The organism is Streptomyces sp. SPB162 (genome assembly GCF_029504575.1).
GTDB lineage: Bacteria > Actinomycetota > Actinomycetes > Streptomycetales > Streptomycetaceae > Actinacidiphila.
Map to the genome: position 1 here is coordinate 2,687,799 of NZ_JAQFII010000001.1, position 57,671 is coordinate 2,745,469.

General features: G+C 70.3%; 46 protein-coding genes, 2 tRNA genes and 5 pseudogenes (2 of these 53 cut by a window edge). 20 read left to right on the forward strand and 33 right to left on the reverse strand.

Annotated features, from left to right (window positions below):
- Positions 1–17 carry the 5' portion of an APC family permease gene (locus tag M2266_RS12325; protein WP_277438246.1) on the reverse strand. 1,450 nt of this gene lie to the left of the window's left edge, so 17 of the gene's 1,467 nt are visible here — the first part of the coding sequence; its start codon is at positions 15–17; its stop codon lies beyond the left edge, outside the window.
- 146 nt (positions 18–163) lie between these two features.
- Here M2266_RS12325 and M2266_RS12330 point away from each other — a divergent pair, with 146 nt between their 5' ends.
- Positions 164–1,357 carry an ROK family protein gene (locus M2266_RS12330; RefSeq protein WP_277438247.1) on the forward strand — a complete coding sequence of 398 codons (1,194 nt, stop codon included), beginning with the start codon at positions 164–166 and terminating at the stop codon, positions 1,355–1,357.
- Between the two features lie 245 nt (positions 1,358–1,602).
- The gene (locus M2266_RS12335; RefSeq protein WP_277438248.1) at positions 1,603–2,025 is read left to right on the forward strand and encodes a hypothetical protein; all 423 of its coding nucleotides are present in this window, start codon (positions 1,603–1,605) and stop codon (positions 2,023–2,025) included.
- A 71-nt stretch (positions 2,026–2,096) separates the two neighbouring features.
- Here the strand turns inward: M2266_RS12335 and M2266_RS12340 are convergent, their stop codons facing one another.
- The 13 genes and pseudogenes from M2266_RS12340 to M2266_RS12400 form a co-directional block, all read right to left on the reverse strand.
- Positions 2,097–4,022: a TIGR03960 family B12-binding radical SAM protein gene (locus M2266_RS12340; RefSeq protein ID WP_277438249.1), complete on the reverse strand. Its 1,926-nt coding sequence runs from the start codon at positions 4,020–4,022 to the stop codon at positions 2,097–2,099.
- A gap of 78 nt (positions 4,023–4,100) precedes the next feature.
- Positions 4,101–4,304, reverse strand: a complete 204-nt coding sequence (locus M2266_RS12345; RefSeq protein WP_277441426.1) for a hypothetical protein — start codon at positions 4,302–4,304, stop codon at positions 4,101–4,103.
- Between the two features lie 6 nt (positions 4,305–4,310).
- Positions 4,311–4,460: pseudogene (locus M2266_RS12350) on the reverse strand (CHAD domain-containing protein); the annotation flags it as partial.
- A gap of 76 nt (positions 4,461–4,536) precedes the next feature.
- Positions 4,537–5,622: pseudogene (locus tag M2266_RS12355) on the reverse strand (CHAD domain-containing protein); the annotation flags it as partial.
- Positions 5,623–5,831: 209 nt separating this feature from the next.
- Positions 5,832–7,028: a rod shape-determining protein RodA gene (gene rodA / locus M2266_RS12360; protein WP_346780945.1), complete on the reverse strand. Its 1,197-nt coding sequence runs from the start codon at positions 7,026–7,028 to the stop codon at positions 5,832–5,834.
- Between the two features lie 138 nt (positions 7,029–7,166).
- A pseudogene (gene mrdA, locus M2266_RS12365) lies at positions 7,167–9,242 on the reverse strand (penicillin-binding protein 2); the annotation flags it as partial.
- A gap of 51 nt (positions 9,243–9,293) precedes the next feature.
- Positions 9,294–9,923: a rod shape-determining protein MreD gene (gene mreD / locus M2266_RS12370; RefSeq protein WP_277441171.1), complete on the reverse strand. Its 630-nt coding sequence runs from the start codon at positions 9,921–9,923 to the stop codon at positions 9,294–9,296.
- An 81-nt stretch (positions 9,924–10,004) separates the two neighbouring features.
- Positions 10,005–10,880, reverse strand: a pseudogene (gene mreC / locus M2266_RS12375) (rod shape-determining protein MreC); the annotation flags it as partial.
- Positions 10,881–11,008: 128 nt separating this feature from the next.
- A complete protein-coding gene (locus M2266_RS12380) occupies positions 11,009–12,034 on the reverse strand; it encodes a rod shape-determining protein (RefSeq protein WP_250980162.1) in 1,026 nt (341 codons plus the stop codon).
- A 310-nt stretch (positions 12,035–12,344) separates the two neighbouring features.
- Positions 12,345–12,758, reverse strand: coding sequence for a nucleoside-diphosphate kinase (ndk, locus tag M2266_RS12385; RefSeq protein ID WP_277438250.1), 414 nt, complete (start codon positions 12,756–12,758; stop codon positions 12,345–12,347).
- A 50-nt stretch (positions 12,759–12,808) separates the two neighbouring features.
- Positions 12,809–13,145, reverse strand: a pseudogene (locus tag M2266_RS12390) (DUF4233 domain-containing protein).
- Between the two features lie 10 nt (positions 13,146–13,155).
- On the reverse strand, positions 13,156–14,643 hold the full coding sequence (locus M2266_RS12395; RefSeq protein ID WP_277441172.1) for a folylpolyglutamate synthase/dihydrofolate synthase family protein: 1,488 nt from the start codon (positions 14,641–14,643) through the stop codon (positions 13,156–13,158).
- 168 nt (positions 14,644–14,811) lie between these two features.
- Positions 14,812–17,442: a valine--tRNA ligase gene (locus M2266_RS12400; RefSeq protein ID WP_277438251.1), complete on the reverse strand. Its 2,631-nt coding sequence runs from the start codon at positions 17,440–17,442 to the stop codon at positions 14,812–14,814.
- Between the two features lie 118 nt (positions 17,443–17,560).
- Here M2266_RS12400 and M2266_RS12405 point away from each other — a divergent pair, with 118 nt between their 5' ends.
- Complete coding sequence (locus M2266_RS12405) at positions 17,561–18,451, forward strand: hypothetical protein (RefSeq protein ID WP_277438252.1); 891 nt, start codon at positions 17,561–17,563, stop codon at positions 18,449–18,451.
- A gap of 53 nt (positions 18,452–18,504) precedes the next feature.
- The gene (locus tag M2266_RS12410) at positions 18,505–19,284 is read left to right on the forward strand and encodes a hypothetical protein (RefSeq protein WP_277438253.1); all 780 of its coding nucleotides are present in this window, start codon (positions 18,505–18,507) and stop codon (positions 19,282–19,284) included.
- A 77-nt stretch (positions 19,285–19,361) separates the two neighbouring features.
- On the opposite strand, the gene clpX is transcribed toward M2266_RS12410, so the two are convergent.
- The 5 genes from clpX to M2266_RS12435 form a co-directional block, all read right to left on the reverse strand.
- Positions 19,362–20,645, reverse strand: a complete 1,284-nt coding sequence (gene clpX / locus M2266_RS12415) for an ATP-dependent Clp protease ATP-binding subunit ClpX (RefSeq protein ID WP_277438254.1) — start codon at positions 20,643–20,645, stop codon at positions 19,362–19,364.
- Positions 20,646–20,818: 173 nt separating this feature from the next.
- Entirely contained in the window at positions 20,819–21,457 is a 639-nt protein-coding gene (locus tag M2266_RS12420; protein WP_138357777.1) for an ATP-dependent Clp protease proteolytic subunit, read from the reverse strand.
- Between the two features lie 107 nt (positions 21,458–21,564).
- The gene (locus M2266_RS12425; RefSeq protein ID WP_277441173.1) at positions 21,565–22,170 is read right to left on the reverse strand and encodes an ATP-dependent Clp protease proteolytic subunit; all 606 of its coding nucleotides are present in this window, start codon (positions 22,168–22,170) and stop codon (positions 21,565–21,567) included.
- A 253-nt stretch (positions 22,171–22,423) separates the two neighbouring features.
- Positions 22,424–23,833 (reverse strand): trigger factor, encoded by a 1,410-nt coding sequence (gene tig, locus M2266_RS12430; protein WP_277438255.1) that lies wholly within the window; start codon positions 23,831–23,833, stop codon positions 22,424–22,426.
- A gap of 193 nt (positions 23,834–24,026) precedes the next feature.
- Positions 24,027–24,103, reverse strand: a tRNA-Pro gene (locus M2266_RS12435).
- Positions 24,104–24,260: 157 nt separating this feature from the next.
- Between M2266_RS12435 and M2266_RS12440 the strand changes: the two genes are divergently transcribed.
- Positions 24,261–24,334: transfer RNA gene (locus M2266_RS12440), tRNA-Gly, on the forward strand.
- Between the two features lie 66 nt (positions 24,335–24,400).
- On the opposite strand, the gene M2266_RS12445 is transcribed toward M2266_RS12440, so the two are convergent.
- Complete coding sequence (locus tag M2266_RS12445) at positions 24,401–24,718, reverse strand: tyrosine-type recombinase/integrase (RefSeq protein WP_277441174.1); 318 nt, start codon at positions 24,716–24,718, stop codon at positions 24,401–24,403.
- Between the two features lie 188 nt (positions 24,719–24,906).
- Between M2266_RS12445 and M2266_RS12450 the strand changes: the two genes are divergently transcribed.
- The 4 genes from M2266_RS12450 to M2266_RS12465 all read left to right on the forward strand — a co-directional run bounded on the left by M2266_RS12450 (position 24,907) and on the right by M2266_RS12465 (position 28,849).
- Positions 24,907–25,296, forward strand: a complete 390-nt coding sequence (locus M2266_RS12450) for a hypothetical protein (protein ID WP_277438256.1) — start codon at positions 24,907–24,909, stop codon at positions 25,294–25,296.
- Positions 25,297–25,991: 695 nt separating this feature from the next.
- Positions 25,992–26,528, forward strand: a complete 537-nt coding sequence (locus M2266_RS12455) for a hypothetical protein (RefSeq protein WP_277438257.1) — start codon at positions 25,992–25,994, stop codon at positions 26,526–26,528.
- A 241-nt stretch (positions 26,529–26,769) separates the two neighbouring features.
- Positions 26,770–27,141 (forward strand): arsenate reductase family protein, encoded by a 372-nt coding sequence (locus M2266_RS12460; protein ID WP_277438258.1) that lies wholly within the window; start codon positions 26,770–26,772, stop codon positions 27,139–27,141.
- Between the two features lie 79 nt (positions 27,142–27,220).
- Positions 27,221–28,849, forward strand: coding sequence for a hypothetical protein (locus M2266_RS12465; RefSeq protein WP_277438259.1), 1,629 nt, complete (start codon positions 27,221–27,223; stop codon positions 28,847–28,849).
- 226 nt (positions 28,850–29,075) lie between these two features.
- Here M2266_RS12465 and M2266_RS12470 read toward each other — a convergent pair whose 3' ends face one another.
- Positions 29,076–29,528: an Lrp/AsnC family transcriptional regulator gene (locus M2266_RS12470; protein ID WP_277438260.1), complete on the reverse strand. Its 453-nt coding sequence runs from the start codon at positions 29,526–29,528 to the stop codon at positions 29,076–29,078.
- 99 nt (positions 29,529–29,627) lie between these two features.
- Between M2266_RS12470 and M2266_RS12475 the strand changes: the two genes are divergently transcribed.
- Positions 29,628–30,659, forward strand: coding sequence for an asparaginase (locus M2266_RS12475; protein WP_277438261.1), 1,032 nt, complete (start codon positions 29,628–29,630; stop codon positions 30,657–30,659).
- On the opposite strand, the gene M2266_RS12480 is transcribed toward M2266_RS12475, so the two are convergent.
- Complete coding sequence (locus M2266_RS12480) at positions 30,624–30,818, reverse strand: hypothetical protein (RefSeq protein ID WP_138357641.1); 195 nt, start codon at positions 30,816–30,818, stop codon at positions 30,624–30,626. The genes M2266_RS12475 and M2266_RS12480 overlap by 36 nt on opposite strands.
- 265 nt (positions 30,819–31,083) lie before the next feature.
- Complete coding sequence (locus tag M2266_RS12485) at positions 31,084–32,226, reverse strand: PP2C family protein-serine/threonine phosphatase (RefSeq protein WP_277438262.1); 1,143 nt, start codon at positions 32,224–32,226, stop codon at positions 31,084–31,086.
- Positions 32,227–32,338: 112 nt separating this feature from the next.
- On the opposite strand from M2266_RS12485, the gene M2266_RS12490 reads away from it, so the two are divergent.
- Positions 32,339–33,571, forward strand: a complete 1,233-nt coding sequence (locus M2266_RS12490) for a GNAT family N-acetyltransferase (protein WP_277438263.1) — start codon at positions 32,339–32,341, stop codon at positions 33,569–33,571.
- A 13-nt stretch (positions 33,572–33,584) separates the two neighbouring features.
- Here the strand turns inward: M2266_RS12490 and M2266_RS12495 are convergent, their stop codons facing one another.
- Positions 33,585–34,406 (reverse strand): DNA-formamidopyrimidine glycosylase family protein, encoded by an 822-nt coding sequence (locus tag M2266_RS12495; RefSeq protein ID WP_277438264.1) that lies wholly within the window; start codon positions 34,404–34,406, stop codon positions 33,585–33,587.
- Positions 34,407–34,413: 7 nt separating this feature from the next.
- Positions 34,414–34,899, reverse strand: coding sequence for a ribose-5-phosphate isomerase (locus M2266_RS12500; RefSeq protein ID WP_277438265.1), 486 nt, complete (start codon positions 34,897–34,899; stop codon positions 34,414–34,416).
- Between the two features lie 138 nt (positions 34,900–35,037).
- Here M2266_RS12500 and M2266_RS12505 point away from each other — a divergent pair, with 138 nt between their 5' ends.
- Positions 35,038–36,483: an amino acid permease gene (locus M2266_RS12505; protein WP_277438266.1), complete on the forward strand. Its 1,446-nt coding sequence runs from the start codon at positions 35,038–35,040 to the stop codon at positions 36,481–36,483.
- Between the two features lie 69 nt (positions 36,484–36,552).
- Here the strand turns inward: M2266_RS12505 and M2266_RS12510 are convergent, their stop codons facing one another.
- Positions 36,553–37,155, reverse strand: coding sequence for a biotin transporter BioY (locus M2266_RS12510; RefSeq protein WP_277438267.1), 603 nt, complete (start codon positions 37,153–37,155; stop codon positions 36,553–36,555).
- Between the two features lie 329 nt (positions 37,156–37,484).
- On the opposite strand from M2266_RS12510, the gene M2266_RS12515 reads away from it, so the two are divergent.
- Positions 37,485–38,876, forward strand: coding sequence for an amino acid permease (locus M2266_RS12515; RefSeq protein ID WP_277438268.1), 1,392 nt, complete (start codon positions 37,485–37,487; stop codon positions 38,874–38,876).
- Between the two features lie 84 nt (positions 38,877–38,960).
- A complete protein-coding gene (locus M2266_RS12520; protein WP_277438269.1) occupies positions 38,961–39,602 on the forward strand; it encodes a superoxide dismutase in 642 nt (213 codons plus the stop codon).
- A gap of 74 nt (positions 39,603–39,676) precedes the next feature.
- On the opposite strand, the gene M2266_RS12525 is transcribed toward M2266_RS12520, so the two are convergent.
- Together M2266_RS12525 and M2266_RS12530 are read right to left on the reverse strand one after the other, a co-directional pair.
- Positions 39,677–40,063, reverse strand: coding sequence for a VOC family protein (locus tag M2266_RS12525; protein WP_277438270.1), 387 nt, complete (start codon positions 40,061–40,063; stop codon positions 39,677–39,679).
- Complete coding sequence (locus tag M2266_RS12530; RefSeq protein WP_277438271.1) at positions 40,063–40,701, reverse strand: DsbA family protein; 639 nt, start codon at positions 40,699–40,701, stop codon at positions 40,063–40,065. The genes M2266_RS12525 and M2266_RS12530 overlap by 1 nt, the downstream gene beginning before the upstream one ends.
- A gap of 150 nt (positions 40,702–40,851) precedes the next feature.
- On the opposite strand from M2266_RS12530, the gene pepN (M2266_RS12535) reads away from it, so the two are divergent.
- From pepN (M2266_RS12535) to M2266_RS12545, 3 genes are all read left to right on the forward strand, one after another.
- On the forward strand, positions 40,852–43,428 hold the full coding sequence (gene pepN, locus M2266_RS12535) for an aminopeptidase N (RefSeq protein ID WP_277438272.1): 2,577 nt from the start codon (positions 40,852–40,854) through the stop codon (positions 43,426–43,428).
- Positions 43,429–43,669: 241 nt separating this feature from the next.
- Positions 43,670–44,677 carry a hypothetical protein gene (locus M2266_RS12540; protein ID WP_277438273.1) on the forward strand — a complete coding sequence of 336 codons (1,008 nt, stop codon included), beginning with the start codon at positions 43,670–43,672 and terminating at the stop codon, positions 44,675–44,677.
- A 155-nt stretch (positions 44,678–44,832) separates the two neighbouring features.
- On the forward strand, positions 44,833–48,147 hold the full coding sequence (locus M2266_RS12545) for a S8 family serine peptidase (protein WP_277438274.1): 3,315 nt from the start codon (positions 44,833–44,835) through the stop codon (positions 48,145–48,147).
- Positions 48,148–48,218: 71 nt separating this feature from the next.
- Here the strand turns inward: M2266_RS12545 and M2266_RS12550 are convergent, their stop codons facing one another.
- Both M2266_RS12550 and M2266_RS12555 read right to left on the reverse strand, forming a co-directional pair.
- The gene (locus tag M2266_RS12550; protein ID WP_277438275.1) at positions 48,219–50,747 is read right to left on the reverse strand and encodes an FtsX-like permease family protein; all 2,529 of its coding nucleotides are present in this window, start codon (positions 50,745–50,747) and stop codon (positions 48,219–48,221) included.
- Positions 50,744–51,625, reverse strand: a complete 882-nt coding sequence (locus tag M2266_RS12555) for an ABC transporter ATP-binding protein (protein ID WP_277438276.1) — start codon at positions 51,623–51,625, stop codon at positions 50,744–50,746. Before M2266_RS12555 ends, M2266_RS12550 begins: the two co-directional genes overlap by 4 nt.
- A gap of 184 nt (positions 51,626–51,809) precedes the next feature.
- Here M2266_RS12555 and pepN (M2266_RS12560) point away from each other — a divergent pair, with 184 nt between their 5' ends.
- Both pepN (M2266_RS12560) and M2266_RS12565 read left to right on the forward strand, forming a co-directional pair.
- Positions 51,810–54,389 carry an aminopeptidase N gene (gene pepN / locus M2266_RS12560; RefSeq protein WP_277438277.1) on the forward strand — a complete coding sequence of 860 codons (2,580 nt, stop codon included), beginning with the start codon at positions 51,810–51,812 and terminating at the stop codon, positions 54,387–54,389.
- 157 nt (positions 54,390–54,546) lie between these two features.
- Positions 54,547–55,170 carry a class I SAM-dependent methyltransferase gene (locus tag M2266_RS12565; RefSeq protein WP_277438278.1) on the forward strand — a complete coding sequence of 208 codons (624 nt, stop codon included), beginning with the start codon at positions 54,547–54,549 and terminating at the stop codon, positions 55,168–55,170.
- Between the two features lie 651 nt (positions 55,171–55,821).
- Here the strand turns inward: M2266_RS12565 and M2266_RS12570 are convergent.
- Positions 55,822–56,022, reverse strand: coding sequence for a DUF397 domain-containing protein (locus M2266_RS12570; protein WP_277438279.1), 201 nt, complete (start codon positions 56,020–56,022; stop codon positions 55,822–55,824).
- A gap of 10 nt (positions 56,023–56,032) precedes the next feature.
- On the reverse strand, positions 56,033–56,908 hold the full coding sequence (locus tag M2266_RS12575; RefSeq protein ID WP_346780883.1) for a helix-turn-helix transcriptional regulator: 876 nt from the start codon (positions 56,906–56,908) through the stop codon (positions 56,033–56,035).
- A gap of 168 nt (positions 56,909–57,076) precedes the next feature.
- Between M2266_RS12575 and M2266_RS12580 the strand changes: the two genes are divergently transcribed.
- Positions 57,077–57,538 carry an ATP-binding protein gene (locus tag M2266_RS12580; protein ID WP_277438280.1) on the forward strand — a complete coding sequence of 154 codons (462 nt, stop codon included), beginning with the start codon at positions 57,077–57,079 and terminating at the stop codon, positions 57,536–57,538.
- On the opposite strand, the gene M2266_RS12585 is transcribed toward M2266_RS12580, so the two are convergent.
- On the reverse strand, positions 57,433–57,671 hold the end of the coding sequence (locus tag M2266_RS12585) for an EamA family transporter (RefSeq protein WP_277441176.1). Its footprint extends 709 nt past the window's final position; 239 of the gene's 948 nt are visible here — the last part of the coding sequence; its start codon lies beyond the right edge, outside the window; the stop codon is at positions 57,433–57,435. The genes M2266_RS12580 and M2266_RS12585 overlap by 106 nt on opposite strands.

Genomic DNA, 57,671 nt, shown 5'->3' on the forward strand with positions numbered 1-57,671 from the left:
GGCGGGGAGCCGGACACGGTGCCTCCCTGGGCAGGTGACGGGGACGGGGAACGGGCTGCCGTTTCGCCAGTGCAGGGGTTCGCCTCGGCGCCGGGCGTGCTTAAGTTAAGTACCTTTACTTGACGCGTCAAGGGGTCACGGCGATATGCATGAGAATGGTCCGATGAGCAGCAGCGACGGCGGTGCGGAACAGCCCTGGAACCGGCAGCGACTGCGCAGCACCAACGAGCGGCTCCTGCTGGAGCGGCTGCGGACCGGGGGCGTCGCCTCCCGCGCCCAACTCGCCCGCGAGACCGGCCTGTCCAAGCCCACGGTCTCCAGTGCCCTCGCCTTCCTCGAACAGGCCGGACTGGTTCGCGAAGCCGGCCTGCACACCCCTGAACGCGGCCGCGTCGCCGTGCTCTACGCCCCGGACGCCTCGGCCGGTTACGCGCTCGGCATCGACATCGGCCGCGCCTGGCTGCGGGTCGCGCTCGCCGACCTCGACGGAACGGTCGTCGCCCGCGCCGACGTCCGCAACCGCGCCCGCACCTCCAGCGCGATGGCCGACCTCGTGGTCGCCACCTCCCACCAGGTCGTCGCCGACTCCGGCGTCGCCCCCGCCAAGGTCGCCCACGCGGTGGTCGGCACCCCCGGCGTGTACGACGAGGCGCAGCGCCGGGTCCGCTACGCCCAGCACCTGCCCGGCTGGGGCCGGGCCGGCCTCTTCGACCGGATGCGGGACGAGCTCGGGGTACCGCTGGCCGTCCACAACGACGCCAACCTCGCCGCGCTCGGCGAGTACACCTTCGGCATCGGCGCGGGCAGCAGGCTCTTCGTCTACGTGATGATCGGCACCGGGCTCGGCATGGGCGTCGTCGCCGAGGGCCGGCTGTTCACCGGTGCGCACGGGGCGGCGGGCGAGATCGGCTACCTGCCGTGGACGGGCCCCGGCCACCACCGGCCGGACACCCCGGAGACCCTGGAGGGGGCGGTGGCGGCCGACGCCGTCGTCCAGGCCGCCCGCGACCTGGGCATGAGCGGTCCGCTCACCGCCAAGGACGTCTTCGCGGCGGCACGGGCCGGGGACGTCGCGGCCGTGGCCGCCGTCCGTCAGGAGGGGGAACGGCTCGCGCACACGGTGGCGGCGGTGGCGGCGGTGCTCGACCCGGACCTGGTGGTACTGGGTGGGGGCGTGGGGCACAGCGCGGACCTGCTGCTCCTTACCCTGCGGGACGCGTTGCGGGCGCTGACGCCGCTACGACCGAAGGTCGTGCCGAGCGCCCTCGGAGAGGACGCGGTGGTGCTCGGCGCCGTCGCGACGGCGCTGGGGACGGCGCGGGACGTGGTGTTCGAACAGCGGTCGGCCCTTCCCTAAGGGCTGTCCCGATACCGCCGAAGAGTTTTGCATTAATTGCACATGGACTCGCCGTAAATACAAAGAGTCGCAGACTCAAAATCACCAGGCCAATGCCGATATCCGGTGAACAGGTTTAAAAGCAGGAAAACCCGGAATTGCGCGACCCCCTTCCGCCCCAACCGCCCCAGGCGTAAGCTCCTTTTCGTTTCCACACTTCCGCGAAGAACGAAGCGGAAGAATGAATTCCAACAAAGGAGAAAACGTTGTCCAGGATACGTCTCGCACTTGCCGCAACCGCCGCCTCGGTGGCAGTCGTCGGGCTCACCGTCCTCCCCGCCTCGCCGGCTTCGGCCGCCGCCTCCGCTCCGGCCGCGAAGACCTCGGCGTCCGGCACGTGTTTCGGCTACACGGGGAATTTCAATGACTACGGCTTCTGGGCGGTCGACTGGACCTACGGGCCGGACGAATGCTTCGGCGTGGCACCGAGCGGGACCATTTGGCACACCTGGTCCGGTGCGGGTGGCTGGAAGGAAATGCCGGGGAACGGCCGAGCACTCGCGGTAACCGGCGTCTTTCCCGAGAACGCGAATTCCAAAACGGTCCAGGTCGTCACCTCGACCGGAAACTATTACTGCAACACCGACAATTACGCGACCAACGACTGGAGCGGCTGGTACGGCTGCTGATCCCCTCGTAGTCGGCTGAGCCTCGTTCGAGGCCCGGCCGTCGCCGCGTTGCTCAGCGACGGCCGGGGCCGCTACTTCACGACCGTGAGAGGCAGCAGCTTCTTGCCCGTCGGGCCGATCTGGATGTCCAGGTCCAACTGCGGGCAGACGCCGCAGTCGAAGCAGGGGGTCCAGCGGCAGTCCTCGACCTCGGTCTCGTCCAGGGACTCCTGCCAGTCCTGCCAGAGCCAGTCCTTGTCGAGGCCCGAGTCGAGGTGGTCCCAGGGCAGGACCTCTTCCTCGGTGCGCTCGCGGGTGGTGTACCAGTCCAGGTCGACGCCCGTGCCGGGGAGGGCCTTGTCGACGGCCCGCATCCAGCGGTCGTAGCTGAAGTGCTCGCGCCAGCCGTCGAAGCGGCCGCCGTCCTCGTACACCGCGCGGATGACCGCGCCGATGCGGCGGTCGCCGCGGGAGAGCATGCCCTCGACGATGCCGGGCTTGCCGTCGTGGTAGCGGAAGCCGATGTTGCGGCCGTACTTCTTGTCGTTGCGGATGGCGTCCCGCAGCTTGCCGAGACGGGCGTCCGTCTCTTCGACGCCGAGCTGGCCCGCCCACTGGAAGGGGGTGTGCGGCTTGGGGACGAAACCGCCGATGGAGACCGTGCAGCGGATGTCGTTCTGCCCGGTGACCTCACGGCCCTTCTGGATGACGTTGCGCGCCATGTCCGCGATCTGCAGGACGTCCTCGTCGGTCTCGGTGGGGAGCCCGACCATGAAGTACAGCTTCACCTGGCGCCAGCCGTTGCCGTACGCGGTGGCGACCGTGCGGATCAGGTCCTCTTCGGAGACCATCTTGTTGATGACCTTGCGGATGCGCTCGCTGCCGCCCTCGGGCGCGAACGTCAGGCCCGACCTGCGGCCGTTGCGGGTCAGCTCGTTGGCGAGGTCGATGTTGAAGGCGTCGACGCGGGTCGACGGCAGGGAGAGGCCGATCTTGTCCTCGGTGTAGCGGTCGGCGAGCCCCTTGGCGATCTCACCGATCTCGCTGTGGTCCGCGGAGGACAGGGAGAGCAGCCCGACCTCCTCGAAGCCGGTGGCGTTGAGCCCCTTCTCGACCATCTCGCCGATGCCGGTGATGCTTCGCTCCCGCACGGGGCGCGTGATCATGCCGGCCTGGCAGAAACGGCAGCCGCGGGTGCAGCCGCGGAAGATCTCCACGGACATCCGCTCGTGGACGGTCTCCGCGAGCGGGACCAGGGGCTGCTTGGGGTAGGGCCACTCGTCGAGATCCATGACGGTGTGCTTCGACACGCGCCACGGCACGCCCGAGCGGTTGGGGACGACGCGGGAGATCCGGCCGTCCTCCAGGTACTCGACGTCGTAGAACTTCGGGACGTACACCCCGCCGGTCTTCGCGAGCCGGAAGAGCACCTCGTCGCGGCCGCCGGGGCGGCCCTCGGCCTTCCACGCCCGGATGATGTCGGTGATCGCCAGCACGGCCTGCTCGCCGTCGCCGATCACCGCGGCGTCGATGAACTCCGCGATCGGCTCGGGGTTGAAGGCCGCGTGGCCGCCCGCCAGGACGATCGGGTCGTCCAGGGTGCGGTCGGCCGCCGCCAGCGGGATGTCCGCCAGGTCGAGGGCGGTCAGCATATTGGTGTAGCCCAGCTCGGTGGAGAAGCTGAGGCCGAACACGTCGAACGCCTTGACCGGACGGTGCGCGTCGACCGTGAACTGCGGGACCCGGTGCTCACGCATCAGGGCCTCCAGGTCGGGCCACACGCTGTACGTGCGCTCGGCGAGGACGCCCTCGCGCTCGTTCAGCACCTCATAAAGGATCATGACGCCCTGGTTGGGCAGCCCGACCTCATACGCGTCCGGGTACATCAGCGCCCAGCGCACATCGCAGGAGTCCCACGGCTTGACGGTGGAGTTCAGCTCCCCACCGACGTACTGGATGGGCTTCTGGACGTGCGGGAGAAGCGCTTCCAGACGGGGGAAGACCGACTCGACAGGCATCAGAGATGTCTTTCATCAGCGGGCAGGGGGTGACCCTCAAGACTAGCGCGCCTTCGGAGTACCTCCCGCCGCCCCGGATCAGAGGGGGCGGTCCGCCTTCTTCCAGGCCTTGGGGAGCCGGGCCTCGGTCTCGCGGGCCCGGAACCGCTCCAGCTCGCTGAGCGCGCCGTAGGGGAAGGCGCTCTCCCCCGCCGCGACCGCGTCCTCGGCGAGGCGCGTGATCACGACCCGGCACATCACGCTGTCCTGGTGCTCACCGAGGAACTCCTGGAGGTCCTTCATCCGGGCGATGTGCTTCTTCGCCCGGGAGCCGAGCACCGGCCGGGCGGCCTCCGCACAGTAGCGGGCGCGCTTGGCGGCCTTGCGCGCCTCGTGCAGGGCCGTGTCCCGGTCGCGGCCGCGGTCGACGGCCAGGGCGGCCTCCATCTGCCTGCGCAGCCGGCGGTGGTCGTGGCGGACGGGCCCGCTCCACGCCCGGGACCGCGGGCAGCTTCGCGCCCTCCAGGTAAGGCGGGTCCGCGAGCAGCGCCTCGACCGCTTCCAGCACCCGGAAGTAGTGCGAGCGGCTCATGATCCGCACCACGGCGTCGTGCGCCTCACCCTGCGCGGTCGAGTGCTGGGCGGCCAGCCGCCTGCGCAGCGGCACGTCGACCAGCGTCGGGTCGAGCTCGGCGAGCCGGAGCTCCAGCCGGTCCGCCACCACCTCGCCGTCGCGCGCCGTGCCCAGCACCTCGCCGAGCCACTTCAGCTCCGCACCGACCGGGTCGGTGACGGCCCGGTCCAGCTCCCTGCGAAAGGTCTTCAGCGCGCTGCGCGCCCGCCGGGTCGCGACCCGCATCCGGTGCACGGAGTCGGGCTCCGCCCGCCGGACCTCGGGGTCGAGCGCGATGATCGCGCGCAGCTGCTCGTGCAGATAGGCCAGCGCCGCGTCACCGACGGTGCGGATCCCGTCGGGCGGTCCCGGCGGGACGGCCGCCGACGTCAGCCGGTCGCCGAGGGCGCGGGCGAGCTTGGACGGCGAGTCCGACCGGCGCACTCCCGCGGTGGCCAGCCGCTGCTCGACGGCGTCCAGGAGCGCGGGCTCGCCGCCGACGAGTTCGACCTCGAACTCCGTCCAGCTGATCGCCACGGCCTTGTTCTCCGGACCGGCTCCCAGGAGCTGCGCGGTGACGTGGTCGTGCGCGATCTCCGCCAGGGGCTCCTCGGCCGCGTCCAGCAGGTGCCGGCGCTCGCGGTGGTTCTTGAGCCGCACGACGGGGATCAGCCGCTCTCCGCGGGTGTACACGGCCACCTCGGCGGCCAGGTCCGCCGGAACGGTCCGGGTCGCGCGTCCGAGCGGGGCATGCACCTCGGTGCGGGTGTCCGCCTCGGTGGTCGGCAGCTTCAGGTGCCAGCCGGCGTCGTCCCCGCCGGTCCGGCGGCGCAGCGTGATGTTGCGGGCCGCGAGGCGCAGGTCCTCGGTGTCGAAGTAGACGGCGTCGAGTTCCGCCGGGCCCAGGTCGCGGCTGTCGGCGACCAGGGGGAGCCCGGTGAGATCGGGCGGCTCGAACCGGCCGTCCGCTTCATACTTGCGCTCGGTCTCCCGCACACGCTTTCCCATGCAAGGAACGTAGTGGCGGCTTCCGCTTCGGGCAATGGGGCCCCGCCTGCCGGCCCCGCCTGCCGGCCCCGCCTGCCACCGGCCGGATCACTCCGGCCGGTGGCAGGCGTTCAGCCGGGCTCAGGCGGTCTCAGACGGCCCCTGGGGGCTCGGACGGGCCCAGGCAGGCTCAGACGGGCTCAGGCGGGCTCGGACCGGCTCAGGCCGGCTCAGGCCGACATCGGGCGTTGCATCCGGACCGCCTGCAGCAGTCCGATGGCGACCCAGATCGCGAACATCGACGAGCCGCCGTACGACACGAAGGGCAGCGGCAGGCCGGCGACCGGCATGATACCCAGCGTCATCCCGATGTTCTCGAACGCCTGGAACGCGAACCAGGCGACGATGCCGGCCGCGACGATCGTGCCGTACAGGTCGGTGGCGCTGCGGGCGATCGCGCAGGCCCGCCAGACGATCAGCCCGAGCAGGATGATGATCGCGGCGGCCCCGGCGAAGCCGAGTTCCTCGCCGGCGACCGTGAAGACGAAGTCGGTCTGCTGCTCGGGCACGAACTGGCCGGTGGTCTGGCTGCCGTGGAAGAGCCCCTTGCCGAACAGGCCGCCGGAACCGATCGCGATGAGCGCCTGATGGGTGTTGTAGCCGACGCCCGCCGGGTCGAGGGCGGGGTTGGCGAACGCCGCGAACCGGTCGACCTGGTACTTGTCGAGCACACCGAGCTGCCAGATCAGACCGGCGCCCACCGCGCCCGCCGTGATCAGGCCCAGCACCCAGCGGTTCGAGGCGCCGGAGGCGAGCAGCACGCCGAGGATGATCACGGCCATGACCATCACCGAGCCGAGGTCCGGCATCATCATGATGATCGCGATGGGCAGCGCGGCCCAGGCCAGTGCCTGGAGGACGGTGCGGTGGTCGGGATGCACGCGGTCGCCCGCGTCCACCCGCGCCGACAGCAGCATCGCCATGGTCAGAATGATGGTGATCTTCACGAACTCGGACGGTTGCAGCGAGAAGCCGCCACCGATCACGATCCACGAGTGGGCACCGTTGATCGTGGTGCCCAGCGGGCTCAGCACCGCCAGGATCAGCAGCACCGAGATCACGTAGAGCACCGGCACGACCCCGCGCAGCCTGCGGTGTCCCAACGCCACGACGCCCGCGGCGAGGGCGAGGCCGATGCCGGTGTTCATCAGGTGCCGCAGCAGGAAGTAGTACTGGTCGCCGTGGGTGAGGCTGGTTCGGCCGCGGGTCGCCGAGTAGACGAGCAGGGTGCCGATCCCGGACAGCGCGAGCGCCGCGCCCAGCAGGATCCAGTCCATCCGGCGCAGTATCGAGTCCCGGGCGAGCAGTTTGCCCAGGGTGCTGCGTTCCGGCGTGAAGCGACGGATCGTGTAGCTGCCGGCGGTCATGAGACGTACCTCCGGCCCAGCAGGAGCTTGTCGGTGCGGCCGGGCGCGAGCGCGGCGAGGACCGGGCCGCCGGCGGGCGCGGTGGGCGCGCCGGACGACGGGACGAAGGTGGTGACGGCGGACGCGGCCCTGGACGGCGGAGCCGTCGTCGTTGAACTTCGGCAGCTTCGCCTCGGGGGTCGGCAGCAGCGCCTTCTTGCCGTCGATCGAGCCGTTGGCCTGGATGCCGTACATCGCCTCGTAGATCTTGCGGACCGCGGGTCCTGAACCGCCGGAGCCGGTGCCGCCCTGCGAGATCGTCATGACGATCGCGTAGTCCTTGGTGTACGTCGTCAGCCAGGACGTCGTCTGCTTGCCGTCGACCTCGGCGGTACCGGTCTTGGCGTGCAGCTGGATCTTGTCCTGCGGCCAGCCGCCGAAGCGCCAGGCGGCGGTACCGCTGGTCACGACGCCCGCGGTGGCCTGGTTGATGTACTTCAGGGTCTCCGCGCTGTCCGGGAGCCTGCCGGTGGCTTTGGGGGCGATGGGCTTGATCGTCTTGCCGTCGGCGCTGACGATCGCCTTCCCTATGGTCGGCTGGTAGAGCGTGCCGCCATTGGCGAGGGCCGAGTAGATCCGCGCCATCTGGACGGGAGTGACGAGGGTGTCGCCCTGGCCGATCGCGAAGTTGACCGAGTCACCGGCGCGCATCACATTGCCGTCCACGCAGTTCTCGCGGGCGATCTGGGTCGCGTAGTCCTGCTTGTTGGTCTTCCCCTCGCGGCACCAGTAGTCCACGTTGGCCTCGTAGTAGGCCTGCTTCCACTGGCGGTCGGGGACACGGCCCTTGACCTCGCCCGGCAGGTCGATGCCGGTCTTGGCTCCGAGGCCGAACTGGTGGGCGGTCTTGTAGAAGAAGTCCTTGGGGTTCTTGGGCTTGGTGCCGCCGTCCGCCAGCCACTGGTTGTACGAGAGGCCGTAGAAGACGGTGTCGCAGGAGATCTCCAGCGCCTTGCCGAGGTTGATCGAGCCGAAGCTCTCGCCCTCGAAGTTCTTGAACACGCGCCCGCCGATGGTCATCGACGAGGTGCAGGGGTAGGCGCCGTCGAGCGGGTAGCCGGCGTTGACGGCCGCCGACGTCGAGATCACCTTGAAGGTCGAGCCGGGCGCCGAGAGGCCCTGGATGGCCCGGTTCAGCAGCGGGTAGTTGGAGTCCTTGCCGGTCAGCTGCTTGTAGTCGGCCGGCGAGATGCCGCCGACCCACGCGTTCGGGTCGTACGTCGGGGCGCTGGCCATCGCGACGACCTGACCGGTGTGCACGTCCATGACCGTGACCGCGCCCGAGTCGGCCTTGTAGTTGGTGCCCGTGACCTTGTCGAAGGTCTTGCGGGCGTCCAGCATCGCCGCGTTCAGCTCCTTCTCGGCGACGGCCTGGACCCGCGAGTCGATGCTGGTCACCAGGTTGGCGCCGGATTCCGCGGGGGTGTCGCCCGCCTTGCCGATCACCCGGCCGAGGTTGTCCACCTCGTAGCGGGTCACGCCGGCCTTGCCGCGCAGCGCCGAGTCGTACTGGCGCTCCAGACCGGAGCGGCCCACCTGGTCGGAGCGGAGGAGCGGGGTGTTGCCGTCCTTCTGCGAGGTGGTGATCTCGTCGTCCGTGACAGGCGAGAGGTACCCGAGCACCTGGGAGGCGTTGGCCTTGCTGGGCGCCGGGTAGCGGCGGACGGCGGTCGGCTCGGCGGTCACGCCGGGGAAGTCCTCGCGGCGCTCCATGATCTGCAGGGCCTGCTGGGTGGTGGCCTTGTCGGTGATCGGGATCGGCTGGTACGGCGATCCGTTCCAGCAGGGCTGGGGGGTCTTGGAGTCGCAGAGCCGGACCTTGGCGATGACGTCGGCGGCCGGCAGGCCCAGCACCGCGGCGAGCCGGGTCAGGACGGCCTTGCCGTCGTCCTTCTGCTTGAGCAGTTCGGTGCGGCTGGTGGAGACCACCAGCCGGGTCTCGTTGTCGGCGAGGGGCACACCGCGCGCGTCCAGGATCGACCCGCGGATCGCGGGGGTGACGACCTGCTGGATGTGGTTGCTGGCGGCCTTCTCGGTGTACTCGTCACCGTTGCGGATCTGCAGGTACCACAGGCGTCCGCCGAGGGTGAGCAGCAGCGAGAAGACGAGGATCTGCAGGATGACCAGGCGGATCGTGACGCGTGAGGTGCGGCCGGTCTCAGGGATGTTGGACATCGGCGCGTGCGCCCTTCCTCACGTACGGGGTGTCGGACAGGGGGCGGGCGGTCACAGCCTGCGGCCCCCCTTGGCGACGGAACCGATCCGGCTGCCGCGGCCGACCCGGCCGAGCAGGCTCGCGCGCTGGCCGCCGACCCGGCCGCCGTAGGCGCCGGAGGCGTCCTCGGCGAGCGGGTCGCTGTCGAAGCGTCTGGCCACCGCCATCACGAGCGGGACGATGAACGGCGCGAGCAGCAGGTCGTAGACGGCCGCGGTGAAGAGCAGTTTGGCGAGCCCCACGTGGGCCCCGGCGGTGTCGCCGACCAGGGCGCCGACGCCCGCGTAGAGCAGGGTGCCGCCGATCGCCGCCGCGACGACGACGAGCATCGGCATGGCGGCGGTCCGCAGCTGCCCGGTCTCGGGCTTGGCGAGGCCCGCCAGGTAGCCGATGACGCAGAGCACGAGCGCGTACCGGCCCACGGCGTGGTCGGCGGGCGGTGCCAGGTCGGCGAGCAGGCCGGCGCCGAAGCCGACCAGGGCGCCGCCGACGTGGCCGTAGGTCAGCGCGAGGCCGAGCACGGTGAGCAACAGCAGGTCGGGTACCGCGCCGGGCAGGTGCAGCCGGGCCAGCACGCTGACCTGGACGACCATCGCGACGACGACCAGGGCGGTGGAGAGCAGGATCCGGTTGAGTCGCATGGTCAGCTCCTGGTGGTGCTGGAGGGCGCACCGGAGGTGGGGGCGCCCGGCTTCCGCGCCGGGCGGGGTGGCCTTGGCCGCGGTGGGCGAAGGCGTGGGCTTGGCCGGCAGCACGCTGTCGCGCGGGTCCGTGCGCGGCCCCTCGACGACGACACCGACGATGTCGAGCCGGGAGAAGCCGACGAACGGCTCGACCTGGACCGTACGGGTCAGGCTGCCCGCCGACGGGTCGATCGCGACGACCTTGCCGACCGGCACGCCGGGGACGAACGGCTTGCCGGCCTGCGAACCGAAGGTGACCATGCGGTCGCCCTTGCGCACCTTGGCCTTGCCGTTGAGGAGCTGGACGCGCATCGGCCGGTCACCCTGACCGGTGGCGAAGCCCAGTTCCATCGAGCCCTCCATCCGGGTCCCGACGGTGAAGTCCGGGTCGTTGGCGAGCAGCACGGTGGCGGTGGAGGATCCGACGGTGGTGACCCGTCCGACCAGGCCCTCACCGTTGATGACGGTCTGGTCGCGGACGACCCCGTCAGCGCTTCCGGCGTCGATCGTGACCGTCCAGGAGAATCCCTGGGCGGCACCTATGGCGATGATCTGCGCGCCCTTGATCGCGTACTGACCGGCTCCCGCGGTCTTCAGGAGCTGGTCCAGTTCGCGGGCCTTGTTGCGGGTGACGTCCTTGCTGCCGAGCTGCTGCTTGAGCTCCGCGTTCTCGCGTTCCAGGCGGCTGATGGTGCTGTGCCGTCCGCCGGAGTCGCGCACCGCGGAGATCGCGTTGCCGACCGGGTCGACGGCGGACGCGACACCCTTTTCGACAGGTCCGAAGGCCGAGGCCGCCGCCTGTCGGGGGCCGTCCAGCGGTGACTGCTCGCCGCCGCGGATGTCCACCGTGATCAGCGCGAAAGCGATCGCGATCAACAGCACCAGCAGAAGCCGGCTCTCTCGTGTGTCCCTCACGGGCGCCAGTCCGTGCCTTCCTCGAACGGACCGGTCGGCTGCGGTCCCCGGCCGGTCGAAGTGTGTGACGCAGTGAGAACGATCCCGCGTGCGGGCGGGCAGTCACCCACACGCGGGAACATGCGTGCTCATCTGCGCGGCTGGGCGTCCAGAACCTGCTGCAACGCCTCGAACTCCTCGACGCACTTGCCGGCGCCGAGCGCCACGCAGTCCAGCGGGGATTCGGCGATGTGGATCGGCATTCCGGTCTCGTGCCGCAGCCGCTCGTCCAGCCCGCGGAGCATCGCCCCGCCGCCGGCCAGCACGATGCCGCGGTCCATGATGTCGCCGGAGAGCTCGGGCGGGCACTTGTCGAGCGTCGTCTTGACCGCGTCGACGATCGCGTTGACCGGCTCCTCGATGGCCTTGCGCACCTCGGCGGCCGAGATCACCACCGTCTTGGGCAGGCCGCTGACCAGGTCGCGGCCCCGGATCTCGGTGTGCTCGTCCTTCTCCAGCTTCGGGTCGAAGGCCGACCCGATGGTGAGCTTGATCTGCTCCGCGCTGCGCTCGCCGAGCAGGAGGCTGTACTCCTTCTTGATGTGCTGGATGATCGAACTGTCCAGCTCGTCGCCCGCGACCCTGATGGACTGCGCGGTGACGATGCCGCCCAGCGAGATCACGGCGACCTCGGTGGTGCCGCCACCGATGTCGACCACCATGTTGCCGGTGGCCTCGTGGACCGGGAGCCCGGCGCCGATGGCGGCGGCCATCGGCTCCTCGATGATGTGCACCTGGCGGGCGCCGGCCTGGGTGGTCGCCTCGATGACGGCGCGTCGCTCGACCCCGGTGATACCGGAGGGCACGCAGACGACGACGCGGGGGCGGGCCAGGTAGCGACGCTTGTGGATCTTGAGGATGAAGTAGCGCAGCATCCGCTCGGTGATCTCGAAGTCGGCGATGACGCCGTCCTTCAGCGGGCGGACCGCGACGATGTTTCCCGGGGTGCGGCCGATCATCTTCTTGGCCTCGGCGCCGACCGCCAGAATGCCGCCGGTGTTCGTGTTGATGGCGACGACCGACGGCTCGTTGAGGACGATCCCGCGACCCCTGACGTACACCAGCGTGTTGGCAGTCCCGAGGTCGACAGCCATGTCACGGCCGATGAACGACATGTTGTTCGCCATGTGGATACGTCTGGCCTTCCCAAGCTTGAGCGGAGATTCCATCGTAGTCGCGCCCCCTGGGGCGCGGGGTACGGGGTTCCGACGTCATTGTCATCAGAACACACAGCGTCCGCTGGTAATGGTGACGACGTGTCGGAGAGATTGGTTCCCGATAACGGGGCGCATATGCCAGGGGCGACCGGATCCGGCCGGTCACCCCTGCGCTGATTGGACGTCAGTCCACAGACCTGCATCGCAGGTCAGATGGGGTACAGCTGTGAAGCGTATACACCCGGAAGCGGGACATGCGACCGATCGTTCAGACGAGGCCCGGGAAGAACAGCTTGATCTCACGCTCGGCGGACTCCGGGGAGTCCGAGGCGTGGACAAGGTTCTCCCGCACGATGGTGCCGAAGTCCCCGCGGATGGATCCGGGGGCCGCGGCGATCGGGTCGGTCGGACCGGCCAGCGCCCGAACGCCCTCGACGACGCGCTCGCCCTCGACGACCAGCGCGACCGCGGGACCCGAGGCCATGAACTCCATCAGCGGCTCGTAGAACGGGCGGCCGACGTGCTCGGCGTAGTGCTGCTCCAGGGTGCCGAGATCGAGCGTGCGCAGTTCGAGGGCGCCGATCGTCCAACCGGCCTTGCGCTCGAAGCGGCCGATGATCTCGCCGATCAGGCCGCGGCGGACGGCGTCCGGCTTGAGAAGGACAAGGGTGCGCTGGCTCACGGTACGGCTCCTACTGACGGTGACGGGTATGACGACAGTACAAGGCGTGGTCAGGCCACCTGCGCCGAGTGCCTCGCCTTGGCCTCGTCGATCTTCCGGCCGAAGTGGATGGAGGCCCACCACAGGGCCGCGAAGACCACGCCGAGGAAGTACATCGTCCCGACCCAGTAACCACTCACGACCAGGGCGATCTGCAGCGCCCAGCCCACCGCGAGGGCGCCGGGGCGGGGACAGCATGCCGCACAACAGCACGCACAGCAGCATGCCGACGCCACACACCGCCCACACCGTTCCGACCGCCAGATCGTCCTGCTTCATCGCGACGAGGCCGGCGAAGCCGATCACGAAGAACTCACCGATCAACGTGCTCGCGCACAAGGTCCGCATCGTGCCGCTCTCACTTCCGGCCCAGCAGCAGCCGGGCCTCTCCTACGGTGAACACCGATCCGGTGACGAGCACGCCCGCCCCCGCGTACGCGCCCTCGTCCTCGGCGAGGGTGATCGCCGCCTCGATGGCGTCGTCCAGCCGCGCCTCGACCTGCACGCGGTCGTCGCCGAAGACCTCGACCGCCAGCGCGGCCAGCGCGTCCACGTCCATCGCCCGACTGGTCGAGTTCCGGGTCACCACGATCTCCGAGAGCACCGGCTCGAACGCCTCCAGCAACCCGCGCACGTCCTTCTCCGCGCTCGGTCCGACGACGCCGACCAGGTGGGTGAAGTCGAAGACCTCACTGACCGCGGCCGCCGCGGCCCGCGCGCCGGCCGGGTTGTGCGCGGCGTCCAGGACGACGGTCGGGCTGCGCCGGATGACCTCCAGCCGGCCCGGCGAGGTGACGGACGCGAAGGCGCCGCGGACGGCGTCGATGTCCAGCGAGCCGACCCGGGAGGAGCCGATGCCGAAGAACGCCTCGACGGCCGCCAGCGCGACCGCGGCGTTCTGCGCCTGGTGCTCGCCGTGCAGCGGCAGGAAGATCTGCTCGTACTCGCCACCGAGACCGCGCAGCGTTACCAGCTGGCCGCCGACCGCGATCTCGCGGTGCACGACGCCGAACTCCATGCCCTCGCGGGCCACCGTGGCGTCCACCTCGACGGCGTGCTTGAGCAGCACGGTCGCCGCGTCGACGGGCTGCTGGGACAGCACGACGGTCGCGTCCTTCTTGATGATCCCGGACTTCTCCACGGCGATCTCGCCCGGCGTGCTGCCGAGCCGGTCGGTGTGGTCGAGCGCGATCGGGGTGACGACGGCGACCGAGCCGTCGATCACGTTGGTGGCGTCCCAGCTGCCGCCCATGCCGACCTCGACGACCGCGACGTCGACGGGGGCGTCGGCGAAGGCCGCGTAGGCCATCGCCGTGATCACCTCGAAGAACGACAGCCGGTGCGGCTGCGCGGCGTCCGTCATCTCGATGTACGGCCGGATGTCGCGGTAGGTCTCGATGAACTTCTCGGCGCTGATCGGCTGCCCGTCCAGGCTGATCCGCTCGGTCATCGCCTGCACGTGCGGGCTGGTGTAGCGGCCGGTGCGCAGATGGAAGCCGAGCAGTAGCTGCTCGACCATGCGCGCGGTGCTGGTCTTGCCGTTGGTCCCGGTGATGTGGATGGCCGGGTAGGTGCGCTGCGGGTCGCCCAGGATGTCCATGAGCGCGGTCATCCGGTCGAGCGACGGCTCCAGCTTCGTCTCCGGCCAGCGGCCGGTCAGCTCTCCCTCGATCTCCCGCAGCTCGCGCTCGGTCTCGGGGTCCTTCGGCCGGGCGGGTACACCGTCGTCCGGCGCGAGCGGGACGGGTGTGCGCAGGGTACGGCTGCCTGCCTCGATCACCGCCATGTCGGCTTCCCTGACGGGCCCGCCCTCGGGGGCGTCCTCGTCGGGGCTCTCGTCGAACAGGTTGGCTGCCGCGTCGTCCGCGTCGTCGTGCTGGGGGTGCTCGCTCACGCCGCCCAGTCTACGGAGGCGGTGCGGGTCCCCATGCCCGGGTGAGCGGGGCGAGCCGCCGCGCGCCCCCGGAGAACGCGGTTCTCCGGGGGCGCGGGTGGTGGCGGTGGTGCCGGTGGGTCAGCCCTGCGGCAGGTCGGCCAGCTGGGCGGTGATGCGGGCGATGTCCGCCTCGGCCGCCGCGAGCCGGACCCGGATCTTGTCCACGACCTGGTCCGGTGCCTTCGCGAGGAACGCCTCGTTGCCGAGCTTGCCCAGCGCCTGCGCCTTCTCCTTCTCGGCCAGCCCCATGTCCTTGGTCAGCCGCTTGCGCTCGGCCTCCACGTCGATCGTGCCGGACAGGTCCAGCGCGACGGTGCCGCCGGCGACCGGGAGGGTCGCGGTGGCGCTGAAGTCGTCGCCCGCGGGCTGCAGGCGCAGCAGCTGGCGGATGGGCGCCTCGTGGGCCGCCAGGCCGCCGGGCAGCGTGAGCTGCGCGGGGACCTTCTGGCCCGGCTGCAGGCCCTGGTCGGCGCGGAACCGGCGGACCTCGGTGACCACCTGCTGGACGCCGGCGATCTCCTTCTCGGCCGCAGCGTCGCGGAAGCCGCTGTCCTGGGGCCAGTCGGCGATGACGACCGACTCGGCGCCGGTGAGCGTGGTCCACAGCGTCTCGGTGACGAACGGGACCACCGGGTGCAGCAGCCGCAGCAGCACGTCCAGCACCTCGCCGAGCACCCGCCCGGAGACCTCGGCGCCGCGGCCGCCCGCGAAGAAGGTGGTCTTCGACAGCTCGACGTACCAGTCGAAGACCTCGTCCCACGCGAAGTGGAAAAGCGCTTCGGAGAGCTTGGAGAACTGGTAGTCCTCGTAGAGCGCGTCGACCTGGGCGACGACCGTGTTGAGCCGGGACAGCACCCAGCGGTCGGTGGCCGACAGGTCCTCGACGGGCGGGAGTTCACCCTCGACCGTCGCACCGTTCATGAGCGCGAAGCGCGTCGCGTTCCAGATCTTGTTGGTGAACTTGCCGGACGCCTGGACCCAGTCCTCGCCGATCGGCACGTCCACACCGGGGTTGGCGCCGCGGGCGAGGGTGAAGCGGACGGCGTCGGAGCCGTACTTGTCCATCCACTCCAGCGGATTGACCGTGTTCCCGAAGGACTTCGACATCTTCTTGCCGAACTGGTCGCGGACCATGCCGTGCAGGGCGATGGTGTGGAACGGCGGGGTGCCGTCCATCGCGTACAGGCCGAACATCATCATCCGGGCAACCCAGAAGAAGAGGATGTCGTACCCGGTGACCAGCACCGAGTTGGGATAGAACTTCTCCAGCGACTCGGTCCGCTCGGGCCAGCCCAGCGTCGAGAACGGCCACAGGCCCGACGAGAACCACGTGTCGAGCACGTCGGTGTCCTGCGTCCAGCCCTCACCGCTGGGCGGCTGCTCGTCCGGTCCGACGCAGACGACCTCGCCGGCCGGGCCGTACCAGACCGGGATGCGGTGGCCCCACCAGAGCTGACGCGAGATGCACCAGTCGTGCAGGTTGTCGACCCAGCTGAAGTAGCGGGACTCCATCTCCTTGGGGTGGATCTTCACCCGGCCGTCGCGGACCGCGTCGCCCGCGGCTTTCGCCAACGGGCCGACCTTGACCCACCACTGGAGCGACAGCCGCGGCTCGATGGTGGTCTTGCAGCGCGAGCAGTGGCCCACGGAGTGGGAGTACGGGCGCTTCTCCGCGACGATCCGGCCCTCGGCGCGCAGCGCGCCGACGATGGCGCTGCGCGCCTCCAGCCGGTCCAGTCCCTCGAACGGGCCGGGGACGGTGATGATCGCCCGCTCGTCCATGACGCTGAGGTTCGGCAGGTCGTGCCGGCGGCCGATCTCGAAGTCGTTCGGGTCGTGCGCCGGGGTCACCTTGACGGCGCCGGTGCCGAACTCCGGGTCCACGTGCTCGTCCGCGACGATCGGGATGCGGCGGCCGGTGAGCGGCAGTTCGATCTCGGTGCCGACCAGGTGCGCGTAGCGCTCGTCGTCCGGGTGGACGGCGACGGCGGTGTCGCCGAGCATCGTCTCGGCGCGGGTGGTGGCGACGACGATGGCGTTGTCGCCCTCGCCGTAGCGAATGGAGACGAGCTCGCCGTCGTCGTCCTGGTACTCCACCTCGATGTCCGAGATGGCGGTCAGACAGCGCGGGCACCAGTTGATGATGCGCTCGGCGCGGTAGATCAGCTCGTCGTCGTAGAGCTTCTTGAAGATGGTCTGGACGGACTGGGACAGGCCCTCGTCCATCGTGAAGCGCTCACGCGACCAGTCGACGCCGTCGCCGAGGCGGCGCATCTGGCCGGAGATCTGGCCGCCGGACTCTTCCTTCCACTGCCAGACCTTCTCGACAAACGCCTCGCGGCCCAGGTCGTGACGGGACTTGCCGTCCTTGGCCAGCTCGCGCTCGACGACGTTCTGGGTGGCGATGCCCGCGTGGTCCATGCCCGGCTGCCACAGCGTCTCGTACCCCTGCATCCGCTTGCGGCGGGTCAGGGAGTCGATGATCGTGTGCTCGAAGGCGTGGCCCAGGTGCAGGCTGCCCGTCACGTTCGGCGGCGGGATGACGATCGTGTAAGGCGGCTTGTCGCTCTTCGCGTCGGCCTCGAAGTACCCACGCTCCACCCAGCGCTCGTACAGCTTCCCCTCTACCTCGGCCGGCACGTACGCGGTCGGCAGTTCGGGGGTGCTGTTCGGCCCGCCATGGGGGCTGCGCTGAGAGTTGTCGGTCACCCGGCCATTCTACGGGCGCCCCGCACCGCTCGTTACGAAGCCGTAGCGAGCCCGGCGTAAGCGACGGATAAGACATCCGGAAGGATGGGCGCACGGTCTTACGGAGGGGACGCGTCAGATGAGCTACAACCAACCGCCGCCCGATCCCGGTTACGGGGGGCAGCCGAACCCCTACGGGCAGCAGCCGAATCCCTACGGGCAGCAGCAGCCGCAGCCCGGTGGCTACGGGCAGCCGCAGCAGGGCGGCTACGGGTGGCAGGCTCAGCAGCCCGGGTACGGCTACCCTCCGCAGCCGCCGACCGGCCGGAAGAACACGGCGTGGATCATCGTCGCGGTCGTGGTGGTGATCGCCGCGATCGGCGGGGGCGCGTTCGCGCTGCTCGGCAGCGACAGCGACAAGGTCCACGACACCGTCAGCAGCAGTGGCGGCGCCGACAGCAAGACCGGCGGCGGCGACGACGGCAAGAAGTACAAGCTGACCACTCCGCAGACCCTCGCCGGGGAGTTCCAGCTCAAGAACCCGCTGGACTCCGCCGCCAAAGCCTCGTTGAGTTCCACGCCCGGGATCGCGAACCCGCAGCCGGCGGGCGGGGGCTACGACACCAGTGCCCAGAAGCACATGCTGTTCCGGGGCGCCTGGGGCACGGTGGCCAACCCCGAGCTTGAGGTGGACACGCTCTTCGTCGTCGGCAAGAAGGACCTCGTCAGAGAGGACGACGTGGAGTTCCTCGGGACTCCGCAGAAGGTCACGCCGGAGGGGCTCGACGCCGGCGCCGTCATGAAGTGCCAGATGGCCCGGTACAAGGCGCCCTCCGGCAGCAACTCTCCGGTGAAGAGCGCGGACTTCCCGCTGTGTATGTGGGCCGACCGCAGCACGGTGGGCATCGTCCTGGTCGGCGACCCGATCGCCGCGCTCGCCGGCGTAGGCCCTCCCAGCATCAGCGACATCGCGGTCACCACCGCGAAGGTCCGCAAGGAAGCCCGCGTCGAGATCAGAGAAACCACGTAACGAGACCCGGGCACACGAAGCAAGACGTACGTTCCACGAGGGGAATCAGCGACATGAGCTACAACCAGCCGCCGCCGGGCTACGGCCAGCAGCCGCAGCAGCCGCAGCAGCCCTACGGACAGCCGCAGCCCCAGCCCGGCTACGGCGGTCACCCCCAGCAGCCTCCGCAGCAGGGCTGGCCGCAGCAGCAGGGTTACCCGCAGCAGACTCTGCAGCCGCAGCAGGGCTGGAACGGCCAGCAGCCCGGGTACCCGCCGCAGCCGCCGCAGGGCAAGGGCAAGACCGTGGGTGTGGTGGTCGGTGTCGTGGTGCTCGCCGCGATCGCCGGCGGCATCTACTTCGCCACCAGCGGCGGGTCCAGTGGCGGTGGCGGCGACTACAAGATCGCTTTCCCGGAGAAGATCGCCGACGGCAAGTACACGAAGTCGTCGGAGAACATCGGCGCCCCGGAGAAGGGCAAGTCGGACGCCGGCATCACCGACCCGGCGAGCGTGCGGGGAACGTACAAGTCCGACAAGACGACGGTCTCCCTCTCCGGTGGCGAGGGCAACGTCACGGACCCGAAGGCCGCGGTCGACAAGATCCTGTCGAGCGGCCTCAGCAAGAGCGGCTCCGAGGCCACCGAGCAGCACCCCGCCGGATTCGACGGCGCCGTGATGAAGTGCGCCGGCGGCGGCTCGTCCATGCCGTACTGCGTCTGGGGCGACGACAGCACCGTGATGATCTCGATGTACATCAACATCGACCTCAGCGGTACGTCCACGCCCCCCTCCGCCGCCGAGTGGGCGAACACCACGGCCAAGATCCGCAGCGAGATCCGCGTCAAGAAGTAGCCGCGCCCGCGCGGTAGCCGCACAACGCGAAGGGGGCGCCCGGCAGTTGCCGGGCGCCCCCTTCGACGTAACGGGTGTCAGGCGCTCTTCTGCTCGCCCTTGCCGACGATGCGCGGCTCACGCGGCACCAGCGTCGGGTTGACGTTGGAGTGCACGACCTCGTCGGTGATGACGACGCGGGCGACGTCCTTGCGGGACGGCACCTCGTACATCACGGACATCAGCACCTCCTCCATGATGGCGCGCAGCCCGCGCGCGCCGGTCTGGCGGAGGATCGCCTGGTCGGCGATGGCTTCCAGCGCGCTGTACTCGAACTCCAGCTCCACACCGTCGAGTTCGAAGAGCTTCTGGTACTGCTTCACCAGCGCGTTCTTCGGCTCCACGAGGATCTGCAGCAGCGCCTCGCGGTCCAGGTTGTGGACGGAGGTGATGACCGGCAGACGGCCGATGAACTCGGGAATCATCCCGAACTTCACCAGGTCCTCCGGCATGATCTCCTGGAACTGGTTCGCGGCCTGGATCTCGCGCTTGGAGCGGATCGTCGCGCCGAAGCCGATGCCCTTGGCGCCGGCCCGCGATTCGATGATCTTCTCCAGGCCCGCGAAGGCACCGCCCACGATGAACAGCACGTTCGTGGTGTCGATCTGGATGAACTCCTGGTGCGGGTGCTTGCGCCCGCCCTGCGGCGGCACCGAGGCCGTCGTGCCTTCGAGGATCTTCAGCAGCGCCTGCTGGACGCCCTCACCGGACACGTCCCGGGTGATCGAGGGGTTCTCGCTCTTGCGGGCGACCTTGTCGATCTCATCGATGTAGATGATCCCGGTCTCGGCCTTCTTGACGTCGTAGTCGGCCGCCTGGATCAGCTTCAGCAGGATGTTCTCGACGTCCTCGCCGACGTAGCCCGCCTCGGTGAGCGCGGTGGCGTCGGCGATGGCGAACGGCACGTTCAGCATCCGGGCGAGGGTCTGCGCGAGCAGCGTCTTGCCGGAGCCGGTGGGACCGAGGAGCAGGATGTTCGACTTGGCGAGCTCGATGGCATCGTCGTGGCCCCGGCCGCTGTTCTCGCCGGCCTGCACCCGCTTGTAGTGGTTGTAGACCGCGACCGAGAGGGCCTTCTTCGCCGGCTCCTGGCCGACGACGTAGCTCTCCAGGAACTCGTAGATCTCCCGCGGCTTGGGCAGATCCTCCCACCGCACTTCGGAGGACTCGGCCAGCTCCTCCTCGATGATCTCGTTGCAGAGATCGATGCACTCATCGCAGATGTACACACCAGGCCCTGCGATGAGCTTCTTCACCTGCTTCTGGCTCTTGCCGCAGAACGAGCACTTGAGCAGGTCGCCGCCGTCACCGATGCGTGCCACGAGGTGTTTCCCCTTCGCCTGGGATCCGCCTAGTCCAACGGAACCTGGTGCTTCTCTCATCGACGGTACCTTGCCGCGCCCCCCGTGCGGGCCCCCCTTGGACCTACTCAGTCCAAGGAGGGCGGTAACACTTCCGCACTCCGGTGCCCCGCAGGGGTACCGCGACCTGCCCGTCAGACCGACGCGGAGGTCTTACGGGTGGAGACGATCTGGTCGACGAGACCGTACGCGAGGGCTTCCTCGGCGGTCAGGATCTTGTCGCGCTCGATGTCCTCGCGGATCTGCTCGATCGGCGTGGTGGAGTGCTTGGAGAGCATCTCCTCCAGCTGCGCGCGCATCCGGATGATTTCGTTGGCCGCGATCTCCAGGTCGGAGACCTGACCCCGGCCGGTCTCGCTGTACGGCTGGTGGATCAGGATCCGGGCGTTCGGCAGCGCCATCCGCTTGCCGGGGCTGCCGGCCGCGAGCAGCACGGCCGCGGCGGAGGCCGCCTGGCCCATGCAGACCGTCTGGATGTCCGGCTTCACGAACTGCATGGTGTCGTAGATGGCCGTGAGGGCCGTGAACGAGCCACCGGGCGAGTTGATGTAGACGGAGATGTCGCGGTCCGGGTCCATCGACTCCAGGCACAGCAGCTGCGCCATGACGTCGTTCGCCGACGCGTCGTCGATCTGCACGCCGAGGAAGATCACGCGCTCCTCGAAGAGCTTCGCGTACGGGTCGTACTCGCGCACGCCCTGCGAGGTGCGCTCGACGAAGCGCGGGATGATGTAGCGGGCCTCGGCGCCGAGCACACCTGGCGCCTCGGCCATCGTGCGCTCGTAGAGGCCGCTACCGGGGAAAATTCAGGGAGTTCACTTTCACCGTCCTGGTGATGAGCAGTGGGCTGGGCGGGTTCGGCGGAGGGGTCCTGAGGTGCTCAGGCAGCCCCGGTGCCGCCACCGCCCGGAACGCCGGAGGCGGTGAGCATGACCTCGTCCAGCAGGCCGTAGGCGGTGGCCTCCTCGGCCGAGAACCAGCGGTCGCGGTCGGAGTCCTTGGTGATCTGCTCGACGCTCTGGCCGCTGTGCTGCGCGATGAGCTCGGCCATCCGCCGCTTGGTGTGCAGCAGCTGCTCGGCCTGGATCTTGATGTCGGTGGCGGAGCCGCCCAGACCCGCGGAGGGCTGGTGCATCAGGATCCGGGTGTTCGGCAGCGCGAAACGCTTGCCGGGGGTGCCCGCGGTGAGCAGGAACTGGCCCATCGAGGCGGCGAGGCCCATGGCGATCGTCACGACGTCGTTCTTGATGTACTGCATCGTGTCGTAGATCGCCATGCCGGCCGTCACGGAGCCGCCGGGCGAGTTGATGTAGAGGTAGATGTCCTTGTCCGGGTCAGCGGCGAGGAGGAGCAGCTGCGCGGTGATCTTGTTGGCGATATCGTCGTCGACCGCCTGGCCGAGGAAGATGATCCGCTCGTTGAGCAGTCGGTTGTAGACCTGGTCGCCGAGTCCACCGATGGTCGGCTCGCCGGCGGCGGAAGGCATCGGAGTCGTCACGTATCCACCTGCTCGTTGTCGGACGGCCCGGGGCCGTCTCAGCGTCTTCGTCTTCGCGTCTTCGCGTCTTTTCTGGCGGCCGGGGAGTCAGTCCCCCGCCATCCTTCCTTGGACCCTAACGCGCAGGTGGGGCCCAGCAATCCCCTACGCGAAACTGTTCGCTGTGAGCGCAGGCTCACCACCCGGGTAAGCAAAACGGGCCCGAACGCGGCTTCGCGTCCGGGCCCGTCGTGCGAACAGGTCAGGCCTTGTCGGAGGTCGCCTCGTCGGCGGCCTCGTCGGCGGCGGCGGTCTCCTCGTCGGAGCCGGCCTCCACCGTCACGGCATCCTCGTCCTCGACCTCGTCGTCCAGGTCGACCGTCTCACCGTTGGTGTCGGTGACCTTGGCGGCCTCGACGACCACCGCGAGCGCCTTGCCGCGGGCGACCTCGCCGACGAGCATCGGCACCTGGCCGCCCTCGACGACGGCCTGGGCGAACTGGTCCGGGCTCATGCCCGAGGACGCGGCGCGGCGCATGAGGTGCTCGGTGAGCTCCTCCTGGTTGACCGACAGCTGCTCCTTGGAGACGAGCTCGTCCAGGATGAACTGGGTCTTGATGCCCTTGGTGGCCTGCGCGCCGAGCTCCGCGTCGTGCTCCTCGGCGGTCTTGCCCTCGCGCTCCAGGTAGCCGTCCCAGTCCAGGCCCATGGCCGGGAACTGGTGGTGCTCCAGGTTGTGCTTGCGGGTCTGGATCTCGTCCGCCAGGAGCTTCTCCGGCATCGGGACCTCGACCAGCTCCAGGAGGGCGTCGAGCACCTTCTCCTGGGCCTGGGTGGCCTGGTCGTAGCGCTTCATGTTCTCGAGGCGCTTGACGCTGTCCGCGCGCAGCTCCTCGAGGGTGTCGAACTCGCTCGCCAGCTGGGCGAAGTCGTCGTCCAGCGCGGGCAGCTCGCGGGCCTGGACGGACGTCACGTCCACCTTGACCGACGAGGTCTTGCCGGCGGCGGAGCCGCCCTTGAGCTCGGAGTCGAAGGTGGCGGTGCCGCCGGCCTCGAGACCGATGACGGCCTCGTCGATGCCCTCGAGCAGCTGGCCGGAGCCGATGGTGTAGCTGATGCCCTGCGCGACGCCGTCCTCGAGGACCTCGCCGTCCACGGAGGCCTCGAGGTCCAGGACCACGACATCGCCCTCGGCGGCGGCGCGCTCGACCGGCGTGGTCGACGCGAAGCGCTCGCGGAGCTGCTCCAGCGACTTGTCCACGTCCTCGTCCGACACCTCGAGGGCGTCGACGGTGACCTCGATGCCGGAGTAGTCCGGGATCTCGATCGCCGGACGGATGTCGACCTCGGCGGTGAACTTGAGGTCCTGACCGTCGTTGAACTCGGTGATGTCGACGTCGGGCTGGCCGAGAACGTTCAGCTCACCCTCGCTGACGGCCTCCGTGTAGAACTTCGGGAGTGCGTCGTTGATGGCCTCTTCGAGGACCGAGCCGCGACCGAACCGCTGGTCGATGACGCGCGCGGGGATCTTGCCCTTGCGGAATCCCGGCACCGTGACCTGCTGGTTGATCTTCTTGTAGGCCGCGTCGAGGCTGGGCTTGAGCTCCTCGAAGGGCACCTCGACAGTGAGTCGAACCCGGGTCGGGTTCAGAGTCTCGACGGCGCTCTTCACGGTTGGGTCTCCTTGGGGCTGACATCAGGGGCTTTAGAGAATCGCGCCAACACCCGGTTCCCACCATGTGAGCGGAACCGGCGGCCGACGAGACGTACTACTCGGGGACTGCGCCCCTACGTCGCCCCGTATACAGGCGCCCTTGCATAGTACCGGTACGACGGGCACGCCCGTCCCGCTCGGCAAACTCATCTGGTCGGGGTGGCCGGATTCGAACCGACGGCCTTCCGCTCCCAAAGCGGACGCGCTACCAAGCTGCGCCACACCCCGCTGGTGCGAGACGTAGGCTACATGCCCTGGTACGCGCGGGCGGCCAATATTCCGTCGCGACTTCAACAGAATTCGGCACGCGCCGCGCCCGGATCAACCGGTGTGCGGCGGGGGTGTGCGAGCCGCTACGATGCGGTGTGCCAGAATCTGTGGCGCTGCGGGCGTAGCTCAATGGTAGAGCCCTAGTCTTCCAAACTAGCTACGCGGGTTCGATTCCCGTCGCCCGCTCCAGATGGTTACGGCCCAGGTCAGAGGGGTACTCCCCCGACCTGGGCCGTTGTCGTTCCCGATCTTCGTTCAGCCTCTCGTGCCCCCGGCGCGCCCGTCCGGTCCGTGATCTTGCTGCCGTGCCCGTTCCACGAAGGCGCTCACCGCGTCACCGATCAGCCGTTCCCGCTCCGCGCCGGCGTGCTGGTAGATCAGCGCGGCGCGGGCCGTGCTGTGGCCCATCCGCGTCATGAGCTCCTTGGTGCTGGCGCCGGTCGCGGCCGCCAGGGTCTTGCCGGTATGCCGCAGAGCATGGAAGTGCAAGCCCTTGATTCCGGCCGTATCGCACGCCTTCCGCCAGAGCTTCCCGAAGTGGTTCCGGCGCGGAACGGCCTTCCGTGATCCGATGAAGACCCGGCCGTCCGCTCACAAGGACGCCCGGCATGAGCCTTGCGGCTCTCAGGTGAGGTTTGGCGCTCGGACGTCCCGCGATGTTTCACGTGACCTAAGGGCTGTCCCGCCCGAGGCTCTGTCTGCTGTTTACCATGAAGGCCATGGCCCCTTTGGTGGAGCTCTGACCGTCGTAGGGTGACGGCATGACTGAGGCGGGGCAGGCCAGACGGGCACCCAGACAGCTGACCGAACTGCACGATGTGTACGACTTCCTTGATGAGGTGCGTCTGCGTCCGGGGATGTGGGTGCACCGCAGCTCACTGCAGCACCTGAACTCGATGCTGACTGGGTATCGGGTGGCCTTGGGCGTTCACGATGTCGAGGAGGCTTTCGACTTCTGGAATCCCGGGAGCCAGAGCCCGTTCTCCGAGTGGTTGTGGCAGCGCACGGGCCGCAGCGCCCTGGGCTGGGCGTCCGTCATTGAACGACAGGCGGATGCGACTGGCCAGCCCGCGATGGATGTGTTCTTCGAGTTGCTGGACGAGTTCCGGGCGCAAGATGCAACCGTGACCGGACACGCCTCTCACGAGTGAGCGCGGTGGGAGTTTCCCTACCAGATCAAAGCGACTCGCTGCGCTCGCCGCTGGCCCGTAGCTCCGGGCCTCCGGGGTCTGCAAGGCAGTCTTCAGAGAGCTCAGGGCCGCGCACAGCGAGGCGTGGCCGGAGAAGTGCAGGTACGCGAAAATGCCCCGGACTATGGTAATCCGGGGCATTCTTAGCGCGCTACTTTGCCTTACGACTCAGCGCTAGCGCTTTCACGACCTCCGGTACGTCCCGGGAGTCACACCGCCGAAGTGCGATCACTGCCACAACCAGTCTGACCAGCCAGGGAAGGACGCTCGCAACGAGCAAGATCCAATAAAACATCGACTACATCCTTTGACGAAACGGGATGCAGTCGAGCTAGAGAAATAGTAGGGCTCACAGGGCCCAGCGCATCAGCTCGACCTACAAGGGCGAGAGCGAAGTAGGTGAAACGGCAGACTCCCATGAACCCCAACTGCCTGTCAACAAAGTCCCTATGCCCTCGGACGGAGCACAGCCAGTGCGGACGGGCCGTGCCCGATGCGTGCCCGGTAGAGCGGTAAACCACGGTAAATACCGGATCCAAGCTCCCGATACCACAGGCCTCCTTACCGGCCCTCTCCACAGGGCGGCACCCACATAATCCGCTGAATGGTCCGTGATTCCCAAGCTCAGAGCCAATCACGGCCAGTAGTCTGGGCCTATGTCGATGGATCAAGGGCCAGCGCGCGCCCTTCAGCTGAAGTGGGAACTGGTGGGCCACGGTTGGGCGCGATGCGACCTGACCGATGATTCTCAGACGGCATCAGTGATCGCGAGTTACTGCACTGACGCGTTGGCGGACCTCGTGGCGAGCACGGGCGAGCTGTACGGGCAGCAGCACTCAGCCCGGTTCTTCTTCGACGCCGAGCCCCAGGAGCTCCGCTGGGTGCTCAGCGCAGTAGATGACGCGATCAGCGTGACCATCTACAAGTTCCCCGACGTCGGCGTCAGCCCCGACCTCCCGGACTCCAGCGGCACGGTGATTTGGCAGTCCACCCACCCACGTCAGGTGTTCGTGCACGCCGTTCTGGATGCCGCCGACAACGTGCTCAGAGAGCATGGCGAGGCCGGCTACCACGCCAAGTGGTCGATGCATCAGTACCCCTTCGGACTGGTCGCGGACCTTCGCAGACTGCACATGCGCGACGACGTCTGCGCTCTGTCTCACGAACTGCCATGCGCTCAGGCGCGCGAGTGACCGTCTTAGTTTCCGTCTCGTTCAGCACCGTTCGCGGCAGTTCAGACGAGACCGACACCCGTCGACAGCTTCGCGGCCGACCATCTATGAATCCAGATGAACCCAGAGGAATCGACTCCTGAGCTGGGCCGGCTACGCGGGTTCGATTCCCGTCGCCCGCTCTGTACGGCTCCGGCCCGTGCCCGAGGACTCCCGTCCCGGTCACGGGCCGGACCTGTTTCGGACGTTCTAGGCTGCCGTCATGGAGATCTGGATCAATCCGGCCTGTTCGAAGTGCCGCTCCGCGCTGAGCACGCTGGACGCCGAGGGCGCGCAGTACACCGTCCGGCGCTACCTGGAGGACCCGCCGGACGCGGACGAGCTGCGGGCGGTGCTGGGGCGGCTCGGGCTCGAGCCGTGGGACATCGCGCGGACGGGAGAGACAGCCGCCGCCGACCTGGGCCTCGCGGAGTGGAGCCGTACTCCCGAGGACCGGGAACGCTGGATCGGCGCCCTCGCCGCGCACCCCTCCCTCATCCAGCGCCCGATCATCACCTCGGACGACGGCACGGCCCGGGTGGCCCGTACCGAGGACGCGGTCCGCGACGCCCTGTCGCGGGGTGGCTCGGAGTAGGGAAGGCAGGCGACGCAAGCGCTGTCAGTGGGTGGGGCTAAGTTGCGGGAGATCAACACGTAGAACTCGGGAGGGGTACGTGTTCCACTCACGACACCGTAAGAACCTGGCCCGTTGGGGCGCCGCCGTGGCGGTCGTCACCTGCGCGCTGGGCCTGGCCGGCACCGGCACCGCGCAGGCCGACGACTATCCGTACATGGTGAACGACCTGCAGACGCATCCCGGTAACGCCTGTGCGAGCGGTACGCCGCTGCCCTGGATAGGCAACACCCGGATCGCGCTGAGCGCCCGGGTGGACGGTCTCAGCCCGGCGACGCCGCGCCCGTCGATCCACTTCAAGGTCTGGAAGGGCGACGAGAACGCCCCCGTCGCGGAGACCGTGCTCACCACCCTCGCGGGCGGCCAGGCGTCGACGTTCTCGGTGCCGGACGAGCTGCTGCCCTCCGGCGAGGGGTACGCGTGGTCCGTCCGCCTGGAGGACAGCGCGGGCCCGACGTCCGGATGGGCGGCCCCCTGCGGCTTCTCGGTGGACCGGGACCGCCCGGCCGCACCGACGGTCGCGTTCACCGACAGCTATTCGAACACCGGACCCGGTGTGCCGGCCGGCACCGTGCGCAGCCTGAAGTTCACCGCCCCAGCAGGCACCGAGCTGGACGGCTTCTGCTTCTCGGTACGAGCGGCCGACGCACCGGACACGGGGTACACGACCGGTCCGCACGGCTGCGGGCCGCAGTGGGCTCCGGTCCAGCCGGACGGGACGGCGACCGCCACGTTCGTCACCCCGGACAGTTACGGACCGAGCAACGTCAAGGTCATCAGCGTGGACCGGGCGGGCCAGCGGTCGGACACCGCCCGCGCGGAGTACTGGATCACCACGCCGTTCGTCGAGCCCGTCGGGGACTACTCCGGTGACGGCCACCCCGACCTGTTCAGCGTCGGGACGGACGGCAAGCTCTACCTGCACCCGGGCCGGGCGGACGGCACGTTCGGCGCGCCCGTGCTCTCGGACGGCGGGGACTGGCGGGGCACACTCGTCGCCCGCGCCGGGTACAACGTCCCGCTCTCCGGGCTCAACCAGGACACCGACCCGCGCAACGACCTGTTGGTGCGCCGCGGTTCGCAGTTGTTGGTCTACCCGGGCGACGGCAAGGGCGGGTTCGGGACCCCGGTTCCGGCTCTCGCGGGCGTCAACACCCACGACTGGTCGGCGGCGACGGAGCTCGTCGTGAGCCCGAACCCGCAGTTCTCCGGCTTCCTCCTGGCGAAGGAGGGCGACCGTCTCGTCTACGCCTCGTTCGGGCCCCGCGCGCTGCTGGGCGAGGTCCGCACCCTGGTGCAGAGCGGCTGGGCCGACAAGTCCGTCGCGATCTCCGACCAGCTCGTGGACGGTGACCTGCCGAAGGTCTGGGTGCGCGACGCGGTGGCGGGCACGCTCTCCCAGTACCCGATCCTGCGGGACTGGAACTCGGACGACATGGAGCCCGCGAGCCTCGGCGACCCCACGGTCATCGCGGCCTCGGGCTGGAAGCCGGCGCAGCGTCCGCTCTTCCTCGCGCCGTTCGATCTGAACGGCGACGGCCGGAACGACCTGCTGGCCACCACGCGGACGCAGGGTCTGCAGCTCTTCGTCCCCGCGGCGGACGGGACGCTGGCCGCCCCGGTGACCGTGGCCCGCCGTGGCTGGCCCACCGGTCACCACCTGTTCTAAAGGGTGTGGCGAAAGTGGCGCCGTTCGCCCGTTAGGGCGGGGCCCGCGGCAGGCGTCGCGGGCCAGGCGGGACTTTCGCAACACCCTTGAGGTCCCGTCTTCGAACTGGCGCCCGGCCCGGCACCGCCCGGACACCGCCCCTTCGACAACAGATCCAAGGATGCGCTCGTGGGCACACCGCCCACGGAAGTACCGCGGCCCCCGCCCACCCGGCCGGGGGCCGCGGTCAGTCGACGGGGACGCCCTGCGGGGCCTTGATGCGTTTCATGATCATCTGGGAGTTGACGTCACTGACGCCCGGGAGGGAGATCAGCTTCTCGGTCCAGAAGCGCTCGTAGGCCTCGCTGTCGGCGACGGCGATGCGGAGCAGGCAGCCGGGGGCGCCGTAGAGGCGGTAGGCCTCGACCACGTCCGGGGTGGACTGCAGCTGTGCCTCGAAGGCGGCGACGGAGTCGCGGTCGCGGCGGACCTCCACCGAGGCGAAGACCTCGAAGCCGCGACCGACCGCGGACGGCTCGACCACGGCGCGGTAGCCGCGGATCACCCCGTCGTCCTCCAGTTGGCGCACCCTGCGCAGGCACGGGGAGGGCGTGAGGCCGACCCGCTGGGCCAGCTCCTGGTTGGTCAGCCTGCCGTCGGCCTGCAGCTCGCGCAAGATTCGTCTATCAATGGCGTCCATGCTGACATTTTCTAGCACTGTCGCGAGCATTTCGCGCCGTATTCAGCAATCAAATGGTGACCACATTCGCATATCCTTGCTGTGGACTTATCGGACACCATGCGGAAGCGGGTCACAGTGCCGCACATCGTCGTCATCAGCACCGGGGGCACGATAGCCAGCAGGTGGCAGGGCGCCGGCTACGCGGCGGAGGCCGCCGGCCGCGAGGTGCTGGCCGCGGGCGCCATCCCCGAGGGCGTCGACGTGCGGGTCGTGGACCTGTTCACCGTCAACAGCTCCCGGCTGACCACCGCGCACCAGCTGGAGCTGCTGCGCACGGTGCACGAGGTGCTGGCCGACCCGGCCGTCGACGGCGTGGTCGTCACACACGGCACGGACACCCTGGAGGAGTCCGCCTTCCTGCTGGACCTGCACCACGCGGACCGCAGGCCGGTCGTGCTCACCGGCGCGCAGAAGCCGCTCGACGCGCCCGACGGCGACGCGGCGGGCAACCTCTACGACGCGCTGCTGACGGCCTCCACCGGCCGGGACATCGGCGCGGTCATCGTCTTCGGCGGGCTGGTGCACGCGGCCCGGGGAACGGTGAAGAAGCACACCGTCGACGTCCAGGCGTTCGCCGACCCGACGGGACTGCCGCTGGGCCGGGTGCAGTTCGGCCGCGTCACCTGGGGCCGGCAGCGCCCCCGGCCGGAGGCCCTGCCGCTGCCCGCCGCGGACGTACGGCCGCCGCGGGTGGACATCGTGATGCACCACAGTGACGCCGACCCGGTGCTGTTCGACGCCGCGCTGGCCGCCGGCGCCGAGGGCATCGTGCTGGTCGGCACCGGAGCCGGAAACGCGACCCCGGACTTCGCGGCCGCGGTCGGCCGCGCGGTCGCGGCCGGCGTCCTCGTCACCGTCAGCACCCGGGTCGCGGCCGGCGCGGTGGCGCCGATCTACACCGGTGGCGGAGCCGTCGACCTGGTCGAGGCGGGCGCCGTGCTGGCCGGCTCGCTGCGCGCGGGGCAGGCCCGCATCGCGGTGCTGTCCGCCCTGTTGTCCACCCCCGACCGTGCGGACCGGCCGGCCGCGCTGCGCCGGATCGTGGACGCGGAGTCAGAGCTTTATCTGGTTGATGGTGTCGGCAAGTGAGGTAAGGAATCGATTCACCGACGGCGCCATGTTGGTCGAGGCGATGAAGAAGCCGAACAGGGCGGCCACTATCGCGGGGCCGACCTTGATCGACTTCCCCCTGATCATGACCACCAGGATGACGCCCAACAGAAGGACTACGGACAGGGAGATGGCCACAGCGGATCACTTCCTCTTCGGTACACCCCAACGACGGTCCGGGGAGTCGCCGCGCCCCCTCATATCCATCGTGCCACCAAGCGCCGACACCATGCGCTCGTGAACCACATCGTTCCACGCCATCCCGCCCACCGGACAGACGGTCTCAGGAACAGGGGTGGCGAACCGAGGTGCGGAACAGGGGCGTTGACGGGGCGTCGACGGTCCCGCCCGAGGGGTTTCCGCAGGGGGCGCGGCCCGGTCGGTCGCGGTACCCGCGGCGACCTCAGTCACGGCACACGACCAGCAGCGCACGGTCGTCGTTGACGTCCTTGGCCACCGCCTCGATCAACCGCCAGGCAGCGCCGCGGAATCCCGTGGCGACGAACCGGTCGGCCTCGCCGATCAGCCGGTCGATTCCTTCGGTGATGTCCCGATCCGCGGCCTCCACCAGGCCGTCGGTGAACAGCAGAAGAACATCACCCGACCGCAACGTTCCCTTGACGCCGTGGAATTCGGCGCCGTCGTAGACCCCCAGCAGCGGACCCTCGGCCGCCATCTCCTGCCAGCGGCCCGTTCCCGCGCTGAGCTGGACGCCGGGCAGGTGGCCGGCCGAGAGCAACTCGTAGTCGCCGCTCTCGAGATCGAGCACCAGGTGAATGGAGGTGGCGAAGCCCTCGTCCCAGTTCTGGCGCAGCAGATAGCCGTTGGCGGCGGTCAGGAAGGCGTGCGGCGGCAGTGAGCCGAGCAGGCCGCCGAAGGCGCCGGACAGCAGCAGCGAACGTGACGCGGCGTCCATGCCCTTGCCCGACACGTCGGTGAGCACCGCTTCGAGCACCCGGCCGCCCAGCGTCCGGGTGGCGACCACGAAGTCGCCGGAGAAGGACTGACCGCCCGCCGGCCGCAGCGCCATCTCGGCGTGCCACCCCGCCGGGAGCCGGGGCAGCCGGCTCTGCACGCGGATCCTTTCGCGCAGGTCGAACAGCATCGTGTGGCCGCCCCGCCAGGGCACGCCGACGCGGCTGCGGAACTGGGCGATGAGCAGCCCGGAGAGGGCGACGGCCGAGACCACCAGGACGATGCCCGGGGTCACCCGGGACGGCCCGTCCCGGTACGGCCCGAGGACCGCCGACTCGACGACCAGCGCGACCGCGGAACTCGTGTAGAGCACCAGGAGGCTGGCCGGGCGGAGCAGCAGACCGCCGGTGAGGATCGGCAGCACGAGGGCGCTGGGCGGGCACCAGACCGGGATGCAGATGGTGGTGTAGGCGAGGGCCGGGACCGTGAGCATCAGCACGGTCAGGGCGAGCCAGTCCGAGGCGTCGCCGCGGAAGTAGTCGACGGCGGACTTGCGCAGGCCGAGGCGGACCCTGTGCAGCGACCGGCGCCACCGGGTACCCAGGCTGTCTCTTGCCGCGTCCTTACCCATGTTCCGGCGACCCTACCCACCCTTTCGGCGGCACGTCGATTCCCCGGACGGTGGGTCGCCGGGTGCGATAAATGGGTTCGCGTCGCCGTAAGAGGGCTGGTAGGCAAGGTGCATGACGACCGAAGTGCGGACGCTCCAGGCGGAGCAGTGGGACGACTGGTACGGGAAGCTGGAGCGGGCCTTCGGGGGCCCGCCGGAGTCCCGGGAGGAACGCGCGCTGTGGCGGGAGCTGACCGAGTGCGAACGGTCGCTCGCGGTCTGGGACGGGGACGAGGTCGTCGGCACCGCGGGGGCGTTCTCGTTCCGGTTGTCGGTACCGGGCGGCGCGCTCGTGCCGGCGGCCGGCGTGACGATGGTGAGCGTGCAGCCGACGCATCGCCGGCGCGGGGTGCTGACGTCGATGATGCGCAGGCAGCTGGACGATGTGCGCGTGGCGGGCGAGTCGCTGGCGGTCCTCACCGCCTCGGAGCCGGCGATCTACGGCCGCTTCGGGTACGGGCTGGCCACGGAGCAGGTGCGGCTGGAGATCGACACCACCCGCGTCCGGCTCGGCCTGCCGGCCGGGACCGACCGGGTGCGGCTGCGGATCGTGTCGCCCGCCGCGGCGCGGGAGGCGTGCGAGGCGGTCTACGCGCAGCGGGTCGCCGCCAGGCCGGGCATGCTCGCCCGGCAACCGGGCTGGGAGCAAATGCCGTTGCTCGACCCGAAGTCGATGCGGGACGGCGCGGGTGAACTGCTGTGCGTGCTCGCCGAGGTCGACGGTGAGGTCCGCGGGTACGCGCGGTACGGGGTGAAGCCGATCTGGGGCGCGGCGACCGGGCCCGACGGCGCGGTACTGGTGCGTGACGTCGAGGCGCTCGACCCGGCGGCGTACGCCGCGCTGTGGAACTTCCTGTTCGGCCTCGATCTGACGTCCTCCGTACGGATCCGCAGCCGGCCCGCCGACGACCCGGTGCTCCACCTGATCTCCGACATCCGCCGGTGCGGTGTCGGGATCCGCGACGGGCTGTTCCTGCGGACGGTGGACGTCGGGGCGGCGCTGGAGGCGCGTACGTACGCGGCGCCGGTGGACGTGGTGCTCGACGTCGAGGACGCGTTCTGTCCCTGGAACACCGGGCGCTGGCGGCTGGCGGGGGACGCGAAGGGCGCGACGTGCGCGCGGACCACGGACCCGGCGGATCTGGCGCTCTCGGCGCGGGAGTTGGGGACCGCGTACCTGGGCGGCTTCTCACTGAGCGCGCTGGCGGCGGCGGGGCGGGTCGAGGAGTTGCGCGCGGGGGCGCTTGCCGAGGCTTCGGCAGCTTTCGGGAGCGACGTCCGGCCCTGGCTGCCGCACGGGTTCTGAGGTCGGGTGGGTGCTACCCGGCGGCCGGCCGGCGCTGGCAGCGGGGGCACCAGAAGAGGTTTCTCGCTGCCAGGCCCGCCGTGCGGATCTCGTCCGCGCAGATGAGGCAGGGCTGCCCGGTGCGGCGGTAGACGTAGACCTCGCCGCCGTGGTCGTCCTGGCGCGGCGGGCGGCCCATGGCCTCCGGCTCGTGCTCGGGGCGGACGGTGTCGATGCGGTTGTTGCGGACTCCCTCGCGCATGAGGGCGGCCAGGTCGGCCCATATCGCGTCCCACTGGGCGCGGCTGAGATCGCGGCCCGGCAGGTACGGGTCGATGCCGTGCCGGAAGAGGACTTCGGCCCGGTAGACGTTGCCTACGCCCGCGATGACCGTCTGGTCCATCAGGAGCGCCGCGATGGTGGTGCGGCTGCGGGCGATGCGGCCCCACGCGGCCGCCGGGTCGTCCGCCGGGCGCAGCGGGTCCGGGCCGAGGCGGGCGTGTATCGCGCCCTTCTCGCCGTCGGTGATCAGCGCGCAGGTGGTGGGGCCGCGCAGATCGGCGTACGCGTCGGGGTGGGCGAGCCGCAGCCGGACGGTGTCGGTGGGCGGCGGGGCCTTGCCGTCGCCGAAGCCGAGTTTGCCGAACAGGCCCAGGTGGATGTGGACCCAGCCCACCTGGTCGAAGCCGAGGAACAGGTGTTTGCCGTGGGCGTCGACACGGTCGAGGACCATGCCGTCCAGCAGGGCGGCGCTGTCGGAGAACTTGCCCTGGGGGCTGCTCGCCCGCACGGGACGGCCGCCGAACCTCGCGAAGTGGTCGGCGGCCAGCCGGTGGATCGTGTGCCCTTCGGGCATCGTGCGGTCAGCCCTGCGGGTGGTGGGCCGGGATCGCGGGGAGCTCGCCGGTGTTCTCGTACGCGGTGAGCATGTCGATGCGGCGGGTGTGCCGCTCCTCACCGGAGTACGGGGTGGCGAGGAAGATCTCGACGAACTTGGTCGCCTCTTCCTCGGTGTGCATCCGGCCGCCGATGCTGATCACGTTGGCGTCGTTGTGCTCGCGGCCGAGGGCCGCGGTCTGCTCGCTCCAGGCGAGCGCGGCGCGGACGCCCTTGACCTTGTTCGCGGCGATCTGCTCGCCGTTGCCGGAGCCACCGATGACGATGCCGAGGCTGCCGGGGTCGGCGGCGGTCCTCTCCGCGGCACGCAGGCAGAACGGCGGGTAGTCGTCCTGGGCGTCATAGATGAGCGGACCGCAGTCCGTCACCTCGTGGTTGTTGGCCTTGAGCCACTCCACGAGGTGGTTCTTGAGTTCGAAGCCGGCATGGTCGGAGCCGAGATACACGCGCATACGCACGAGTGTGGCATGTCCGAAGGCGGGCAAAGGCCAGGGGGGCATCGGGCGCGCTTGAGGGTTATTTGAGGTTAAAACAACGAATTGGCCTCAGCTGTTCCGTAAGTGGTCGTTCTGGGTATTGGATGCGACCCCATGAGCTCACTTCCCCCCTCAGTTGTGACCGATCCGCCCCAGCAGGACGACCCCGCTCCACAGCAGTCCTCCGGCCTCCAGGCCGGACTCAAGAACCGCCACCTGTCGATGATCGCGATCGGCGGTGTGATCGGCGCCGGCCTGTTCGTCGGCTCCGGCTCCGGTATCGCGGCGGCGGGCCCCGGCATCCTGCTCTCGTACGCCCTCGTCGGCACGATGGTCGTGTTCGTCATGCGGATGCTGGGCGAGATGGCGGTCGCCAACCCCACGTCCGGCTCGTTCTCCGCCTACGCGGACCGGGCGCTCGGCCGCTGGGCCGGGTTCTCCATCGGCTGGCTCTACTGGTTCTTCTGGGTCGTGGTGCTGGCGGTCGAGGCGACGGCCGGTGCGACGATCCTGCACGGCTGGGTGTCCGCGGTCCCGCAGTGGGCCTGGGCGCTGATCGTGATGGCCGTGCTGACCGCGACCAACCTGGTCTCCGTCGGCTCCTACGGCGAGTTCGAGTTCTGGTTCGCCGGAATCAAGGTCGTCGCCATCGCCGCGTTCATCGTCCTCGGCGGGCTCGCCGCCTTCGGCGTCCTGCCGGGCTCGGACCACGAAGCGGTCGGCATGGCCAACCTCACCGGACACGGCGGCTTCCTGCCGAACGGGCCCGGCGCGATCCTCACCGGTGTGCTGATGGTGGTGTTCTCGTTCATGGGCAGCGAGATCGTCACCCTCGCGGCGGGCGAATCGCAGAACCCGCGCAAGGCGATCACCAAGGCGACCAACAGCGTGATCTGGCGCGTCGGCGTCTTCTACCTGGGCTCGATCCTCATCGTCGTGTCCCTGCTGAAGTGGGACGACCCGGCGATCGTCAAGAAGGGCTCGTACGTCGCGGCCCTGGACTCGATAGGCATCGCGCACGCCGGGCAGATCATGAACGTCATCGTGTTGACGGCCGTGCTGTCCTGCCTCAACTCCGGCCTGTACACCGCATCCCGGATGGCCTTCTCGCTCGGGCGGCGCGGTGACGCGCCGGCGCGGTTCGCGCAGACCAGCAAGGGCGGCGTGCCGCGCAACGCGATTCTGGGCTCCGTCCTGTTCGGCTTCGTGGCCGTCTTCTTCAACTACGAGTGGCCGGACACCGTCTTCAAGTTCCTGCTCAACTCGTCCGGCGCGGTCGCGCTCTTCGTCTGGCTGGTCATCTGCTTCTCGCAGCTGAGGATGCGCCGGATCATCGAGCGGGAGGAACCGGAGAAGCTCATCGTGCGGATGTGGCTCTTCCCGTACCTGACGTGGGCGACGATCGGCATGATCTCGTTCGTGCTCGTCTACATGCTCACCGACAAGGACGGCCGGCCGCAGGTGTTGCTGTCGCTGCTGGTGGCCGCCGTGGTCATCGCGATCTCGCTGGTCCGTGAGCGGATCGGGAACGGCCGCCGGGACGCCGTCACCCGGTCGTAGTCCCCACGCGGATACGACGGCGGCCCGGTCCCCCCGAGGGGCCGGGCCGCTTTCCGTACCGCGGGGCCGTCAGCCCTTGCGGTTCACCAGCTGCCAGGCGGCGGGCAGCACGCCCATGGCGAGCGCGGCCTTCAGCGCGTCGCCGAGCAGGTACGGCGTCAGGCCGAGCGAGACGGCCTTGCCGAGGGAGAGGTGCGCGGCCAGCGCCAGGTACGGCACCCCGACCGCGTAGATGATCACGCTGCCGACCACCATGGCGCCGGCCGTCCGCAGCACGGTGCGGTCCGCGCCGCGACGGGCGAGCGCGCCGACGGCGGCCGAGGCGAGCAGCATCCCGAGGATGTAGCCGAAGCTCGGCATGGACGAGCCCGACGAGCCCTCCGCGAACCACGGCATGCCGGCGACGCCCGCGACGGCGTAGAGCGCCAGGGCCGCGAAGCCGCGGCGGGCGCCGAGCGCCGTGCCGACCAGCAGCGCGGCGAAGGTCTGACCGGTGACCGGGACCGGGGAGCCGGGAACCGGCACCGACAGCTGCGCGGCCAGGCCGGTGAGCGCGGCGCCGCCGAGCACCAGGGCCACGTCCCGCACTCGGGCGCGGGCGGCGGAGGAGGCGGGGAGCAGGTCGGCGAGGACCGTGCCGGTCCGGGTGTCTGAGACAGCAGCGGTGCTCATCGGTACTCCGTGGGTGAAGAGGGCGGGGTTCTTGAAGGTGACGCCGCGACGCTAACGCAGCGGACAACCCAAGATCACCGTCGGCAGACGACAAAGGCACGCCCGACGTCTTGGAGAGTTCCCTGCACGCCCAGCCTCCGCCGCCGCGCTTGCGTTTCGCTTGTTTCAGCAGGTCACGTGATGCTCGTCACGGTAGAGCCACGACACCGCGTCCGGCGCGGACCGGTTTTGCCGAGTGCGGCCGGGCATGGGGACACTGTGGGGTCCCACCAAATCCTTCCGGCTCTTCCTCCGTCCCCCTCCCCCGATCCTGTGAGAGTTCGAGCGCCATGCCTGATGCACCGCCCCCCGCCGAGCCGTTGTCGGCAGGGCTGAAGCAGCGCCACCTGACCATGCTCGGCCTGGGCGGGGTGATCGGTGCGGGGCTCTTCGTCGGCTCGGGCGCCGGGATCGCGGTCGCGGGGCCGGGGATCGTCGTCTCGTATCTGATCGCGGGTCTGCTGGCGATGCTGGTGATGCGGATGCTCGGCGAGATGTCGGCCGCGATGCCCGCCTCCGGTTCCTTCTCGGTGCACGCGGAACGGGCCTTCGGCCGCTGGGCCGGTTTCACCGTCGGCTGGCTGTACTGGCTGCTGCTGGTCGTGGTGCTGGCGGTGGAGGCGACCGGCGCGGCGAAGATCGCGAACGGCTGGCTGCCGTCGGTGCCGACCTGGGCGTGGGTGCTGCTGTTCATGGTGGTCTTCACCGCCGCCAACCTCGCCGCCGTGGGCAACTTCGGCGAGTTCGAGTTCTGGTTCGCGGCGCTCAAGATCGGCGCGATCGTGCTCTTCCTGGTGCTGGGTCTGCTGGCGGTCTTCGGGCTGCTGCCCGACACCGAGCCGGTGGGCCTGGCCAACCTCACCGGCCGTGGCGGCTTCCTGCCCGCCGGCTGGGACGGCGTGGTCTCCGGTGTGCTCGCGGTCGTCTTCGCCTTCGGCGGGCTGGAGGTCGTGACCATCGCGGCGGCGGAGTCGGACGATCCGGCGCGCGCCGTGGGGCGCGCGGTGCGCAGCGCGGTGTGGCGGATCCTGCTCTTCTACGTGGGCTCGATGCTCGTCATCGTGACCCTGCTGCCGTGGGACACCGTCGTCCCCGGGCGGAGCCCGTACGTCGCGGTGCTGGACCGGATCGGCATTCCCGGGGCGGCGCAGATCATGAACATCGTGGTGTTCGTCGCGCTGCTGTCGGCACTCAACGCCAATCTGTACGGCTCGTCGCGCATGGCCTTCTCGCTCGCCGAGCGCGGTGAGGCGCCGGCCGCGCTGACGAGGATCTCGCGCGGCGGGGTGCCGCGCCTGGCGGTGCTGGCGTCCGTCGCGTTCGGGTTCGTGTCGGTGCTGCTGAACCTGGAGTGGCCGGACTCGGTCTTCCAGTACCTGCTCAACGCGGTCGGTGCGGTGCTGCTCGTGGTGTGGAGCCTGATCGCCGCCTCGCAACTGCGGCTCCGGCGGCGGCTGGAACGCGAGGCGCCGGGGGCGCTCAACCTGCGGATGTGGTGCTTCCCGTGGCTGAGCTGGGCGGCCCTGGCGGGGATGGCCGCGGTCCTGGTGCTGATGCTGACGGACGAGACGGCGCGCCCGCAGGTGCTGTGGTCGGCGGGGGCGACGGGCGTGGTGCTCGCGGTGGCGCTCGGCCGGGAGTGGCGGGGGCGCCGGGCCGGCGCGGAGGGCGCCGGACGGTAGGGGCGCCGGAGCTGCGGACCCTTCTGCTGCTAGCGTGCAATTGCATATGACTTGCAATAAGCTAGCGGCCGGAGGAACTCGCGCATGCCCACGTACACGCTTCCTGAACTGCCCTACGACTACGCCTCGCTGGAGCCCGTGATCAGCGGCGAGATCATCGAACTGCACCACGACAAGCACCACGCGGCGTACGTGAAGGGGGCGAACGACACCCTCGATCAGCTCGCCGAGGCGCGCGACAAGGAGCAGTGGGGAGGTATCAACGGGCTCGAGAAGAGCCTGGCCTTCCATCTCTCCGGCCACATCCTGCACAGCATCTACTGGTCGAACATGTCGGGCGACGGCGGCGGCGAGCCGCTGGAGAAGGACGGCACGGGGCAGCTCGCGGACGCCCTCGCCGAGAACTTCGGCGGCTTCGACCGCTTCCGGTCCCAGCTCTCCAAGGCCGCGGCCACCACGCAGGGGTCCGGCTGGGGCGTGCTGGCGTACGAGCCGCTCAGCGAGCGGCTGATCGTCGAGCAGATCTACGACCACCAGGGGAACGTCGGCCAGGGCAGCGTTCCGCTGCTCGTCTTCGACGCCTGGGAGCACGCGTTCTACCTTCAGTACCGCAACCAGAAGGTCGACTTCGTCGAGGCGATGTGGCGCGTCGTGAACTGGCAGGACGTCCAGGCCCGGTACGCCGCCGCCAAGGAGCGCACCAGCGGGCTGTTGCTCGCTCCGTAGCGCGCCCCGAAAGCCGAAGGCCCCCGCGCGGTGGTGTCGCGCGGGGGCCTTCGCCCTCTCCTGCCGACCGGCGGTCAGCGGGGTTCGATGAGGTCCCAGCGGTTGCCGTACAGATCCTGGAAGACCACGACCGAACCGTACGCCTCGTGCCGGGGCTCCTCCTCGAAGACGACCCCGGCGGCGACCATGTGCTTGTAGTCGCGGTCGAAGTCGTCGGTGTTCAGGAAGTGCCCGACCCGGCCGCCGGTCTGGCCGCCGATCCGCGCCTCCTGCTCCGCGGTGGAGGCACGCGCCAGCAGCAGTCCCGTCTGCGGCGACCCCGCGGGCGCGACGACGACCCAGCGGCTGCCGTCGTCGCGCGCGGTGTCCTCGCGCAGTTCGAAACGGAGAGCGCCCGTGTAGAAGGCGATGGCCTCGTCGTAGTCGCGGACGACGAGGGTCACCAGTCCGAGGTGCGGCATCAGTCGAAGATCGGCCCGGCGGTCCGGGAGCGCTTGATCTCGTAGAAACCGGGAGTGGAGGCCACCAGCAGGGTGCCGTCCCAGAGGCGGGCCGCGGCCTCGCCCTTGGGGGCGGGGGTGACGACCGGGCCGAAGAAAGCGACCTGCTCGCCGTCGGCGCCGGGAACCGCGATGACCGGGGTGCCGACGTCCTGGCCGACCTTCTCGATGCCTTCCTTGTGGGAGGCGCGCACCTCAGCGTCGTAGGTGTCCTGGTCGGCGTAGTCGATCAGCTCGGGCGGCAGGCCCGCGTCCTCCAGCGCGCCGACGATCGCCTCGAGGGTCGGGCCCTCGCCACGGTTGTGGAAGCGCGTGCCGAGCGCGGTGTAGAGCTTCCCGACGACCTCGTCACCGTACTTCTGCTGGGCCGCGACGACCACCCGCACCGGTCGCCAGCCCTTCGGGCCGAGCAGCTCGCGGTACTGCTCGGGCAGCTCGTCGACCTTCGGCTCATTGAGCACGGCGAGGCTCATGACGTGCCAGTGGACCTCGACCGGCCGCACCTTCTCGACCTCCAGCATCCAGCGCGAGGTCATCCACGCCCAGGGGCACAGCGGGTCGAACCAGAAGTCGACGGGGGTCTTCTCTGCTGTGGTCACTTCAACTTCTCCTCAGGAACGGGGCAACACGGCATGGGACCGCTCGTACCTCGGAAACCTCGGGATCGAGGGCCGCATTCCCGCCTGTCGTCCATTGGTGCGGCGTGGGAGTATGCGAATCGATCGACGATGCTGACAAAGGAGTCATCAGTGCCCGGTGAGAACCTGTCCCGTGACGAGGCCCGCGAGCGGGCGCGGATCCTCGCGGTCGACGGATACGAGGTCGCGCTCGACCTGCGGTCGGCCACCCGGCCGGACGAGGACACGTTCCGCTCGGTGACCACGATCCGCTTCCGGTCCGCGCGGCCCGGCGCGGCCACCTTCGTGGACCTGCTCGCACCGGCCGTCGACTCCGTGGTGCTGAACGGACGGGCGCTGGACCCGGCTGCCGTGTTCGACGGAACGCGGATCGCCCTCGACGACCTCGCCGCCGAGAACGTCCTCACGGTGGACGCGCGCTGCGCGTACAGCCGCACCGGCGAGGGACTGCACCGGTTCGCCGACCCCGAGGACGGCGAGACGTACCTGTACACGCAGTACGAGCCGGCCGACGCCCGCCGGGTCTTCGCCACCTTCGAGCAGCCGGATCTCAAGGCACCCTTCACCTTCTCGGTGACCGCGCCCGCGCACTGGACCGTACTGAGCAACGAGGCTCAGGCCGGCCCCGCGCGCGACGCCGACCCCTCCTCCTCGACGTGGGACTTCGCACCCACCAAGCCGATCTCGACGTACATCACCGCGATCGTCGCCGGGCCGTACCACGTGGTGCGCGACCACTACGCGCGTACCTTCGACGACGGCACCGTGCTGGACGTCCCGCTCGGCGCGCTGTGCCGGGCCTCGCTCGCGCCGCACTTCGACGCGGACGACATCTTCACGGTCACCAAGCAGGGGCTGGACTTCTTCCACGACACGTTCGACTACCCGTACCCCTTCGGGAAGTACGACCAGGCGTTCGTGCCCGAGTACAACATCGGCGCGATGGAGAACCCGGGCCTGGTCACGTTCCGCGAGGAGTTCGTGTTCCGCGGCAAGGTGACGCAGGCGGCGTACGAGGGCCGGGCCAACGTCATCCTGCACGAGATGGCGCACATGTGGTTCGGCGACCTGGTCACCATGCAGTGGTGGGACGACCTGTGGCTCAAGGAGTCGTTCGCCGACTTCATGGGGGCGTACTCGCAGGTGGAGGCGACCCGCTTCACGGACGGCTGGATCACCTTCGCCAACCGCCGCAAGGCGTGGGCGTACCGGGCCGACCAGCTGCCCTCCACGCACCCCGTCACCGCGGACATCCAGGACCTCCAGGACGCCAAGCTCAACTTCGACGGCATCACGTACGCCAAGGGTGCGTCCGTGCTGAAGCAGCTCGTCGCCTACGTCGGCGCCGACGCCTTCCTGGAGGCGGCGCGGCGTTACTTCAAGCGGCACGCGTACGGGAACACCACGCTGGCGGACCTGCTGGCGGTGCTGGAGGAGACCTCGGGCCGGGACATGGCGCAGTGGTCCCGCGCCTGGCTGCAGACCGCGGGGGTGAACTCACTGACGCCGGAGGCGGTGTACGACGGCGAGGACCGGATCACCGAGCTGGCCGTCCTGCAGAGCGCCGCCGAGTCGCACCCCGAACTGCGCCCGCACCGCGTCGCCGTCGGCCTGTACCGGCGGGCCGCGGGCGGCGCGCTGGAGCGCTACGCCCGCGCCGAGACCGACGTGACGGGGTCCCGCACGGTGGTGGCGGAGCTGGCCGGGGCCGAGCGGCCCGATCTGATCCTGGTCAACGACGAGGACCTGACGTACTGCAAGATCCGCTTCGACCCGGACTCCCTCGACACCCTGCGCAAGCACCTGGCCGACCTGTCCGACCCCATGGCGCGGGCGCTGGTCTGGTCGGCGGTGTGGAACATGACGCGGGACGCGCTGATGCCCGCCCGCGACTACCTCGGTCTCGTGCTGCGGTTCGCCGGGCGGGAGTCCGACATCGGCGTGCTGCAGTCGCTGCACCAGCAGGCGCGGACCGCGTTGCACCAGTACGCGTCGCCGCAGTGGCGGGCCGAGGGTGCCAGGGCGCTGTCCGACGGCGCGCTGACCGAGCTGCGGCGGGCGGAGCCGGGCAGCGGGCACCAGCTCGCCTGGGCACGCTTCTTCGCCGCGGTGGCCTCCTCGGCGGCCGATCTCCAGCTGCTGAGCGGGCTGCTCGAGGGCAGCGCCAAGATCGACGGTCTGGAGATCGACCAGGAGCTGCGCTGGTCGTTCCTGGAGCCGCTGGCCGCCGCGGGCGAGGTCGACGAGGCCGTGGTCGCCGCCGAACTCGCGCGCGACGACACCGCCTCGGGGCGGCGGCACCAGGTGCGCTGCCTGGCGGCCCGGCCGTCGGCGGAGGTCAAGGCCCAGGTGTGGGCGTCGGTGGTCGAATCGGACGCCCTGTCGAACGCGCTGGTCGAGGCGAGCATCGCCGGATTCGACCAGCCGGGCCAGGAGGAACTGCTCGCGCCCTACGCCGACCGGTACTTCGACGTGATCGAGCGGATCTGGTCCCAGCGGTCGATCGAGATCGGCATGGCGATCGTGCGGGGCCTGTTCCCGCGGTACCGGATCACCCAGGAGACCGTCGACGCGGCGGGCGGCTGGCTCGACGCGCACCAGGACGCGGCCCCCGCGCTGCGCCGGCTCGTCCTGGAGGCCCGCGACGACCTGTCCCGCGCGCTGCGCGCCCAGGCCGTCGACCACTGAGACGTCTGCGCCCCGGGACCCCGTCGCATCACCCTTACGAGGGATGGCGCGGCGGGGTCCCGCCGTGTCGCCCACCGCACGGCTCGGGAGCCCTGCCGGTGGCAGCCGGGGGCGTCACCCGAATAGGTGAATACCGCCCATCGGCATCCGAACGCCTGAACTTTAGTGCGGGCTTGTCCCGGTTTGTCGACGACCGTGTAACAGCGGTTAGCGGGTGGCTCCGCCGCGGAACCAACCCCCCATGAACCACAACGCACCGCACACCCCCCGCCCCCTGGACCACCTCTCGCGCACCCAGCAAAGGATCTTGACGACACGTCAGCTGCGGGAGCACGGCGTGACCGCGAGCACCCTGGCGGAACGCTGCCGGCCCGGCGGGCCGTGGCAGCAGCTACTGCCGCAGGTGTTCCTGCTGCACGCGGGGCCGCCCACCGGCGACGAGCGGCTGCGGGCGGCACTGCTGTACGCGGGGTGCGAAGCGGACGGCACGGACGGGCCGGTGGACGGACAGGCGATGGTCACCGGGCTGGCGGCGCTGGCGCTGCACCGGTTCTCCTCGGTGCCACCGCTGCTGGGGATCGACCGGATCGACGTCCTGGTGCCGCGCCAGCGGCGACTGCGGGACGCCGGGGACGTGGCGATCCACCGCGCGCACACGCTGCCCCCGGCGCAGCGGGTGACCGGACTGCCGTGCGCGCCGGTGGCGCGTGCGCTGGCCGACGCGGTGGCCGACCTCGACGACGCCGGGACCGTACGGCGGTTGCTGACCGAGGCGGTGCGCGGCGGCCACTGCGAGGCCACCGCCGTCGTCCGGGAGCTGAGTCAGGCCAGGCTGCTGTCCAGGCCGCACGTGGTGGACGCGGTGGACGCGCTGCTGGCCGAGGGACGGGCGCTCGCCGAGGGCCGGTTGTACGAGATGGTGACCTGCTACGGCCTGCCGGACCCGGTGTGGCACGTCGACCTGCGGCTGCCCGGCGGACCGTCGCTCGGCGGCGTGGACGCGTACTGGCCGGAGCACGCGGTGGCGCTGGAGATCGACGCGCGCGGACCCCGCCAGGACGACGACGCCCTGTGGTCGCAGTACGCCCAGAAGCGCGAGCACCTGGAGGAACTCGGCATCACCGTCGTCCACCTCACCCCCAAGAAGCTGCGGGACGCGCTGGACCAGCAGGCGACCGTCGTGCGCACCGCCCTGATGGCCTCGACCGACCGGACTCCGGCCGCTTACGTGGTCGTGACCCCGAGTTGACCGGCGCTTTACCCCCGCGTGTCCGCTTTGCCTGTCATGGCGTATGGCGGAAATACGTCATGTCCACATCCTGCCTCGGACAACTCTCCACAAACACCGGTCGGTTACGTGACTCTTAGCGGTCAACCGGCACCGTTTTCCGAACAAGGATGCCCATGCCTCTCGATCACATACGCGCCAAGAGACGCGTGGCCCGCGTCGCGCTCGCCGCGGGCCTGGTGGCCGCACTGGCTGCGACCGGCTCCGCCACCGCGTTCGCCGACAACGCGCCCACCGGCGCTCCGGCCGGCGGCCCCGCGTCCGCCCCGGTCAAGGCCTCCACCGACAAGCTCGGATCCGCCGACGCGGCGCTTCTGGTCAAGGCCAAGTCCGACGGCGACAAGACCGTGACGATGATGATCGCCACGGCGCCCGGCACCACCCAGCAGGTCGCCGCCCAGCTCGGTGCCTCCGGCGCCTCGGTGGGGAGCACCTACGACAAGCTCGGCTACGTGCGCGCGACGGTCCCGACCGCCAAGGCGGACGCGGCGATCGCCAAGGCGCAGAAGCTGTCCGCGGTCCACGGCATCGATCTCAAGCAGGAGATCCTGCTCGACAAGCCGACCCCCGTGGCGGACGCCGCCACGGGCGTGACGGCGAAGCGCAAGGCAGCGAAGACCTTCTCCGGCCCGAGCGCGAGCACCCCGGCGAAGAACCCGTACCAGCCCGCCTTCGAGACCGGCGCGGTGGACTTCGTCAAGAACCAGCCCAAGGCCGACGGTCGCGGCGTGACCATCGGCATCCTGGACTCCGGTGTCGACATCGGCCACCCGGCGCTGCAGAAGACCACCACCGGCGAGCGCAAGATCGTCGACTGGGTCACCTCGACCGACCCCATAACCGACAGCGACGCCACCTGGCGCCGGATGACGACCGATGTGGCGGGCCCCGGCTTCACCATCGCCGGACGGACCTGGACCGCGCCGGCCGGCGCCTACAAGTTCAACCTGTTCTCCGAGGCCGCGACGACCGGCGGCGACATGGCCGGCGACCTCAACCGTGACGGCGACACCACGGATGTCTGGGGCGTGCTCTACGACGCCGCCGCCGGCACCGTGCGCGTCGACCTGAACAACAACGGCGACTTCGGCGATGACGAGGCGCTCAAGCCGTACAAGAACGGCTTCCAGATCGCGCACTTCGGGACGGACAACCCGGACACCGCCATCTCCGAGTCGATCCCGTTCGTCGTCCAGATCCGCAAGGACGTCCCGACGGACCCGTACGGCGGCGACTGGGTCGGCAAGAAGGCCGACTTCGTCAACATCGGGGTCATCGAGTCCGAGCACGGCACCCACGTCGCGGGCATCACCGCCGCGAACGGCCTGTTCGGCGGCAAGATGAACGGTGCCGCTCCCGGCGCGAAGATCGTCTCCTCGCGCGCCTGCACCTGGACCGGCGGCTGCACCAACGTCGCGCTCACCGAGGGCATGATCGACCTCGTCGTGAACCGTGGCGTGGACATCGTCAACATGTCCATCGGCGGCCTGCCCGCGCTGAACGACGGCAACAACGCGCGCGCCGAGCTGTACACGCGCCTCATCGACACCTACGGCGTCCAGCTGGTCATCTCGGCCGGCAACAGCGGCCCGGGTGCCAACACCATCGGCGACCCCGGCCTGGCCGACAAGGTCCTGAGCGTCGGTGCGTCGATTTCCAAGGACACCTGGGCGGCCAACTACGGCTCGCAGGTGGACAAGGCGTACCAGATGATGCCGTTCTCCTCGCGCGGTCCGCGTGAGGACGGCGGCTTCACGCCGACCATCACCGCGCCCGGCGCGTCGATCAACACCATCCCGACCTGGGAGCCCGGCAGCCCGGTCGCCGAGGCCGGCTACAGCCTGCCGCCCGGCTACGCGATGCTGCAGGGCACCTCGATGGCCTCCCCGCAGGCCGCGGGCGCCAGCGCACTGCTGATCTCCGCCGCGAAGCAGAAGAACATCGCCCTGAACCCGGCCGCCCTGCGGACCGCGCTGACCAGCTCCGCGCAGCACATCGCGGGTGCCCAGGCGTACGAAGAGGGCTCCGGTCTGATCGACATCAACGGTGCCTGGAACCTGATCAAGGCGGGTGTCTCGGCCAACGAGTACACCGTCAAGGCTCCGGTCAACACCGCGCTGTCTGCGTTCCTGAAGACCCCGGGCTTCGGCACCGGCATCTACGACCGGGAGGGCGGCCTCAAGACCGGCCAGTCCCGGACGTACGACGTCACGGTCACCCGCACCACCGGCTCCGACCGCCCGGTCAAGCACTCGCTGGCGCTGGTGAACAACGACGGCACCTTCAAGCTCGCCGGCAGCAGCGAGGTCTCGCTGCCGCTGAACGTGCCGGTCACCGTCAAGGTCACCGCGAAGGCGAAGACCACCGGTCTGCACAGCGTCATCCTGGCCGTGGACGACAAGCGCACCAAGGGCACCGACCAGCAGATCCTGGCCACCGTCGTGGTCTCGAAGCCGCTGGCCAAGCCCGCCTTCTCCACCAAGGAGTCGGGCGTGGTGCAGCGCAACAGCACCACCTCGTACTTCCTGAACGTGCCGGCCGGCGCCAAGTCCCTGGAGATCGCCCTCGGCGGCATCCAGGCGACCAGCCAGACCCGGTTCATCGCGATCAACCCGTACGGCGTTCCGATGGACGACACGTCCACCCCGTCGTGCTACCTGAACTACGTGAACCCGAACAACAAGTGCCGTCCGGACCTGCGGTCGTACACCGACCCGCTGCCCGGCGTGTGGGAGATCGAGGTCGAGGCGCGTCGTACCTCCCCGCTGCTGAACAACCCGTACGCCGTCACGGCGTCCGTGCTGGGTGCCACCTTCGACCCGGCCGTGCAGACCCTCGACGAGGCCAAGGTCGGTGTCCCGGCCGCGGTCGACTGGAAGGTCACCAACGGCTTCGCCGCCCTTGACGGCAAGCTGAAGGGCGGCGCCCTCGGCTCCGCGCTGACCGCCCGCCCGACCATCGCGCAGGGCGAGACGAAGGAGACGACGCTCGTCGTCGGCCCCGGCGCCTCCCGGCTCGACGTGGCGATCGGCTCCACCTCGGACACCGGTGCCGACCTCGACCTCGAGGTCTACCTCGGTTCCACCAAGGTCGGCTCGTCCGCGGACGGCGACTCCGAGGAAGCGGTCAGCATCGCCAACCCGGCGGCCGGTACGTACACCGTCGTCGTGACCGGTTACTCGGTCCCGGCGGGCACCACGGAGTACAACTACAAGGACGTGTACTTCGCCGCCTCGCTCGGCCAGGTCAAGGTCGACGAGACCAAGACCGTCTCGCTGGCGAACGGCGCCACGGCGTCCTTCTCCGCCCAGGTCGTGGCCGCGTCCCCGGCCCCCGAAGGACGTCAGTTCTTCGGTGAGGTGCAGCTCCTGAACTCCCGCGGCACCATCGCGGGAACCGGCAGCGTCATCATCAAGAAGGTCACCGGCTGACCTGTTCACACAACGGCGGGGCGGGTGCTCTTCACGAGCACCCGCCCCGTCGGCGTTCTCCCCGGCGCCCGCTACTCGCGGCCCGCGCCCGCCTCGATGGGACGGGTGCGCAGCAGCGCTCGGGCCGGCAGGCCGGTGGCGGCCAGGCCCAGCAGGAGCACCCCGCCGGCGATGGCGGCCGCCACGGTGGGCGGTACGTACGGGGCGCCGCCGGTCAGCCCGCGGGCGATCGGGGTGAGCGTCGCCCAGGCGATGGCCGTCCCGATCACCAGGCCCGCGGTGCCGACGAGCAGCGCCTCCCAGCGCATCATCCCGAGCACCTGGCGGCGCGTGGTGCCCGCCAGCCGCAGCAGGGCGACCTCGCGGCGCCGGTCGAGGACCGTCATGACCAGGGTGTTGGCCGCCGCGACGGCCGCGAAGCCGCCGAGGACCACGGCCATCACGCGGTTGGCCCACGCGTTGAGCTCCAGGTTCTTGTCGACCTGGGCGCTGTAGCCGGCGCGGTCCGTGACCGCGACGCCGGGGGCGTCGAGCCGCCCCAACGCACGCGCGACGGCGGCCTGGTCGGCCCCTTCAGCGTCACGGACGAGCACCTGGCTGTCGTACGCGGCCGAGACGTGTCCGGCGACCGCCGCGCGCGGCATCACCACCTCGCCCAGGCCCAGGCCGCGCTCGTAGAGGGCGACGATCCGGGGGTGGACCGTGGTGCCGTCGCCGAGCCGCAGTTCGATGCGGTCGCCGACCGAGACGTCGGCGGAGTCCGCCAGCAGGCGGTTCAGCGCGACGGTGTCGTTCGCGGTGAGCCCGTTCAGCGTGCCGTCCCCGACGCCGAGGTCGAGCACCTTGGCCAGGTCGGCCGGGGTGCCGGAGACACCCAGCGCGGAGGCGGTGTTGAAGGAGCCGGCCGCCCGGTAGAGCACGCCGGTGCGCAACACGCCCACGGCTGCGGCCACGCCGTTCACCCGCGCTGCCTGGCCGGCGGCCGTGGCCGGCAGTCCGCCGCCGGTGCCGCTGATGATCTGGTCGGCGACCACGCCGTCGCGCACCTGCTCGGCGGAGGCGTGCGTGATGGTGCTCTGCATGAAGACCAACGTGCCGCAGAAGGCGATGACCAGCACGATCGGGGTGATCGCGGAGGCCAGCCGGCGGGAGTTGGCGCGGGCGTTGGCGGCGGCGAGCGCACCCGGCGCGCCGCCCGCCCGCAGCGGCAGTCCCAGGACCGTGGCGGCGAGCCACGCGACGACGGGGCCGAGCAGCGCGACGCAGAGCATGAAGAGCATCACGACGCCGAGCGCGATGTTGGCCGCGTCCTCCCCCGTCGCGTGGGCCGCGAGCGACGCCACGACGATGCCGCCGGCGAGGGCCGCCAAGCCGAGCACCGTACGGATCACCCCGGGGCGCCTCCGCTCCACCGCGGCCTCGCCCAGCGCCTGGCTGGGCCGGGCCTTGGAGGGCCGGCGGGCGGCCAGGTATCCGGCGACGAGCGAGCTGAGCAGACCGGCGCCGACCGCGCTGACCATGGGGATCCAGCCGGTGGACAGCCGCAGCCCGGCGGGCACCGCGCCGCGGTCGACGAGCTGGCCGAGCCACCAGTGCGCGAGCGCGAGACCCGGCAGGATGCCGATCGCCCCCGCGATCGGGGCGACGAGCACCGCCTCGGTGGCGACCGTGCGGCGGATCTGCCGCGGGGTCGCGCCGATCGCTCGCAGCAGGGCGATCTCGCGGCCGCGCTGGCCGATCGCGAGGGCGACGGTGCCCATGACGACGAAGACCGCGGTCATGGCGGCGACGCCGCCGAAGGAGCCGCCCAGCGCCGTCAGCAGCTCCTTGCCGCCCGCGAGTTCCGGGTGCTCGACCTCGCCGCGGGCGTCCCCGGTATGCACCAGGGCGTGCCCGTCGACGGCGTGCTCGACCTGTGCGGCGAGCTGCTCGGTACTGACGCCTGGGCGGGCGTGGACGGCGATGGCGTCCGCCTGGCCCGGGTGTCCGGCGAGCCGGCCCGCCGAGGCGTCGTCGAACCACGCGGTGGCGGAACCGGCCCCCGCCGCCGTCAGTCCGGAGATCCGGTACCCGCCGGTGCGGGCGGGCGTGACGAGGGTGACGGTGTCACCGGTCGCGAGCTTCGCGGCGCGCGCGGTGGTGGCGTCCAGGACGACCTCGCCCGCCGCGGGAGCGCGTCCCTCGGCGAGTGGCTTCGCGTTCGAGCCGGCGCCGATCGCGGTGGCCGACCAGTCGCGGCCGGTCAGCGACGGCAGCGACGTGCTCTGCACGGGGAAGGCCACGTCGGGCACGGCCGCGGCGACGCCCGGCTCACGGGCGATGCGGTCCGCGAGCCCGGCGTCGACGCGGGCCCGGTCGGGCAGCGGCTCGGCCTCCTCCTCGCGGTCCTCGCCGTGGCCGACGGTCATCCGGGCGTGCTGGTCGGCCGCGACGACCACCGGGGCACCGGCGTAGCGCTCGGGCGTGAGGTGCGCGACGATCCCGGTCTGCAGCAGGGAGCCGCAGGCGGCCATGATGGCGGCGGCGAAGAGCAGGGCGACGAAGGTGCCGGCGAAGGACGCGGGCCGGAAGCGCACGGAGGCGCGGGCGAGGCCGTTCACGCGGCGGCCCTCGCGACGCGCTCCGGGCGGGTGCCGGTGGTCAGCGCGACCATGTGGTCGGCGATCTCCGTCGGCTCCGGGCGCTCCAGGTGGCCGGCGAGCGAACCGTCGGCGAGGAAGAGCACCCGGTCCGCGAAGGAGGCGGCGACCGGGTCGTGGGTGACCATCACGACGGTCGCGCCGAGCCGGTCGACGGCGTGCCGCAGCAGCCCCAGCACCTCACGGGCGGTGTTGGTGTCGAGGGCGCCGGTGGGCTCGTCCGCGAACACCACCTCGGGCGCGGTGACCAGGGCGCGGGCGATGGCCACGCGCTGCTGCTGCCCGCCGGACAGCTGTCCCGGCCGCCGCTTCCCGTACCCCTCCAGGCCGACCTGCGCGAGCAGCTCCGCCGCCCGCCGCCGGTCGGGGCGCGCGCCGGCCAGCCGCTGCGGCAGCATGACATTCTGCTGCACGGTGAGCGACGGCAGCAGGTTGAAGGACTGGAAGATGAAGCCGATGCGGCTGCGGCGCAGCTGCGTCAGCTTGTTCTCGCTGAGCCCGGTGATGTCGGCGCCGCCGAGGTGGACGGTGCCGGTTGTGGGCTTGTCGAGTCCGGCCGCGCACTGCAGGAAGGTGCTCTTGCCGGAACCGGAGGGGCCCATCACCGCGGTGAAGCTGCCCCGCGGCAGCGCCAGGTCGATGCCGCGCAGCGCGTGCACGGTGGAGTCACCGCGGCCGTAGGTGCGGCGGACCGAGCGCAGCTCGACGGCGGCCCCGGCGACGGCACCGGCGACCGACCCGTGACGGCCGTGTGCGGTGTCACCGCTGGTCCGCGGCGGGTACTGCGGCGCCGCGGGGGCCGTGGGGGCGGTGCTGGAGTGCTTCGACCGGAGTCGCATGATGTCCTCTGTTTCGGTAGCCGACGACCCTTCCGAAGTTACGGATGGCGGGGGGTCCTGGACCATGCCGGTTCCCGGCGTCTGTGGGGTGGGGAAAACCCGAGGTTGGGGCTGGTGCGGACCCTGATCCCTGTCAGCGCAGCGTGCGAGGATGGCGGTCAGTCTCATTAAGGAGTGGCCTACCGTGCCTGGCACGAATCTCACCCGCGAGGAGGCGCAGCACCGTGCGCGCCTCCTCACCGTGGACGCGTACGAGATCGACCTCGACCTGGGCGGCGCGCAGGACGGGGGCACTTTCCGCTCGGTGACCACGGTGCGTTTCGATGCCGCGGAGGCGGGGTCGTCGTTCATCGACCTGGTCGCCCCGACCGTGCACGAAGTGGTGCTGAACGGCACCGCGCTCGACCCGGCGGAGGTGTTCGCGGACTCGCGCATCGCCCTGGCGTCGCTCGTGGCCGGCCGCAACGAGCTGCGCGTCGTCGCGGACTGCGCCTACACCAACACCGGTGAGGGCCTGCACCGCTTCGTCGACCCGGTCGACAAGCAGGCGTACCTCTACACGCAGTTCGAGGTGCCGGACGCGCGCCGGGTCTTCGCCAGCTTCGAGCAGCCCGACCTCAAGGGCACCTTCCGGTTCACGGTGACCGCCCCGGCGGGGTGGACGGTCATCTCCAACTCCCCGACGCCCAAGCCGGAGGACGTCCAGGACAACGTCTGGCGCTTCGAGCCGACACCGCGCATCTCCTCGTACATCACCGCGCTGATCGCCGGCCCGTACACCGCCGTGCACAGCACCTGGGAGGGCGAGGGCCGCAGCGTCCCGCTGGCGATCTACTGCCGCCCCTCGCTCGCGGAGTTCCTCGACGCGGACGCGATCTTCGAGGTCACGCGGCAGGGCTTCGACTGGTTCGAGGAGAAGTTCGACTTCCCCTACCCGTTCGCCAAGTACGACCAGCTCTTCGTGCCGGAGTTCAACGCGGGCGCGATGGAGAACGCGGGCGCGGTCACCATCCGCGACCAGTACGTCTTCCGCTCCAAGGTGACGGACGCGGCGTACGAGACGCGCGCGGAGACCATCCTGCACGAGCTGGCCCACATGTGGTTCGGCGACCTCGTCACCATGGAGTGGTGGAACGACCTCTGGCTGAACGAGTCGTTCGCCACGTACACGTCGATCGCCTGCCAGGCGTACGCGCCGAACAGCAGGTTCCCGCACTCGTGGACCACGTTCGCCAACTCCATGAAGACCTGGGCGTACCGGCAGGACCAGCTGCCGTCCACCCACCCGATCATGGCCGAGATCAACGACCTCGACGACGTCCTGGTCAACTTCGACGGCATCACGTACGCCAAGGGCGCCTCGGTGCTCAAGCAGCTCGTCGCCTACGTCGGCGAGGACGAGTTCTTCGCCGGCGTGCAGGCGTACTTCAAGCAGCACGCCTGGGGCAACACGCAGCTCTCCGACCTGCTCGGCGCGCTGGAGAAGACCTCCGGCCGTGACCTGAAGAGCTGGTCGAAGGCGTGGCTGGAGACCGCGGGCATCAACCTCCTGCGCCCGGAGATCACCCTCGCCGAGGACGGCACGGTCACCTCCTTCGCCGTCCGCCAGGAGGCCCCGGCGCTGCCCGCCGGCGCCAAGGGCGAAGCCGTGCTGCGGCCGCACCGGATCGCCATCGGCTGCTACGACCTCCAGGACGGCAAGCTGGTGCGCACCAGCCGCATCGAACTGGACGTCGACGGCGAGCTGACCGAGGTGCCGTTCCCCGCGAACACCCGGCGCCCCGCGGTGGTCCTGCTCAACGACGACGACCTGACGTACGCCAAGGTCCGCCTCGACGACGACTCCCTCGCCGTCGTCCGCGAGCACCTCGGCGACTTCACCGAGTCCCTCCCCCGCGCCCTGATCTGGTCCGCGGCCTGGGACATGACGCGCGACGGCGAGCTCGCCACCCGCGACTACCTGGCCCTGGTGCTCTCCGGCATCGCCAAGGAGTCGGACATCGGCGTCGTCCAGTCGCTGCACCGCCAGCTCAAGCTCGCGCTCGACCTGTACGCGGACCCGTCCTGGCGCGACACCGGCCTGACCCGCTGGACGGAGGCGGCGCTGGAGCACCTGCGCGCCGCCGCTCCCGGCAGCGACCACCAGCTCGCGTGGGCGCGCGCCTTCTCGTCGACCGCCCGCACCCCCGAGCAGCTCGACCTGCTCGCCGGGCTGCTGGACGGCACGCAGGTCATCGACGGCCTGGCCGTCGACGCCGAGCTGCGCTGGTCCCTGCTGCACCGCCTCGCGGCGACCGGCCGGGCCGACGACGCGGCCATCGCGGCGGAGCACGCCCTCGACCCGACCTCGGCCGGCGAGGAGCACGCGGCCGCCGCCCGCGCCGCCCGCCCGACCGCCGACGCCAAGGCCGCGGTCTGGGCCGCGGTCGTCGAGGATGACAAGCTCGCGAACTCCCTGCAGGAGTCCGCGATCGGCGGCTTCGTCCAGACGGACCAGCGCGAGCTGCTCGCGCCCTACACCGAGCGGTACTTCAGCGCGGTCAAGGACGTCTGGGACTCGCGCAGTCACGAGATCGCCCAGCAGATCGTGATCGGTCTCTACCCGTCCCTCCAGGTCTCGCAGCAGACCCTGGACGCCACCGACGCCTGGCTCGCCACGGCAGCCCCGGTCCCAGCCCTGCGCCGACTCGTCATCGAGTCCCGCTCCGGCGTGGAACGCGCCCTGAAGGCCCAAGCCGCGGACGCGGCGGCGGCGGGCGCGTAGTCGGGCATGTGGGCGGCCCCGTTTGCGGGCACGTCCCGCGCGGGAGGTCCCGGACCGGCGGTCCGGGACCTCCCGCGCGTCCGGGGGGACGCGGCTTCGCGCCGCCCTCGAACCGATCCGGTGCCATCCTGGAAGGAAGACCTGGAGGGTGGTCGCGATGAGCATCTACGGCGAGTACGTCGTCCCCCGGATTCTGAACGCCGCGTGCGGGATGAAGATGACCGTGCCACTGAGGCGCCGGGTCTGCGCGGGTCTGCGGGGCGAGGTCATCGAGATCGGCTTCGGCACGGGCCACAACGTCGCGCACTACCCGGGGACGGTCACCGGCGTGGCCGCGATCGAGCCGTCCGACGTGGGATGGCGGATGGCCGCCGAGCGGGTCAGGGCGGCGACCGTCCCGGTCCGCCGCTCCGGCCTGGACGGCCAGTCGCTGCCCTTCGCCGACGACAGCTTCGACTCCGCCCTCTCCACCTGGACGCTGTGCACCATCCCCGACGCGGACGCCGCGCTGCGCGAGGTCCGGCGCGTCCTCAAGCCCGGCGGAACGCTGCACTTCATCGAACACGGGCTGGCCCCGAAGGAGGACGAGAACGTACGCCGCTGGCAGCGCCGCCTCGAACCCCTGAACAAACGCCTCCTCGGCGGCTGCCACCTCACCCGGCAGGCGGTCGACATGCTGACGACCGCGGGCTTCACCGTCACCGAAGTCGACACCTTCTACGAGGAAGGCGCCCCCAGACCCCTGGGCGCCGACACTCTCGGCGTCGCGGTGTCGCCCTAGGGTGCCGTCCCATGGGCCCCGCCGGCCGGACGGGGAGCGCCGCGCGACGAGTACCGGCTAGGTGAGCGGGTGCTGCTGGGGGTGGTTGCGGTCAGAGCAATGCGCAGTGGTGCGTCTGCGGCGCTGCGCACCTTGACCGGGCGGAGGGGAGGCCCTGGCGCTGCGCGCCTGGCTGGGCCGGTCCGCTGCGCGGCCCGGAAGGCGGAGCGATCGCGGTCCGCTGCGCGGCCCTTGGGGGGGTGGCGCGGGTCGGGGATGTTGTGCGGGCTTCAGTCCCCTCTTCTTTCCGAAATCTGGGGCCAGTGGGTCAAGATGTGACTCATGGTGTTCATGAGGCGCTTTTCGGGGAGATGTGGATCACTTAGGTCGATTGAAAGTCGCTATAGCCGTGCTCCGACCGCCCGAGATGATCCACTTCCCGGGCGCAGGGCGCACCGCCCGCATGCCGGCCGCCCGCGCTTCCACCCTCCGCCTCGCCCACCCGCGACCGGGCCCGGGGAGCGCAGCGCACCGGCATCGCTCCAGGCCCCGGGCCGCGCAGCGGACCGGCATCGCTCCAGGCGCGCAGCGCCAGGGCGCCCCCTCCGCCCGGTCAAGGTGCGCAGCACCGCAGAAGGGCACTTCGCGATGTTCTGACCTCGGGCACGGCAGTCACCGCACGGCGTCGAACCTCCCGACACGTATGGCTTGCAAGAACGCGCGGAGCGCAGTGGGGGTGGTGCGGACGATGACGCCGGGGTCGTCGCTCTCCCGGAGGAGGACCGCGCCCGGTACGGGCGCGAGCTCGACGCAGTTGTTGCCTTCGTCAGCGCCGGAGAAGGATGACTTCTGCCAGACAGGGTGGGCGTCCACGCGGGTCCCCTCACATCTCTTGGGCGATTGCACGGATCTTCTGTCGCGACAACTCCGGGCTGAGCGCGGCACGTTCCATGATGGCCAGCAGCGCTCGGTATTTGGCCAGCTGAGCTTCGGCGTCAAGAAACCCACCACCGATGACGGCGTCCACCTGCACTGTGTCCATCTGCGGGATCGGCCCGCACGCGTAGAACATCGATTGTGCGGATCCGCTGAGTTCGTCGACGTCGAACGGGATGAGGCGAACAGTGATGTTCGAGCGTTCGGCCATTTCCGCGAGGTAGTTGAGCTGCGTCCTCATGATCTCGCGGCTGCCGTAGCGGATACGGAGGGCTGCTTCGTGGATGATCAGCTCGAACTCCAGGAGCCCGGCCCGCTCGAGGACCTCGCGCCGTCGCATGCGGAAGTCCACCCGAAGGTCGATTTCGTCGGACGGCAGTTCGGCGACGCCACCGGCGAACACTGCCCGTGCGTAGTCTTCGGTCTGCAGCAAACCAGGCATGTAGAGCATCTGAACCGTGCGCATGCGCGTCGCGTGGTGTTCCAGTTCGGCGAGATCCAGAAAACCAGCGGCCAGGGAGCCCCGATACCGCTCCCACCACCCCTTCCCGCGTTCCTCCGCCATCCCCACCAGCGCTTCGACCAGTGCCTGGTCCGTCGCGGAGTAGTGCGCGGCGAGTTGGCGTACGCGCGTGCCGCTGACGCCGTAGCGACCCGACTCGATGTGGCTGATCTGAATCTGGTTGCCGCCGAGAGTGGAGCCCGCCTCGCGGCCCGTCATGCCGGCGCGCTCGCGGAGCTTGCGGAGTTCCGCGCCTAAGCGCTGCTGGCGGGCGGTGGGGAAGCTCCTCGGTGGCATCCCTGCCCCTTCCGGTCCGATCACGTGCGGAGTGCAGCGTAACTCTGCCACGGACGCACCCGTGGGGGCGAAATGTTGGTACCAGACTTGTGCCGTAACGAAGTTGCGCCCTACCGTCGGTAACGGATCGCCAGCCCAACGGAGTTGGTTCCTCACCCTGCCCCGTCGCACCCGACCCCGTGGGAGCCCCGCATGGCCACCGCACTCGCCCCCGAGACCGACGCCGGACTGAGTTACTCCCTCCAGTTACCGAACGATCCCCGCAGCGCGCGGGTCGCGCGCGTCACGCTGCGCGCGGTGCTGCGCGCCCATCGCCGTGAGGGACTCGCCGACGTGGCGGAGCTGCTGGCGTCCGAGCTCGTCGGGAACGCGCTCCGGTACTCCGACGGAGTCGTGACGCTCCGGGTGCACTGGCGGGAGGCGACCCTGCGGCTCGCCGTTCTCGACAACTCGGCCGCTCCACCGGTGTGCGAAGCGGTGGAAGCGGCCGAGGCGGAGAGCGGGCGGGGGTTGGCGCTGGTGCGGGAGCTGGCGGAGGACTGGGGGTACTACCTGGTCGGTGAGGAGATCCTCGGGGTCGCCGGGAAGCTGGTGTGGTGCGACATCGCCACCGTCGCCGGCGACCGCACCGATCCCGGCGCCGCTCGCCGGTAGTGCAGCTGGCCGAGCAGCGTTCCGCTGAACGCGACTGCCATACCCAGCAGTTGGACGGGCGTCAGGGCCTGCCCCAGGACCACCCAGCCGATGGCCGCGGCCGAGATCGGGCTGAGGAAGCCGAGGAGGGAGA

Excerpts from the sequence above, each read along its gene's own strand:
- M2266_RS12455 (WP_277438257.1), top strand. The coding sequence starts at position 25,992 with ATGTCGATGGATCAAGGGCCAGCGCGCGCCCTTCAGCTGAAGTGGGAA.
- mreD (WP_277441171.1), bottom strand. The coding sequence starts at position 9,923 with ATGCGACTCAACCGGATCCTGCTCTCCACCGCCCTGGTCGTCGTCGCG.
- M2266_RS12405 (WP_277438252.1), top strand. The coding sequence starts at position 17,561 with ATGAGCTACAACCAACCGCCGCCCGATCCCGGTTACGGGGGGCAGCCG.
- M2266_RS12505 (WP_277438266.1), top strand. The coding sequence starts at position 35,038 with ATGAGCTCACTTCCCCCCTCAGTTGTGACCGATCCGCCCCAGCAGGAC.
- M2266_RS12580 (WP_277438280.1), top strand. The coding sequence starts at position 57,077 with ATGGCCACCGCACTCGCCCCCGAGACCGACGCCGGACTGAGTTACTCC.
- M2266_RS12515 (WP_277438268.1), top strand. The coding sequence starts at position 37,485 with ATGCCTGATGCACCGCCCCCCGCCGAGCCGTTGTCGGCAGGGCTGAAG.
- M2266_RS12460 (WP_277438258.1), top strand. The coding sequence starts at position 26,770 with ATGGAGATCTGGATCAATCCGGCCTGTTCGAAGTGCCGCTCCGCGCTG.
- M2266_RS12525 (WP_277438270.1), bottom strand. The coding sequence starts at position 40,063 with ATGCCGCACCTCGGACTGGTGACCCTCGTCGTCCGCGACTACGACGAG.
- M2266_RS12425 (WP_277441173.1), bottom strand. The coding sequence starts at position 22,170 with ATGCCTTCCGCCGCCGGCGAGCCGACCATCGGTGGACTCGGCGACCAG.
- M2266_RS12520 (WP_277438269.1), top strand. The coding sequence starts at position 38,961 with ATGCCCACGTACACGCTTCCTGAACTGCCCTACGACTACGCCTCGCTG.
- M2266_RS12540 (WP_277438273.1), top strand. The coding sequence starts at position 43,670 with ATGAACCACAACGCACCGCACACCCCCCGCCCCCTGGACCACCTCTCG.
- M2266_RS12345 (WP_277441426.1), bottom strand. The coding sequence starts at position 4,304 with ATGAAGGACCTCCAGGAGTTCCTCGGTGAGCACCAGGACAGCGTGATG.
- M2266_RS12340 (WP_277438249.1), bottom strand. The coding sequence starts at position 4,022 with ATGCCTGTCGAGTCGGTCTTCCCCCGTCTGGAAGCGCTTCTCCCGCAC.
- M2266_RS12475 (WP_277438261.1), top strand. The coding sequence starts at position 29,628 with ATGCGGAAGCGGGTCACAGTGCCGCACATCGTCGTCATCAGCACCGGG.
- M2266_RS12495 (WP_277438264.1), bottom strand. The coding sequence starts at position 34,406 with ATGCCCGAAGGGCACACGATCCACCGGCTGGCCGCCGACCACTTCGCG.
- M2266_RS12485 (WP_277438262.1), bottom strand. The coding sequence starts at position 32,226 with ATGGGTAAGGACGCGGCAAGAGACAGCCTGGGTACCCGGTGGCGCCGG.
- M2266_RS12555 (WP_277438276.1), bottom strand. The coding sequence starts at position 51,625 with ATGCGACTCCGGTCGAAGCACTCCAGCACCGCCCCCACGGCCCCCGCG.
- M2266_RS12565 (WP_277438278.1), top strand. The coding sequence starts at position 54,547 with ATGAGCATCTACGGCGAGTACGTCGTCCCCCGGATTCTGAACGCCGCG.
- M2266_RS12490 (WP_277438263.1), top strand. The coding sequence starts at position 32,339 with ATGACGACCGAAGTGCGGACGCTCCAGGCGGAGCAGTGGGACGACTGG.
- M2266_RS12450 (WP_277438256.1), top strand. The coding sequence starts at position 24,907 with ATGACTGAGGCGGGGCAGGCCAGACGGGCACCCAGACAGCTGACCGAA.
- M2266_RS12420 (WP_138357777.1), bottom strand. The coding sequence starts at position 21,457 with ATGGCCGAGGCGCCAGGTGTGCTCGGCGCCGAGGCCCGCTACATCATC.
- M2266_RS12470 (WP_277438260.1), bottom strand. The coding sequence starts at position 29,528 with ATGGACGCCATTGATAGACGAATCTTGCGCGAGCTGCAGGCCGACGGC.
- M2266_RS12545 (WP_277438274.1), top strand. The coding sequence starts at position 44,833 with ATGCCTCTCGATCACATACGCGCCAAGAGACGCGTGGCCCGCGTCGCG.
- M2266_RS12330 (WP_277438247.1), top strand. The coding sequence starts at position 164 with ATGAGCAGCAGCGACGGCGGTGCGGAACAGCCCTGGAACCGGCAGCGA.
- M2266_RS12510 (WP_277438267.1), bottom strand. The coding sequence starts at position 37,155 with ATGAGCACCGCTGCTGTCTCAGACACCCGGACCGGCACGGTCCTCGCC.
- M2266_RS12380 (WP_250980162.1), bottom strand. The coding sequence starts at position 12,034 with ATGTCGTTCATCGGCCGTGACATGGCTGTCGACCTCGGGACTGCCAAC.
- M2266_RS12500 (WP_277438265.1), bottom strand. The coding sequence starts at position 34,899 with ATGCGCGTGTATCTCGGCTCCGACCATGCCGGCTTCGAACTCAAGAAC.
- M2266_RS12410 (WP_277438253.1), top strand. The coding sequence starts at position 18,505 with ATGAGCTACAACCAGCCGCCGCCGGGCTACGGCCAGCAGCCGCAGCAG.
- rodA (WP_346780945.1), bottom strand. The coding sequence starts at position 7,028 with ATGACCGCCGGCAGCTACACGATCCGTCGCTTCACGCCGGAACGCAGC.